Origin of the sequence: Paenibacillus sp. MDMC362 (assembly GCF_003269305.1) — a bacterium.
GTDB lineage: Bacteria > Bacillota > Bacilli > Paenibacillales > Paenibacillaceae > Paenibacillus_AQ.
Map to the genome: position 1 here is coordinate 115,344 of NZ_QLYT01000030.1, position 57,671 is coordinate 173,014.

At 50.6% G+C, this 57,671-nt stretch carries 51 protein-coding genes and 1 riboswitch (2 of these 52 cut by a window edge); of the genes, 24 read left to right on the top strand and 27 right to left on the bottom strand.

Annotated elements, in window-relative coordinates; translation table 11 throughout:
• Together DP091_RS16235 and DP091_RS16240 are read left to right on the top strand one after the other, a co-directional pair.
• Positions 1-516, top strand: partial view of a cache domain-containing sensor histidine kinase gene (locus DP091_RS16235; RefSeq protein ID WP_113059270.1) — the end only. It extends 1,410 nt beyond the left edge of the window; only the last 516 of its 1,926 coding nucleotides appear in the window; its start codon lies off the left edge, out of view; it ends in the stop codon at positions 514-516.
• Entirely contained in the window at positions 491-2,074 is a 1,584-nt protein-coding gene (locus DP091_RS16240; protein ID WP_113059271.1) for a response regulator, read from the top strand. Before DP091_RS16235 ends, DP091_RS16240 begins: the two co-directional genes overlap by 26 nt.
• Positions 2,075-2,220: 146 nt before the next feature.
• Here DP091_RS16240 and DP091_RS16245 read toward each other — a convergent pair whose 3' ends face one another.
• The 3 genes from DP091_RS16245 to DP091_RS16250 all read right to left on the bottom strand — a co-directional run bounded on the left by DP091_RS16245 (position 2,221) and on the right by DP091_RS16250 (position 4,572).
• Positions 2,221-2,985 (bottom strand): ArsR/SmtB family transcription factor, encoded by a 765-nt coding sequence (locus tag DP091_RS16245; protein ID WP_113059272.1) that lies wholly within the window; start codon positions 2,983-2,985, stop codon positions 2,221-2,223.
• 377 nt (positions 2,986-3,362) lie between these two features.
• Positions 3,363-3,515 carry a hypothetical protein gene (locus tag DP091_RS31375; protein ID WP_009591875.1) on the bottom strand — a complete coding sequence of 51 codons (153 nt, stop codon included), beginning with the start codon at positions 3,513-3,515 and terminating at the stop codon, positions 3,363-3,365.
• A gap of 187 nt (positions 3,516-3,702) precedes the next feature.
• Positions 3,703-4,572, bottom strand: coding sequence for an AraC family transcriptional regulator (locus tag DP091_RS16250; protein WP_113059273.1), 870 nt, complete (start codon positions 4,570-4,572; stop codon positions 3,703-3,705).
• A 156-nt stretch (positions 4,573-4,728) separates the two neighbouring features.
• Between DP091_RS16250 and DP091_RS16255 the strand changes: the two genes are divergently transcribed.
• From DP091_RS16255 to DP091_RS16270, 4 genes are all read left to right on the top strand, one after another.
• Positions 4,729-6,120, top strand: coding sequence for an MATE family efflux transporter (locus DP091_RS16255; RefSeq protein ID WP_113059274.1), 1,392 nt, complete (start codon positions 4,729-4,731; stop codon positions 6,118-6,120).
• Between the two features lie 152 nt (positions 6,121-6,272).
• Positions 6,273-6,815, top strand: a complete 543-nt coding sequence (locus DP091_RS16260) for an RNA polymerase sigma factor (RefSeq protein WP_113059275.1) — start codon at positions 6,273-6,275, stop codon at positions 6,813-6,815.
• The gene (locus tag DP091_RS16265) at positions 6,805-7,620 is read left to right on the top strand and encodes a hypothetical protein (RefSeq protein ID WP_113059276.1); all 816 of its coding nucleotides are present in this window, start codon (positions 6,805-6,807) and stop codon (positions 7,618-7,620) included. The genes DP091_RS16260 and DP091_RS16265 overlap by 11 nt, the downstream gene beginning before the upstream one ends.
• A gap of 475 nt (positions 7,621-8,095) precedes the next feature.
• Positions 8,096-9,316 (top strand): asparaginase, encoded by a 1,221-nt coding sequence (locus DP091_RS16270; RefSeq protein WP_113059277.1) that lies wholly within the window; start codon positions 8,096-8,098, stop codon positions 9,314-9,316.
• A gap of 189 nt (positions 9,317-9,505) precedes the next feature.
• Here the strand turns inward: DP091_RS16270 and DP091_RS16275 are convergent, their stop codons facing one another.
• Positions 9,506-11,506, bottom strand: coding sequence for an alpha/beta hydrolase family protein (locus DP091_RS16275; protein WP_113059278.1), 2,001 nt, complete (start codon positions 11,504-11,506; stop codon positions 9,506-9,508).
• 304 nt (positions 11,507-11,810) lie between these two features.
• Here DP091_RS16275 and DP091_RS16280 point away from each other — a divergent pair, with 304 nt between their 5' ends.
• Positions 11,811-12,395, top strand: a complete 585-nt coding sequence (locus DP091_RS16280; protein WP_113059279.1) for a nitroreductase family protein — start codon at positions 11,811-11,813, stop codon at positions 12,393-12,395.
• A gap of 101 nt (positions 12,396-12,496) precedes the next feature.
• Complete coding sequence (locus DP091_RS16285) at positions 12,497-12,868, top strand: hypothetical protein (RefSeq protein ID WP_071222218.1); 372 nt, start codon at positions 12,497-12,499, stop codon at positions 12,866-12,868.
• 102 nt (positions 12,869-12,970) lie between these two features.
• Here the strand turns inward: DP091_RS16285 and DP091_RS16290 are convergent, their stop codons facing one another.
• Entirely contained in the window at positions 12,971-13,162 is a 192-nt protein-coding gene (locus DP091_RS16290; RefSeq protein ID WP_113059280.1) for a hypothetical protein, read from the bottom strand.
• A gap of 207 nt (positions 13,163-13,369) precedes the next feature.
• Here DP091_RS16290 and DP091_RS16295 point away from each other — a divergent pair, with 207 nt between their 5' ends.
• On the top strand, positions 13,370-14,200 hold the full coding sequence (locus DP091_RS16295) for an aldo/keto reductase (protein ID WP_113059281.1): 831 nt from the start codon (positions 13,370-13,372) through the stop codon (positions 14,198-14,200).
• A gap of 97 nt (positions 14,201-14,297) precedes the next feature.
• Here DP091_RS16295 and DP091_RS16300 read toward each other — a convergent pair whose 3' ends face one another.
• From DP091_RS16300 to DP091_RS16315, 4 genes are all read right to left on the bottom strand, one after another.
• Positions 14,298-14,882: a PadR family transcriptional regulator gene (locus DP091_RS16300; RefSeq protein ID WP_113059282.1), complete on the bottom strand. Its 585-nt coding sequence runs from the start codon at positions 14,880-14,882 to the stop codon at positions 14,298-14,300.
• 4 nt (positions 14,883-14,886) lie between these two features.
• Positions 14,887-16,389 carry an MDR family MFS transporter gene (locus tag DP091_RS16305; protein ID WP_113059283.1) on the bottom strand — a complete coding sequence of 501 codons (1,503 nt, stop codon included), beginning with the start codon at positions 16,387-16,389 and terminating at the stop codon, positions 14,887-14,889.
• A gap of 246 nt (positions 16,390-16,635) precedes the next feature.
• Positions 16,636-17,043: a VOC family protein gene (locus tag DP091_RS16310; protein WP_113059284.1), complete on the bottom strand. Its 408-nt coding sequence runs from the start codon at positions 17,041-17,043 to the stop codon at positions 16,636-16,638.
• A 267-nt stretch (positions 17,044-17,310) separates the two neighbouring features.
• Entirely contained in the window at positions 17,311-19,773 is a 2,463-nt protein-coding gene (locus tag DP091_RS16315) for a UvrD-helicase domain-containing protein (protein ID WP_113059285.1), read from the bottom strand.
• A gap of 433 nt (positions 19,774-20,206) precedes the next feature.
• On the opposite strand from DP091_RS16315, the gene DP091_RS31915 reads away from it, so the two are divergent.
• Positions 20,207-20,335, top strand: coding sequence for a hypothetical protein (locus tag DP091_RS31915; RefSeq protein ID WP_258394583.1), 129 nt, complete (start codon positions 20,207-20,209; stop codon positions 20,333-20,335).
• A 402-nt stretch (positions 20,336-20,737) separates the two neighbouring features.
• On the opposite strand, the gene DP091_RS31920 is transcribed toward DP091_RS31915, so the two are convergent.
• The 5 genes from DP091_RS31920 to DP091_RS16340 form a co-directional block, all read right to left on the bottom strand.
• A complete protein-coding gene (locus DP091_RS31920) occupies positions 20,738-21,010 on the bottom strand; it encodes a hypothetical protein (protein WP_258394584.1) in 273 nt (90 codons plus the stop codon).
• Positions 21,011-21,178: 168 nt separating this feature from the next.
• Entirely contained in the window at positions 21,179-22,306 is a 1,128-nt protein-coding gene (locus DP091_RS16325) for an ArnT family glycosyltransferase (protein ID WP_113059286.1), read from the bottom strand.
• Between the two features lie 150 nt (positions 22,307-22,456).
• Entirely contained in the window at positions 22,457-22,687 is a 231-nt protein-coding gene (locus tag DP091_RS16330) for a hypothetical protein (RefSeq protein WP_113059287.1), read from the bottom strand.
• Between the two features lie 97 nt (positions 22,688-22,784).
• Positions 22,785-24,641, bottom strand: a complete 1,857-nt coding sequence (locus tag DP091_RS16335; RefSeq protein ID WP_113059288.1) for a bifunctional diguanylate cyclase/phosphohydrolase — start codon at positions 24,639-24,641, stop codon at positions 22,785-22,787.
• Positions 24,642-24,907: 266 nt separating this feature from the next.
• Positions 24,908-25,525 carry a DUF5317 domain-containing protein gene (locus tag DP091_RS16340; protein WP_113059289.1) on the bottom strand — a complete coding sequence of 206 codons (618 nt, stop codon included), beginning with the start codon at positions 25,523-25,525 and terminating at the stop codon, positions 24,908-24,910.
• A 298-nt stretch (positions 25,526-25,823) separates the two neighbouring features.
• Here DP091_RS16340 and DP091_RS16345 point away from each other — a divergent pair, with 298 nt between their 5' ends.
• Together DP091_RS16345 and nfsA are read left to right on the top strand one after the other, a co-directional pair.
• A complete protein-coding gene (locus DP091_RS16345) occupies positions 25,824-26,027 on the top strand; it encodes a cation transporter (protein ID WP_113059290.1) in 204 nt (67 codons plus the stop codon).
• Between the two features lie 185 nt (positions 26,028-26,212).
• A complete protein-coding gene (gene nfsA, locus DP091_RS16350; protein WP_113059291.1) occupies positions 26,213-26,953 on the top strand; it encodes an oxygen-insensitive NADPH nitroreductase in 741 nt (246 codons plus the stop codon).
• 604 nt (positions 26,954-27,557) lie between these two features.
• Here nfsA and DP091_RS16355 read toward each other — a convergent pair.
• Complete coding sequence (locus tag DP091_RS16355) at positions 27,558-29,876, bottom strand: helix-turn-helix domain-containing protein (RefSeq protein ID WP_113059292.1); 2,319 nt, start codon at positions 29,874-29,876, stop codon at positions 27,558-27,560.
• A gap of 378 nt (positions 29,877-30,254) precedes the next feature.
• Between DP091_RS16355 and DP091_RS16360 the strand changes: the two genes are divergently transcribed.
• From DP091_RS16360 to DP091_RS16375, 4 genes are all read left to right on the top strand, one after another.
• Positions 30,255-31,235 (top strand): ABC transporter permease, encoded by a 981-nt coding sequence (locus tag DP091_RS16360; protein ID WP_113059293.1) that lies wholly within the window; start codon positions 30,255-30,257, stop codon positions 31,233-31,235.
• A gap of 31 nt (positions 31,236-31,266) precedes the next feature.
• Positions 31,267-32,151, top strand: coding sequence for a carbohydrate ABC transporter permease (locus tag DP091_RS16365; RefSeq protein WP_113059294.1), 885 nt, complete (start codon positions 31,267-31,269; stop codon positions 32,149-32,151).
• 65 nt (positions 32,152-32,216) lie between these two features.
• Entirely contained in the window at positions 32,217-33,770 is a 1,554-nt protein-coding gene (locus tag DP091_RS16370) for an extracellular solute-binding protein (protein WP_113059295.1), read from the top strand.
• A 158-nt stretch (positions 33,771-33,928) separates the two neighbouring features.
• Positions 33,929-34,108 carry an aspartyl-phosphate phosphatase Spo0E family protein gene (locus tag DP091_RS16375; RefSeq protein ID WP_113059296.1) on the top strand — a complete coding sequence of 60 codons (180 nt, stop codon included), beginning with the start codon at positions 33,929-33,931 and terminating at the stop codon, positions 34,106-34,108.
• Positions 34,109-34,140: 32 nt separating this feature from the next.
• Here DP091_RS16375 and DP091_RS16380 read toward each other — a convergent pair whose 3' ends face one another.
• From DP091_RS16380 to DP091_RS16405, 6 genes are all read right to left on the bottom strand, one after another.
• Positions 34,141-34,956, bottom strand: a complete 816-nt coding sequence (locus DP091_RS16380) for a TatD family hydrolase (protein ID WP_113059297.1) — start codon at positions 34,954-34,956, stop codon at positions 34,141-34,143.
• 79 nt (positions 34,957-35,035) lie between these two features.
• A complete protein-coding gene (locus tag DP091_RS16385; RefSeq protein WP_113059298.1) occupies positions 35,036-35,869 on the bottom strand; it encodes an ABC transporter ATP-binding protein in 834 nt (277 codons plus the stop codon).
• Between the two features lie 52 nt (positions 35,870-35,921).
• Positions 35,922-36,677, bottom strand: a complete 756-nt coding sequence (locus DP091_RS16390; RefSeq protein WP_113059299.1) for an ABC transporter permease — start codon at positions 36,675-36,677, stop codon at positions 35,922-35,924.
• On the bottom strand, positions 36,674-36,967 hold the full coding sequence (locus DP091_RS16395) for an MTH1187 family thiamine-binding protein (protein WP_113059300.1): 294 nt from the start codon (positions 36,965-36,967) through the stop codon (positions 36,674-36,676). Before DP091_RS16395 ends, DP091_RS16390 begins: the two co-directional genes overlap by 4 nt.
• A gap of 92 nt (positions 36,968-37,059) precedes the next feature.
• Positions 37,060-38,091 carry an ABC transporter substrate-binding protein gene (locus DP091_RS16400; protein ID WP_113059301.1) on the bottom strand — a complete coding sequence of 344 codons (1,032 nt, stop codon included), beginning with the start codon at positions 38,089-38,091 and terminating at the stop codon, positions 37,060-37,062.
• 113 nt (positions 38,092-38,204) lie between these two features.
• A riboswitch (TPP riboswitch) is annotated at positions 38,205-38,315 on the bottom strand.
• Between the two features lie 171 nt (positions 38,316-38,486).
• Positions 38,487-38,870, bottom strand: coding sequence for a VOC family protein (locus DP091_RS16405; protein WP_113059302.1), 384 nt, complete (start codon positions 38,868-38,870; stop codon positions 38,487-38,489).
• Between the two features lie 237 nt (positions 38,871-39,107).
• Between DP091_RS16405 and DP091_RS16410 the strand changes: the two genes are divergently transcribed.
• Both DP091_RS16410 and DP091_RS16415 read left to right on the top strand, forming a co-directional pair.
• Positions 39,108-40,643: a GGDEF domain-containing protein gene (locus DP091_RS16410; RefSeq protein WP_113059303.1), complete on the top strand. Its 1,536-nt coding sequence runs from the start codon at positions 39,108-39,110 to the stop codon at positions 40,641-40,643.
• Positions 40,644-40,851: 208 nt separating this feature from the next.
• Positions 40,852-41,898 carry an EAL domain-containing protein gene (locus tag DP091_RS16415; protein ID WP_113059304.1) on the top strand — a complete coding sequence of 349 codons (1,047 nt, stop codon included), beginning with the start codon at positions 40,852-40,854 and terminating at the stop codon, positions 41,896-41,898.
• A gap of 230 nt (positions 41,899-42,128) precedes the next feature.
• Here the strand turns inward: DP091_RS16415 and DP091_RS16420 are convergent, their stop codons facing one another.
• From DP091_RS16420 to DP091_RS16430, 3 genes are all read right to left on the bottom strand, one after another.
• A complete protein-coding gene (locus DP091_RS16420) occupies positions 42,129-44,432 on the bottom strand; it encodes a glycoside hydrolase family 65 protein (protein ID WP_113059305.1) in 2,304 nt (767 codons plus the stop codon).
• Positions 44,433-44,516: 84 nt separating this feature from the next.
• A complete protein-coding gene (gene pgmB, locus DP091_RS16425) occupies positions 44,517-45,167 on the bottom strand; it encodes a beta-phosphoglucomutase (protein WP_113059306.1) in 651 nt (216 codons plus the stop codon).
• A 120-nt stretch (positions 45,168-45,287) separates the two neighbouring features.
• On the bottom strand, positions 45,288-46,322 hold the full coding sequence (locus tag DP091_RS16430; protein ID WP_113059307.1) for a LacI family DNA-binding transcriptional regulator: 1,035 nt from the start codon (positions 46,320-46,322) through the stop codon (positions 45,288-45,290).
• Between the two features lie 803 nt (positions 46,323-47,125).
• Here DP091_RS16430 and DP091_RS16435 point away from each other — a divergent pair.
• A complete protein-coding gene (locus DP091_RS16435) occupies positions 47,126-48,331 on the top strand; it encodes an MFS transporter (protein ID WP_113059308.1) in 1,206 nt (401 codons plus the stop codon).
• A gap of 84 nt (positions 48,332-48,415) precedes the next feature.
• On the opposite strand, the gene DP091_RS16440 is transcribed toward DP091_RS16435, so the two are convergent.
• Positions 48,416-48,868, bottom strand: a complete 453-nt coding sequence (locus tag DP091_RS16440; protein ID WP_113059309.1) for an Lrp/AsnC family transcriptional regulator — start codon at positions 48,866-48,868, stop codon at positions 48,416-48,418.
• Positions 48,869-49,049: 181 nt separating this feature from the next.
• Here DP091_RS16440 and DP091_RS16445 point away from each other — a divergent pair, with 181 nt between their 5' ends.
• A complete protein-coding gene (locus tag DP091_RS16445) occupies positions 49,050-50,234 on the top strand; it encodes a serine hydrolase domain-containing protein (RefSeq protein WP_113059310.1) in 1,185 nt (394 codons plus the stop codon).
• 55 nt (positions 50,235-50,289) lie between these two features.
• Here DP091_RS16445 and DP091_RS16450 read toward each other — a convergent pair whose 3' ends face one another.
• The gene (locus DP091_RS16450; RefSeq protein WP_113059311.1) at positions 50,290-51,651 is read right to left on the bottom strand and encodes an amino acid permease; all 1,362 of its coding nucleotides are present in this window, start codon (positions 51,649-51,651) and stop codon (positions 50,290-50,292) included.
• 199 nt (positions 51,652-51,850) lie between these two features.
• Between DP091_RS16450 and DP091_RS16455 the strand changes: the two genes are divergently transcribed.
• A complete protein-coding gene (locus DP091_RS16455) occupies positions 51,851-53,548 on the top strand; it encodes an alpha-amylase family glycosyl hydrolase (RefSeq protein ID WP_113059312.1) in 1,698 nt (565 codons plus the stop codon).
• A 119-nt stretch (positions 53,549-53,667) separates the two neighbouring features.
• On the opposite strand, the gene DP091_RS16460 is transcribed toward DP091_RS16455, so the two are convergent.
• A complete protein-coding gene (locus DP091_RS16460) occupies positions 53,668-54,687 on the bottom strand; it encodes an ATP-binding cassette domain-containing protein (RefSeq protein ID WP_258394585.1) in 1,020 nt (339 codons plus the stop codon).
• A 99-nt stretch (positions 54,688-54,786) separates the two neighbouring features.
• On the opposite strand from DP091_RS16460, the gene DP091_RS16465 reads away from it, so the two are divergent.
• The 3 genes from DP091_RS16465 to DP091_RS16475 form a co-directional block, all read left to right on the top strand.
• Positions 54,787-55,728, top strand: coding sequence for a helix-turn-helix transcriptional regulator (locus DP091_RS16465; RefSeq protein ID WP_113059314.1), 942 nt, complete (start codon positions 54,787-54,789; stop codon positions 55,726-55,728).
• 80 nt (positions 55,729-55,808) lie between these two features.
• Positions 55,809-56,483, top strand: coding sequence for a response regulator transcription factor (locus DP091_RS16470; RefSeq protein WP_113059315.1), 675 nt, complete (start codon positions 55,809-55,811; stop codon positions 56,481-56,483).
• Positions 56,480-57,671: the 5' portion of a sensor histidine kinase gene (locus tag DP091_RS16475; RefSeq protein WP_113059316.1), read on the top strand. It continues 197 nt past the right edge of the window; 1,192 of the gene's 1,389 nt are visible here — the first part of the coding sequence; it begins with the start codon at positions 56,480-56,482; the stop codon falls past the right edge of the window. The genes DP091_RS16470 and DP091_RS16475 overlap by 4 nt, the downstream gene beginning before the upstream one ends.

A 57,671-nucleotide genomic window follows, 5' to 3' on the forward strand; every position in this document is an offset into this window, starting at 1 on the left:
CATATCCGCAATTACATTGATGTCATGAATATCCGGTTTGACGAGCCGATCCGGCTTGAACTCAATATTCCGTCCGAATTCATGGAGCTCGAGGTATTAAAAATGTCGCTGCAGCCCATCGTGGAGAACGCCGTTAAGCATGCCTGGCCCGAGTTCCCGGATCAGGAAAAGCGAATCAAGATCGATGCCATTGCATGGGAAGAGGACCGGATCACGATTAACGTTACGGATAACGGCATCGGGATGGAGCCTTACCGACTAGGCAGGCTGGGCGAGACTCTTCGAACGGCGGACAACGAGGGACTCCCTTCCGCAGGTTACGGGCACGGTGGAGTGCAGGCTGGAGGAATCGGACTTCGGAATGTGCACCAGCGAATCCGGTTGTTCTACGGGAATGAATATGGAATCGAAGTGAAGAGCGAAGAGGGGAAGTTCACGCAGGTGACCATGACATTCCCTAAGGTTCTGTTAACAGGAGGAGGCAGTGGACATGAGAAGTCTGATGATCGTGGATGATGAGAAGAATATCCGGTATGGACTGAAAACGATGATTGAACGGGAGTTCCCGGATCAGTACGAGGTTCGCCTGGCTGCCCAGGGGCAGCAAGCGCTGGATTCTTTTCGCGAAGAGCCGGCCGATATCGTCATTACAGACATCCGGATGCCGGTCATGGACGGGATACGCCTGATTGAGGCACTTGCTGAACTGGAAGGAACATTGGGGGTTAAACCCGTCGTTCTGATCCTGAGCGGATATGACGATTTTGAATATGCAAAGGCGGCGATCCGCTATCAGGTAAAGGAGTATCTGCTTAAGCCGATTCGACGGGATGAACTGTTCGCTGCCCTCCGAAAGACAGAAGAAGTTTTGATCCGGCAAGCGGAAGTGCACAACCGGGTGGCCGCCAGCGAGGTATATCTTCAGCAGCTGCAGACCCATCGGCTGAAGGAGCTGCTGGAGCTGCCGCAAGGTCTGGGGATGGATATGGGAGCTGCCGCGGACGAAATCGGATTTGATTCCTTTGTGAAGCCATTCCGGGTAGCGGTGATGAAATACAAGTATGAAGACGGCAATGCCATGAACAAGGATGAACTGAAGCAATTGATTGATAACATGAGGGCTTCAGTGGAAGGGCGGATCAACGCTTGTTTTCTGGACAGCAGGGGGAGAGTCGTGCTCATTGGCAGTCCGGACGGACAATTCGAAGAGCTCGCACGGCAGTTTGCCGAGCGGGAGATGGACGGGCTCTTCGTGGGCATCAGCCGGGAAGGTTCCCGGATCGAAGACATAAGGCTAGGTTACAATCAGGCGCTGACCGCCCTGAGTTATACGTTCATCCATCCCAACGTCAAGCTGATGAGCCATGATGATATTCAGGGGGATCTGCGCACGTATCCGGTGCCGGAAGAGAGTATCCGGAAGCTGGGCAACATGCTCGGCACGGAGCGGGAGCGGGAGATCAAGGCGCTGCTGCTGGATATTTTTCATATCGAGGATATGCCGCATGTGGCCATCGATTATTTGGAACATGTCAGCAAGCGGATCAATGAGCAGGTGCTGGATGAGGTGTTCCGCGTGTACGGGGAATCCATGGTGGAAGTGTTGAAGTTATACCGAAAGGTGGGGACAATGGACAATTACCGTCATTTTCACACCTATTTCAGAAATTTGGAGCATCTGCTGCTGCACGTGAATGAATATGTTAAAGGGATTCGTTCCGCCCACAGCGAGCATTCCGAGATCAAGGCAGCGGTAAGTTACATGGAGGAGAATTATCACAGGCCGCTGAACATGGCGATGGTCAGCAATTATGTGTCTTTGAATTATTCATATTTCAGTGAAGCGTTTAAGGCCCATACAGGGGAGAACTTTGTGGTATATCTTAAGAAGCTGCGGATTACGAAGGCCAAAGACCTGCTTCAAGACGGCACCATGAAGCTTGCGGACATTGGCAAAGCGGTCGGCTTTGAGAACACCAAGCAATTCTCGCGCGTCTTTAAGGAGCTGGAAGGGATCTCGCCGCATGAATACCGGATCAAGGTACAAACGGGTGCGGGATTGCAGCAGGAGTAGATAATGCAAACGCGGTGAGGACGAGACAACTGAATCCTATTGTCATATAAGAGGGGAGAACCTTGGCCGTCAAGCAGCAGGGTACTCCCCTCTTATATAAACGGGGGATTTTACATCCGATCCCGTTTTACCGGTTTACGCTGTTATTAACTAGTGAGCGTTGAACCCGTTTCTAGTAAGGTTTTCAATCCCGACAGTACGATCGGCAAGCCTAACTTGAGCGTATTCGCCGTATGTTTGGCCTGATCAAACTCATCATGGATAACCGTTACAAGGGTCACACCGTTAAGTTCCGCATGGGGATCAATTTCCCACGTAATGCGTGAGGGTTTCTCGCTGGCAGTATCATCGTTTATTAACATCCTCCAACTCAGGACCAGCTTGTGCGGAGGATCTATGCTTATAATGCTCCCTTCTGCTTGAACCTTGCCTTGCGAGTTCTTAAGTTCGAAAGGAGAGTCGATTTCCCAGTTGGATTGGATAGAGCAGTTGTACCAGAATTTTGATGTCTTGGCCGGATCGGTAATGGCGCGCCATACTTGCTCGGGTGCTGCTTTAATAGCAATTTGGTTTACATGCCGAGGTTTTTGTTCCATATTCGGTTCACGCTCCAATTCATTTTTAAGGGATGACAATTCCATGGCCCAAGGCTCAGCGTATTTGCTGACCCACCGGTCGTATATTTGTCGGATCGGTACGGAGTTCAGATAATGCAGCTTCTCCCTGCCGACCTTTCTCGTTGTGATAAGGCCGGCTTCCTCCAGTATATGAAGATGTTTCATGACACCGAATCGGGTCATCTCCAGGGGAACACAAAGTTCGCTTAAACTTTGCCCATCTGTTTTATACAGCAGATCCAAGAGTGTGCGTCGGCTGGGATCCGCCAGTGCTTTAAAAATTTCATTTTCCAATCGTTGCATCTCCTTCTTAACAACATGCTAAGAAAATCCAAATGGCTATTTACATGTGACTAAATGGTAATGTGTTATAAACGTGACAGTATAGTCACATATTATCATACAACGAATCGTTTGTCAGCTTACGGCATTTGAATGGACGAATGGGGAGGTATATCGAGAATTTCTGGAATCGGAGTGATATGGATAGCACCGATATGTGGCGCCGAATTCGAGGCAGCTAAAGATTCGGCACGATCTAGTCCTATTGACTGGGTCGTTTATTTTGCTCACCGAAAAAAAGACACCGGGTCGGCTTTCCAGGGACATGCCTGGAATTCGCGATCGGGTGTCTTCTTATATGCAGGATTATGTAATCCCTATAATATTATTTATTGAGCTGCGGTCTCTAATGTGGACAGCGTCATTTCCATTTTGCGGGTGATTTCTTTCTGCCATTTCACGTCTCCAAGCTGGATCGCGAGGTTCAACAGGTCCAGATAATCATCCATTTGCAGAGAACAGCGGCGGGAAGTCGTTTTCATAAGTCAATCGGCTCTCCTTTATATATAAACTCTTCAAGCGAAAAGCGTGTAAACCTGAGTATAAATACATTCTCAACACATTCTCACTTGTCCGGTAATGATAATCATTATCATGTGGTTATTTCTCATTATAAAGGCTTCCCGCCCAGGTTGCAAGCGACTTTCTTGGATTTTGCGTAAAAAAGAATTAATTCATGAAGAACCGCTGCCTATATTTGCGCGGCGAGATCCCTTCCTGCTTCGTAAAGCAGGAGGTGAAGTAGGCCGCATGATTGAAACCGACCTCCTCCGCAACCCGGCTGATGCTGAAGTCCGTCTGCATCAGGAGCATCTTGGCTTGTTCGATCCGATAGCGCTGCAAATATTCAACGGGTGAACAGCCGAATTCCTTCTGCATGCAGCGTGCAATATAAACGGGGTGGAAGTTGATGCGGTCTCCCAGCTCCTGCACCTTGAACTCTTCGCGATAATGCTTTCGCAAATAGGCCGCGGCCCGCTCGGCGCAAGCGGAGGAAGGAGAGGACACCGGTGTATCCAATGCGGCGGCCAACTGCTCGATGAGCTCTTGGAACACCACCTGCTGCCGCCACAGAAATTTAGCCTGGTGACCGTACTGAACCAGCGAAGACATGGTAGCCAGAAATTCCAGGGCCTTTTCCGGTTGAGGCAGGGTGCCGAATTGGGGGATGTTGACGGAAAAATAGTTCGGCGTCATCGCCTTTAACTCCGGAGCCTCTTCTCTTCCAGGCGCTTGGCAGGCCTCGTCAGCATGCCAATTCCCGGAGGTTTGAAAATGAAGCCAGTAATAATCGGTCTCCTCCGTGCATCCCTTCGTGCCGAAATGATGCGTATCGGGACGCAGGATGAGGAACATGCCGGGTTTGATTTCATAAGGTGTTCCATTCTCCGTGACATGGAGCTGCCCCTTCATGACCACGAGCAGATCAAAGATGCCGATGTTTTTGCGGTTGGGATGTCCGCTGTGAACAGGAGCGCGGGTAAGCCCGCTATTGATGTATTCCGGCAGCGGCGGAACGGTAAAATTCAGGATCGTCATAAGAAAGCCCTTTCGTGATTCGCGAGGTTTGAATTTTGATAGTTTCCGTTCGGAAAGTGATATTATAACTCCAGTATACCATCTATAATTTGAGAAGGTTAAAGACCGTTTCATCATGAATTGTGTTTAACCCTTACATCATGGGTGGAGGTTGGAATGTTGGATAAAAACACAAGCAAATTTACATTATGGGTTCTCGCTTGGCCCATATTCATCGAGCTGTTCCTGCAGTTTTTGCTGGGAGCGGTGGATACATTGATGGTCAGCCGGATTTCCGATGATGCGGTGGCTGTGGTTGGCTTCTCCAATCAGCTGTTTCAGGCAATGACGACCCTGTTCATGACGGTTGCCAGCGGTGCCGGCATTCTCATTGCCCAGAAGATCGGTTCGCATCGAACGGGAGACGCTCGAACGATCGGCATCATGGCGGTGAGTGCCACCACACTCATCGGATTGGTGTGCAGTGTGATATTGTTTGCGATGCCGGAGGCTATCGCTTCGATCCTCCAGCTGCCGGAGCATCTGCTTCCGCTAGCCGGAACGTATATCTCCATCGTCGGCGGCGGGATGGTGCTGATTGCCATGATGGCTACGATGAGCACCGTCATCCGGAATACCGGCAACACGCGTGCGCCGATGTATGTAGCGATCGGAATGAATATCATTCACGTTATTATGAACTATGGGTTTATTTTCGGCGCTCTCGGATTCCCCCAGTGGGGGCTTACCGGCGTCGCGATCTCGACGGTGGTCAGCCGGCTGCTCGCTGTGCTCTTACTGCTGTATATATTCCTTCGTTCATTTGAATACCGGATCAAGTGGAAGGAATTCCGCGTGTTCAACCGTCCGCTGTTCGGTGAAATTCTGAAGATCGGATGGCCGCTCGGCATCAATATGTCCTGCTGGGTGTTCACGCAGCTGATCATTTATTCCTTCATTGCAACGCTGGGCGCTGCCGAGCTGGCTGCGCGTACGTATATGAATACACTGGAATCCTTCTGCTTCCTGCTGGGCTCATCGATCGCGATGGCGGCCCAGATTCAGATCGCGCATCTGTACGGCGCGGGCCGGATCAAGGAGGCTTATCGGAGCGCGTACCGCGCGCTGGGCATCGGGTCTGTTTACGTTGTCGTCAATGCCTTCCTTCTGTATGTGTTTGGGAAGCAGCTGCTGGGGCTGTTTACGGACGATAAGACAATCATTGCGATCGGGGCATCGCTCCTGGGCATGAACCTGATTCTCCAGCCTGGCAAGATGCTCAACATGGCGCTCGGCAACTCGCTTAATGCCGTCGGAGACACGAGGTTTACGATGTACATTTCCCTGGGCTCGATGTGGCTGGTCGCCACCGTGCTCTCTTACGTACTCGGCATTCACATGGGGTGGGGGCTTATCGGCATATACTCCTGCATGATTGCCGACGAGTATTTGCGGGGTGTGCTGTCCTTCTTCCGCTGGCGCGGGCAAAAACACTTGCGGAAGGCAGAGCCAGTCGAGCCGGGGAATCATCAGGGGACGTCAATGGAGCCGATGCCGGCGCAAGCGTAATGTTGGGTTATGATATGAAAAAGGATACTTCGGCCGTGCGGCATCGGGGTATCCTTTTTTTGCCATACTAAAAAATAATGCATTCGAAAACTTTTTAACCGCATGACGGGGTATTGTAAGTGATTGGCCAAGTGAAAGGAGGAAAGTGCAGTTTGGTACACGACCTTATACAACGACTAAAGACGGAATATAATGACGAATTGTTCGAAGAACTTTACCGTTTATACGCGGATCGGGCGATTCGAACGGCTACCGCAGTAACCGGGAGTCCAGCAAGCGCTGCCGACGTGGTCCAGGAAACGTTCATCCGGGTATACCGAAACCTCGGTGCCTATGATGGAAGCAAACCCTTTGACCCGTGGTTCAACCGGATTCTCTATAACGAATGCAATCGGTATTTGAAGAAACATGCGAGAGTGGTGCCTTCCGAGATATCGGAGGAGAGGGATCTTCCCTCGGAAACCGACACCTACGATTTTGACCGCCATGGCGAGGTATATGAGATGGTACAGCGGCTGGATGACCAGCACCGGATTCCCGTTATCTTGAAATATTTGAATGATTTTGCCGAGAAGGATATCGCGGACATGATGGAGCTGAACGTCAACACGGTGAAGTCCAGATTGTTCAAAGCTCGAAAGAAGTTGAAGGAATGGATGCTGCAGAACAGGGGAGGGAATCAGCATGGGACGTGATCCATGGGATCAAGAGATTACAGACGGCCTGAAAAAGGGTACGGATGACGCGATGCGACATAAAGAAGAGATTTGGCTGGCGATTAAGGAGCGGATTCATAGCGAGCAAGACCGGCGGCCTGCGGAATCGGAGACTTCCTTCGCGCCGCGGGAATCGAAAGGGCGCCGCCGTTCGGGACGAAGAACTGCCGGATGGATTGCGGGAACCGCCGCTGCGGCAGCCATCGTGCTGACCGTCAGCTTTCAGACGGCGCCGGTTCAGGCGTTCCTTGATCAGGTGAAGGAATGGTTTGCTCCCCAGAAAACGGTCGAGCAGGAGCTTGAAGGAACGCCGGAAACCAGTGTGGATCAGCTGCATGAGGGTGCCGATTACGTGATATATATTGATGAGAGCAGGTTTAAAATGATTCATGAATCGGGCGTGGACCGCATTGAATTGAAGGAGAAGCCGACGGATGACCGCTATCCGGAAGTGTTCATGGAAATTTCGCAGGAGGGCGTCGATCCCAAGACGGCAGCGGAGCGGATCCAAACGGAGCTGCAAGAATATCCGAAGGTCGAATCGAAGCCCGTGGATGAACCGATTCAAGGCTGGGAAGTGCGTGCCGTTGGTGGAACCGGCGGCAAAGAGTGGGATGACCCGGTAATACGATATTATGTGTTCGATAACGGGCAGGGCGGCAGCTTTGTTGTGAAGCAGCAGTATTTCCTAGAGGCTTCCGAAGGCTTCGGCGCACGTTTCCATAACATGATGAAGGAATTCCATATCACGACGAATACCCATGCTGAGTCTGACATCGAATAGGATTTTCAGTTTATGGATTGCTGTTAACGAGAACGCTCGGTAGCGGTCTCCTACTCGAATGATCCATGTGGCGGTAAACACTTTGGCATATCGCGCATGATGATATCGTCATGAGCCTATATCGATAAACAATAGCCATATCCAGGGATAGCCCAATCGCATGATGGGGGCTATCCCTTTTTTTATGTTCAAAGATGTAAAGATTGGGTTAGAAACGCTAAGTATAATAGTTTAATGTAATGTTATATAACGTATTCGAAGTCTATTATATATAATAATACTTCCCTATTACTGGATTATATTATTCTAAATTCATTAAAACAAGCTGATAATACAGCGATATTTCCGTATTCCTTCAATTGTAAACGCTTTTCCTATAATATGTCCGACTTGTTATATTAAATAACATTAAATAGAATAACTCTAACGAATACATATTTATATGTTATGTTATATAACATAAAGGGAGAGTGCCATGATGAAACCAAAGTCAAAACGTCCTTTAGCGGTCTGGAGTACCGCTGCATTCACCGCTTTTGTTATTTCTTTATCACCTGTTGGAACCTATGCGGCACATGCTGCAACGGTGACGGAAGTGAAAGGAACGGTTATTACGGCTGCGCCTGTACAGGCTCCTGCAACGCCGGGAAGGAATACGACGGTACCTCCGCTATCGGAAGCTTCCAAACAATCGACAAGGCCGAACGTGCTGGTCATTGCTACCGGCGGCACTTTGGCAGGGCAATCGACGGATGCCACCAGCTTTCAATCCTACCGGGCGGGTACGTTGAAGATTGAGGACATGGTCGGTGAGCTTCCCAATACGGACAAGATTGCGGATATCAGCACGCTCCAGTTCGGCAATTCGGGATCAAGCGCGTATACCATGGCGGATCTGTATGATTTGTCCCGGACGGTGGACCATGCGCTTAAGGTCTATGACAGTGTCGTTGTAACGACGGGGACGGATACGATGGAAGAGATTGCGTACTTCCTTGATCTGACGGTACAAAGCGACAAGCCTGTAGTCATTACCGGCTCCATGCGGCCTTGGACGGTGATCGGTTCCGATGCGCAGGCGAATCTGTACAATGCCATCAAACTGGCTGGAAGCGGCCGCACGGAATCCTTCGGCACGGTGCTAATGCTGAATGATACGATTCATCTGGCGCGCGGCGTAACCAAGACGAATGACTACCGTACCGACACGTTTGAGACGCCTATGCTGGGAGCGGTCGGATATATCGATGATGAGAATATTCGGATATACCGTGCCCCCCTCCGTGCGATGAAGGCGGAAGGTGAAGGCAAACCGGTATTTGATCTGAGCAAAATCGCGAAAGAGGACCTGGCGAAGGTTGAAATTGCAATCTCTTATCAGGAAGCCGGCGGTGGTGCCATTAAAGGCTTTGTGGCAGACGGAGCTAAAGGCATCGTCACTTCCGGCACCGGTGCAGGCGGCATCTCGAGAGAGATGAGCGCGGCCCGCAAGGAAGCCATCGAGAAGGGGGTGGTTTTCGTAACAACGACCCGTACAGGCTCCGGCAGCGTATACGGCGGAGGTGAAGGCATCATTTCAGGCGACAATCTGAGTCCTCAACAAGCCCGCGTACTGCTGCTGCTCTCCCTGTCCTTTACGGATGATTTCAATACCATTAAGGGTTGGTTCGCAACCTACGGAACACCTGAAGTGTAATCTCAGACTCAGTCATTTTTTTAGCTGCTCATTATTCCTACTGAACCATGTAATTCCTTCCACCAATTATATTGCCGCCAGGGTTGCCTGGCGGTCTTTTTTTGACGGTGTATATTTCGTCTAATCCAAAACCATCCCCATATAAGCTGCTCATAGAGCAAGTTCACACGGGGATGGTTTTTTAATTGTTTATTTTTCGATATGCTCCACAAACCAGCGGATAATATGACTTAAGCGTTTCACCCGCAGATGCGGGTGGCCGCTTCGGGACAAGTTGTGATCGGCACCAGGGAAACGGATGAACTGAGCTTCCCGGCCAAGTCGCTTCAAGGCAATAAATAGCTGTTCTCCCTGTTCGATCGGGCAGCGGAGATCCTGTTCTCCGTGAAGGATGAGAAGCGGCGTATGGATGTCCTTCACGTAAGCGAGCGGGGAATGCTTCCACAGCTTCTCCAGATCGTCCCATGGATTGCCCCAGATCTGATCCTGCGTAAAGGTGTAGCCGATATCGCTGACGCCGTAGAAGGAGATCCAGTTCGATATCGAGCGCTGGGTTACCGCTGCCTGGAACCGGTCGGTATGACCGACGATCCAGTTGGTCATGAAGCCGCCGTAGCTGCCGCCGGTTACGCCAAGTCGGGAGGCATCGACATAGGTATAGGTATCCAGAACATAATCGACAGCTTCCATCAGATCCTGGTAATCCCGTCCGCCGTAATCTCCCCTAACGGTATTAACGTGTACTTGACCGTATCCGTGGCCACCCCGAGGGTTGGTGTAGAATACCGCATAACCGGCTGCAGCCAGCAGCTGGAACTCATGCATGAACGTATGCCCGTACATGGCTTGCGGACCGCCGTGAATTTCAAGCACGGCCGGAACTTTGGCGCCTTCCGTGAAGCCGGCAGGCTTCATGATCCACCCTTGAATCGGCCAGCCGTCCGACGTCCGAAACGTAAAGGACTCCGGCGTGCTTAACGTAAGCTCGCTCCACAGCTCCTCGTTGCAGTTCGTCAGACGTTTCTCCTCGTTCTTAGCGATAGAGAAGCTGAACAGATCACCGGGCTGCAGCGGGTCAGCCGCAGCAAACACTACGTTCTCCTCCGGTGTCAGAGCGAATTGGTACACTTCGCGTTCACCCGATACCACCAGCTCATAGGATGAACCGTCCAGGGCAAATCGTCCAATATGTACGCCGCCATCCTGGCTGAGCTGGATGTACACGGATTGGCCGTCCCTACTGAACAGCGGAGGCGTTCCGGCTCCGGCCCTCATGTCGCTGACCGCGGCGTGCCCCAGCTGAATATCCATGTCCGTGAAGAGCACGCGGGATTCTCCGCCGGAGAGCGGGATTAAGTGGATTTTGGTCAGCGTGGCAAAACCGCAGCTAAGATCGCTGGCAAGCACGAGCATATACTGCCCGTCCGGGGTGAACGCAATGGAGCCGATCGAGAGAGTTCCATCCGTCAATTCGGTTACGGAACCGCTGGCAAGGTCCATGACAAACACATCGTCCGTCAAACGAAGATCCGGATCCGGGAATTGCTCCGTGGCAAGGCTGCTGCTGTATGCGATGCGGGTGCCGTCCGGTGACCAGGCGAAGGCATGTATATCAAAATCTCCTTCTGTGATTTGCGTGCATTCTTCCGTTGCCGGATTCACGAGGTATAGATGATGTCGACGTTGATTCCACAATCCGGGCCCATCGGCTTTATATTTAATGCGATTAATGATTTTTTCCTCAGGCAGCTTGTTTTTTCCGTCTTTGTCTAGCTCCTCGCCTTCAGTAGTCTCCCCCGCGTCCGCCTCGCCTTTAACAAGCAGGCGTGTGCAGTCCGGTGACCATTTAAAGGCGCTGACTCCGTGCTTCAAGTCGGTAACCGGTCTTGCTTCCCCTCCGTTGGCGGGCATGATCCATACCTGTGGCTTATCGCCCCTTTTGCGCAAGAAAGCAAGCTCCGACCCGTCAGGGGACCAAGCAGGTGCGGCATCTGCTTCTCCGGACGTGAAGGGAACATCCTGGTCTCCTTCTGCAGGAAGCAACCGGATATGGGAGCGGTAACCATCGAACTTTTCGCTGACGGATTTATGTACATAAGCTATGGCTCCGCTAGCTGGAGATACGACAGGGTCATTCACCCAGTGCATCCGGTACAAATCCTCTGGCGTTATGAGTCGCTTATCAGTCATGAATCGTCCTCCTAATCTTCTTGTATGAGTTACACAACATTATCCCAGATAATGGCATGGAAATCTAGAAGAAAAATGAGAGGGGAGATGCGGACGTTTCGTACCCAATGCTAGTAAAATAGAGGGGGAATTACAATAATTATAGGTTGTAATATGGAGGTTGTTGAACTGAAAACAGCGAATTAATTTTCAACTGGTCAATTTAGGAGCGATACGGTGCGCTTTTTGTTATAATTGAGATAGACTCTCAATTAGGAGTATGTAAAATAAAACCAACTATATATAGCTCAGGAGGAAATCAGATATGAACGTAAGTGAAGCGATCCGAACGCGCCGCAGCCTTGGCAAGGTCAAGCCTGATGCCGTACCGCAGGAATGGATTGAACAAATCGTAGAAGCAGGTACCTGGGCGCCGAATCACAAGCTCACGGAGCCGTGGAAATTTTTTGTTATGCAAGGTGAGGGCCGTGACGTGCTCGGCAACGCGCTTGGTGACATTCAGGCGGCAGGCGGCGATGATACGAGTGAAGAGGCTGTAAATGCAGCACGCGAGTCTGGACGTACGAAGGCATACCGGGCTCCGGTTGTCATCGGTGTGGCGGTTGAACCGTCCACGGACCCCAAGGTGATTGAGCTTGAAGAGTACGGAGCGGTATTTGCCGCCATCCAAAATATGCTTCTGCAAATTCATGAGCTTGGTCTGGGTGCCGTGTGGAGAACAGGCGAGCCGTGTTTCCATACGCTGATGAATCAAGCGTTCGGATTGAAGCCTGAAGATAAAATGCTGGGTTTCCTGTATATCGGGTATCCGGATATGGAACCTAAGCAGGGGAAACGTCAACCGGCAGCGAACAAAACGGTATGGCTGAATAGTCCCGCAGACCTGTAGTTGATCTACCCTCCGCCGCAAAAATCCGGTATAATGAACCCTAAGTTTGTCTAAAGGGTGTTACGGCATCCGGGCGATTGACACTAGGGGAGTGTACGTGGATGAAATTTCGATTCAAGCAGTGGGATCTGGGGAGCAAGTTGATTTTTATAGCCACCTGTTTAGCGATAGCTTCTTTCTTTTTTAAATGGCTGGATATCGGCGTGGCTGCAGAGAATGGTTTTTTGCAGGGCGGCGTGTTTTTCATCGTATGTTTCATCTATCCATTTTTGAAAGTGGTTCGCGAGAAGAAGATGAACAAGATCATAGCATACGCCTTTGCGCTGGTCGCTATTTTTTTGACAATGATGTACGTGTCATCCAAGACCGTAGATTTTTTTGGAGAGACGATAAGAGGGGCGGCGGCGGGGCCATATCTGTTCTTGGCGTCATGCGGACTGCTGAGCTTCGGTATTTTTAGTCGCAAGTACTAGTCTCGCTGCGCAGTCTTTTGCATATGAGTGATAGGAATGAAGGGCTGAACCCGGAGGTGACATACCTCCGAGAGGGACGGCCCTTTTTCTATATGAGACGGATCACCACTGGGTGAGAAGGACAAAGCCGCTGATGGACATCGCGTAAATGATTACCAGCACCACGGCATACTTTTTGGCGCGGATGTTCAGGTTGAAGACGGCGGTGAGTCCGTTATTGATTAAATTACCGACGTATAGAATGAGTATGAGCGCAAGTGCGGTGATCGCAACGATGAGCGTAACGGTTTCCATAGGTTTGTGAATCCTCCTGTTTAAGCTGCTGATGTTGTATCGGATATAACCATTGTAACGGACGAAGTTTAAACCCCGGTTAAATGTAGTTAAAAAATGAAGGCAGTTCTGGCAAGTGATGTAACGTTGAGCGGGATACTGGGGTTTTGATATACTGGAGAAAGCGGCTTTACAACCGCTGCATTACATAATAGGAGGGATTTCAGAATGGCCAATCAAACTTTTACCGATGGACCTACTTTGAATGATGGCGTGAAAATGCCGTGGCTGGGCCTTGGCGTATGGAAGACCAAAGAAGGCGAAGAGGTTATTCAGTCCGTAAAATCAGCAATCGCTGCAGGGTACCGCAGCATTGATACTGCTGCCATCTACGGCAATGAAGAGGGCGTAGGGCAAGCCATTCGCGAATCCGGAGTTTCGCGGGACGAGCTGTTCATCACCACCAAAGTGTGGAACGATGACCAGGGGTATGAGAAGACGCTGCAAGCTTTTGAGACGAGCCGCAAGAAGCTCGGGCTGGATATCGTTGATTTGTATCTCGTGCACTGGCCGGGAAAAGATAAATATCTCGACACGTGGAAGGCATTGATTCACTTGCAAAAAGAAGGACTTGTTCGTTCCATCGGCGTCAGCAACTTCCAGATCCGTCACTTGCAGCATATCATCGAGGACACGGGCGTTGTACCGGTTGTGAACCAAGTCGAATTGCATCCGCTGCTCTCCCAGAAGGAGCTGCTGGGGTTTGCACGCGAGAACCAGATCGTTCTGGAGGCGTGGAGTCCGTTGATGCAGGGCAATCTCGATCAACCGATCCTCGCGCAGATTGCGGAGAAATACGGAAAAACCACGGCGCAAGTCATTCTGCGCTGGGATATTCAGAACGGCGTCATCGTCATTCCGAAATCGGTGAAGGAGCATCGCATCCGCGAAAATGCCGGCATCTTCGATTTCGAGCTTTCGGCGGAGGATATGGCGGCCATTGACGGATTGAACCACAACAAACGGTTTGGCTCCAATCCGGATGAATTCCTGTTCTAAATTTTGGCGTTTATATAAAAAGAGCGAGCCCAACCCGGAATGAGGGAAGTGCTCGCTCTTTTTGCGTCAATTATTAGAATGGAGAGGCCTCTTACAGTTACTGTTCTTCTTCGGGTCCATCCTCTGGAAACAATGGTTCGCCGATCGTACCGAGGTTTCCCTGCACTAGGTCTTCGTTTAATCTTTTTAACCAGTTCAGGTCGGTCTTGGCATGTTCATACATCCCGATCATCAGGTGCTGGGTGCTGCGGGGTACGATATGCTGGTGTTCCACGTATAATTGATATGCCTGGTTCACCCGATGCTCTGCCTCCCGGATACGGGACTCCAAGATTGGGGCCAGAACGGCCGGGTCCGCGTGTCGCGAGAAAGGCAGCGCAATATAGAGCGGATGGTGTACGGGCTCGATGTCCCTGAATTTCTTGAGCAGCAGCTGCTCAAAAAGCTTGCGTCCGGCATCCGTGATCCGGTAGATGGTTTTGTCCGGGCGGCTATCGCTCTGTATGGTTTCCACTGCCTCGATATATCCGTCCTCGGCGAGCCGGTCTACCGCGTAATAAAGAGAGCCCATCTGCAGCTTCGTATACTGATCCATGCCGCGATCCTTCATTTTGATCCGGATCTCGTACGGATGATGGTCTCCTTCCAGCAGCAAGCCCAGGATGGCCAGCTTCATCGACATGCCATTAGGCTCCCTTGGCCTTGGCAGGTACGGACACTCGTTCGTTGCCCATCATCAGCACGAACACGAGAGCCAGCACCGCTGGCACTAGCGCCCACAAGAACGTATTCGAAATGGAATCCGCCAAGGAGGCCGTGATCTGTTCACGTACGTTCGGCGGAAGCTGGCCCATCACTTCAGGTGAAAGCGCAGCATCTGCATTTAACTCGGCACCGGCTGGCGCGTTTCCTCCGGCATCCGCGAGTCGGCTGTTGAGGCCGTTGCGCTGGATAATCCCGAAGATCGTAATCCCCACCGTCATGCCGAAGGAGCGAAGGAAGGAGTTCGTTGATGTGGCCGCGCCGCGCTGTCTGGCATCAAAGTTATGGATGGAGGCCATGCTGAGCGTGGAGAACGAGAACCCGACGCCAAAGCCGGTCAGGATCATGAAGACCGTCAACAGGTAGCGCGGCGTATCCGGGCTTATCGTGCTCAGGCAGAAAATACCTGCAATAAAGCACAAGACGGACAGAATCATGATGTTTCTAAACGAAGTCCGGGTCGTCAGCATACCGCCGCCTTGGCTGCCGACTACGCTGCCGAGCATCATCGGCATCAGAATGAGGCCCGAATTGGTTGCTGACCCACCGTACACTCCGCTAACAAAGATCGGGATGTAGATCGTTGCCACGATAAAGGTTGCTCCATAGAACAAGGCCACGATATTGCTGGAAGCAAACAGGCGTTTACGGAACATTTGAAACGAAATAATGGGTTCAGCCGCTCGGGTCTCTGCCAATAGAAACACAATAAACAGAGCAATGAATCCCCCGAACAAGCCCAGAATTTGCGGTGAATCCCATGCATAGGTTTGCCCGCCCAGTTCCAGACCGAACATCAGGCAGATGATCGCGCCTACAAGCGTTGCAGCCCCCGTCCAGTCAATCTTTTGTTTGGCATGAGAACGGGACTCCTTGTAGGAGGTCATGATGAAGATAAAGGATACGATTCCGATTGGAACGTTGACATAGAATATCCATTCCCAGCCGATGCTGTCGGTAATAAAAGCGCCCAGCAGCGGTCCCATAATGCTGGAGGTGCCGAACACGGCACCGAGCAAACCCGTCATTTTACCGCGCTTCTCCGGCGGGAACAGGTCAAACACGATGGTAAAGGCAATCGGCATAAGTGCACCGCCGCCGATTCCTTGAATCGCCCGGTAAATAATAAGCTCTGTCATGTTGTTCGCCATCCCGCAAAGGGCCGAACCGATCAGAAAGACAACCAACCCGAATATAAAGAACCGTTTCCGTCCATACATATCGGATAACTTACCGAAGATCGGCGTACCGGCCATAACGGCAACCATGTAGATCGAGGTTACCCAGACGACTTGGTCGAAGCCCTGGAGATCGCGAATAATCGTCGATAAAGCAGTGGCTACAATCGTGTTATCGATGGCGGCCATGAAGATGCCGAGCAGCAGACCGGCCACGACCAATTTAATGTTGCTTTGTTGTGCATTCATGTTAAGGATACTCCTTTTCCATATTCAACTATGTACATATTATTCAAATTTGAATAATTCGGTGGTTATATTGTAGCCGGATTAACAGATGTTGGCAAGATGTTTAATGGCACGGTCTTTCTCTACATTCTGCACAAGAAAAAACAAGGCCAACCCTGATTTACGGGATGACCTTGCGATAATAAGGAGTTAGCTGCCGGAATACCTTCGCGTTAAGTCGCGCTGCCAGCTGTGCCTGTTTAAGACCTAACAGTTCATCTGTGGCGATTTGGGATCCAGCTGCATGAATTCGATCCGGTTGCCGTCCGGGTCCCTGGCCCAGCACTGCCAGTTGAAGTCTTTTCCTTGAACCGGCTCGGCGTCCAGCTTCACGCCCTGATTGCGGAGATGCTCCGCGATGCGCTCGATGTCTTCCACCTCAAGGCAGAGATGGGAGAATCCGACGGGCCGATTTACATGCCCCGGTTTATTTTGCCCGCCGTAAAACAACTCGATAAATTGTCCCTCGCATACCTTAATGTACTCGATCCACGGCTCGCCCTGGTCGTTCGGGATATCAAAAGCACGGGTGAAACCAAGAATATCGCAGTAAAAATGCAGGGACTTCTCCATATCGGCTACGTCAAACGCCAGATGGGCTATTCCTTTAATCATGACGGCATTCCTCCTCGGTATGTATCGAAGCATGAGATAGGATGATTTCTTAAGTCCATTGTAACGCATTCTGTATGCGCTTCCATATAAATTTCCAAATCGGGAAATTAAAACAAAGGAGAGAAAAGGACCGACCTGATACGTTCGCTGAAGAACGGTAAGGGTCAGTCCTTTTGCATATTAGATAGCGGTTTACAAGCATATGGATGAAAGATTGCAGCAAAATGATCGATGTCATGGTTTGCGGTATTTCAAGTAACTAGCTCCCTAACGCCTAATGTGCATCGGAACCTCTTTGCGCCCCTGCTTCATCGGCGAGTGGCATAGAGGACAGGCCTTGCTCTCCCGATTTCGTGTGCCTGCCGGGATACTTGCGTTGACCCGCTGCCAGCCTTTGCAATTGGCGCTGGTGCACAACCACACGTCGACGATCTCTGTCGCGGTGGATGCAGTCTGATGCTGCGAGCTCGGAGCGGAGCCTGAATCTGATCCGATTCGTTGGCTCCTCTGACTGGTTGTGCTCACCGTTGCCCGCCCAGCAGAAGAGGGCAGGGAAGAGCGCTTGGTTGAGGTTGAGGTCTCTATGCGGATCGTGCGTTTAGCCGTAAAGGATGTACGGGTCTTTGACCCGACGACCTTGTTTGGTATACGGTTGCCTTGTTTGCTCTTCTCGTCCGTGACGAATACATCGCGAAAGAAGCGGGAAACCTCCGCTTTTCGTCCCCGGTAAAAGCCCGGCGAACTGACAATCAATTCATCCCGTGCCCTGGTGATAGCGACATAAGCTAATCTGCGCTCCTCTTCCAGTGCATCCAGCGCCTTATCCTCCTTGTCCGACAGCGGACGCTGATCGTCCCTGCGCTCGGCGTCTAAAGCGGACGTATGCGGCAGAATGCCCTCGCTCGCCCCGATCAGGCATACCGAGGGAAACTCCAGCCCTTTGGATTTATGGATCGTCATTAAGCGGACGGCATCGGCCTGCTCGTCCCGTTTCATGGCCGCCATTTCCTTATGAATGACGATCAGCCGATCGACAAATTCAACGAACTCAGCGATATCGCCAAAACGCTTCGCCGAGGCCTCCAATTCATCCAGTCCTTCCTGTATGAATTCCTTATGGAGGGTGATCTCCTGACGTTCGTCTGCTTCCAGAAACTTATCGTAGAATTGCCGCCTCATTTCCTGTACGGCTTGAAGGGGCTCCATCGCCTTTAGACCCTTTATGAGCTTAGTGCGATCTCTAATATTCGCGATCTGGAAGTCCTTCAGGCCGGGAAAGGATAGAAGATGCGATAGAGGCCCCTTCTTGGGGCGCGGAGCATCCTGCTGCCGGATGAACGCCATCCCTTTGTCGCGGTTGATGTACAGCGTATGAAGCATGCCCTCCATCGCCGTGAAATTGCGCCGGTCCAGCGACAGCCGCAGATGATCCATGAGCGGTTTAACGATCCACTGCTCGTAGAACAGTTCTCCGTTCTCGTAATGTATGAACGGAATTTCCCGCATTACGAGCTGCTCGAAGATCGCCCGGCTGTTGTTCGCGGTTCGGTACAGAATCGCATGATCGCGGTACTGTTTTCCGTGCTCCCGGACCTGTTCGGTAATATGGGTCAGCAGCAGCTCCGCTTCTTGGTCGGGATCGCCTGGACGAAGATACAGCGGTACGCTGCTGCTCTTGCGGGTAGAGCGCAGCTGCTTGGGACGGCGGCGTTCATTGACACGGATAATTTCATTCCCCAGCCCGACGATCGACGAGAGGGATCGATAGTTGATATCCAGCGTCACCACCTTGGCCCCGGGAAACGTCTGGTCGAATTCCAGAATGAATTCGTTACGCGCGCCATTGAAGCCATATATCGTCTGGTCATCGTCACCGACAACCATCAGGTTGCGATGCGGGGCGACCATCTTCTTCAGCAGCTCATAGGGCAGCAGCCCGGTATCTTGAAACTCGTCGACCATCACATAATGGTACCGCCTTTGAAGGGAAGCCAGCAATCCGGGATCCTGCGACAGCAGACGGTAGGACAAAACCAGAATATCATCGAAATCCATCTGGCCGTGGTCTTCCTTCCACGCTTCATAGCGGGCGAAAATTTGCCGTTGCTCGACTTCCGCAGGTGTTTTGACAGGCAGCTCGTCAAGTCCGGTCATACTCATCCGATGGGCAGACCAGAGGGATAGCAGTGTCTCGGCTTCGTAGCTGTCCTGCAAGCCCATTTCTCGAAGGATGCGCTTCATAATAAATTGCTGATGCCTAGAGTTACTCAGGATTTCCTGCCTGTAGCCGCGGGTTCGCAGCAAGTATAAGAAGAAGGAATGGAAGGTTCTTGCCGTTACCTTGGCGGTTTCGCTAGCCCGTAACCCGGGAAGCGCCATGATGCGTTCCTTCATCTCGGCTGCCGCTTTGGATGAGAAGGTGACAAGCAGGATGGAAGACGGATCGATCTTCTTGGCCGCAATGAGGTAGCCTGTCCGGCTGACCAACACGGAGGTCTTTCCGGAGCCGGCGCCTGCAAGCGTAAGCAGCGGTCCTTGCGTATGTCGTACAGCTTGGATTTGGGCGCGGTTCAGCAGCAGCCCTTGTGATTCCAAGCCGCGAAAAAAAGCCGCATCCGGGGCGTCATCGCGGATCAGGTCCTGGCTGTTCTCGAAGGAAGCCAGCTTGGCAAACGGAATATCCTGACGCTCGCCGCCGTACGGGCGTTTATAGAAAGGTATGGATGTCATGAATTTCACCAATCATTTCGTATTTCGATTATCGTCCTACCAGTTTACCGGATTCTCGGAAGTCTGGCAAAGCGCAGGATATGGATGAGAGACGTGAGGCGGGTACTTGATAGACTGATCACGTTGACCCATTTCATTTATGGATTGCCCATATATAGTTACACTAGGTTACTTGCGGAATGCAGTAACCTATACTCTATTCCATCGATTTCATAAGTCAGTTCCGGAAGAAACTCCTTGGTAGTTATATTTAGCGTGTTCTGGTCTATCTCGTTGTATCTAACATCTGGAATAAAAATAATAAGCACAAGAATAGAATCCATAAAATCTAATGGCAGCACAACCGCTGATATGAACCAACTTCACATCCGGGGGAGCGTTATATTATTTAAGGAATGTTCTAAGGAAGAGACCATGTTCAAGGAGGAATCTCATGCTGGTTGTTATTGCTATTCTGCAGCTCATCATGATTGGCATTTTGCTGAACATCAACGGCAAGCTGAAGCCGCGGCAGGCGCTAGCAGCGCGGATCATTCATGACCTGAATCATTTACATGAATAATAAAATCCCGGACCCGAATGTAGGAAGTCCGGGAGAGCTGTTCCCCCTATGTGATATTGTACATCGTGCGTAATGCTCCATGTAGCACGGTGTGTAATCCGGGGGAGGCTTGGATGGCTGGGCACCCTTTTTCAATGTCAGCACGCATGTAGAAGCAAACGAATTTCGCTAAAAGATCATCACTCGGTCCAGTTCCACAACCGCACTTCCCCGACCCGCAGTTCCGGCGAGGAGTAGCCTTCCCAGTATTGATCTTCGCTGATGCCATCGTATCCAGTATGCGCAAGTGCTGTTCTTGAACCTGCCGCGGCTGGGTTTCGAGCGTCTTCCGAAGCTCCTTGGCCCTTTGAATACCATCCTCCAGACTCGCCGCAACGCCTTGTTCGTTGGCCAATTGAAGCATCAATTCCTTTGTTGCCAGTTCTCTAAGGAACGCAGCGTCATCAGGGAGGGGCTCGGTGCTATGGCGAGGTTATTCTTATAGGCAGTTAAATGGGTATGCGTGATGGAAGTGGGGCCGACTTGAACCAGCGCCTGTCCGTTCATGTTGTCGTTCATGCGATGATGCTGGCCCGAGCGATTCGAAGCATCCGTGAAGAAGAGTATGATGCTTACCGTCAGAACGCTGGCCACAGCGATACTGAGAATGGCGATAAATTTAAGGTTTATTTTCATACCTGACACCTCTCTTGACAGGGATATACGAACACGAAGTTATAATATAGACGTTTCATCAGCATGAAAGGTTCTAGAACAACGCGAAAAAAACGCCTGAAGGCACAAGATATAAGTGCTTACAGACGCAAAAGTTACATGATGTTGGAATGACAGGCTTCGCGTTACTTACTTACGAAGCAGGCGGGTCTTATGGGCATAGACAATCGCTTTGTCCACGAGAAAAGCAGCGTAGAGGAGCAGGAAGACCGCATAGGGAAATCCGGTGCCGTCCAGGCTGGGAACCAACCATTCAGCGGCTATAAAATACAGCAGCGTCAGCAGCACCGGGAGCTGCCGTTTCAGGTAGTATTTCCAAACCGACCAGATGACGCCGGCTGTCCCGGCAAACAGCATGAGGAGACGGACGGCGTCCAATGCGGATTGCACGACCTTTCTGGCCTCCTCGTTTCCGATCGCAGCCGCATATTTGGAGGTGCGGCCGGCATATATGCTCCGGAAGAGATGAACCAAAGGGTTGCCTTCGATGTATCTCGATTCCAGCCACAGCGAGGCAAGATTCCACGGACCGGACATATACATCAGACGATTGAAAAGCGGGATGTTCAGCCACCATGGAGATAAGATGAGCAAATAACCTGCGCTAATAAGAAGGAGCCCGCCGGTTACGATTTTGACCGGACTGCGGTACTTGATCCAAAAGGCAATGAACAATACAGGATACAGCAGCGCTTGAAGGTTGTAACAAGCCATAAGCGCTGTAAGCGCGCCGGCAGCTGCGTACCAGCCAGCCTGCTTCAATTCTAGCGCTCCGATGACGGCGCAGACCAGAAGAAGCATTAAGGTCTGCATGGTCGTATCCGGCAGGATCAGCCGGACCGCGCCGTAGGCCGGCCAGAACAGCGCGTAGATCAAACATGACAGAAAAGCGATTCGCGTGTTAAACATGTAGCGAGACAGCACAAAAACCAAGTATACGGAAAATGCATGGAAGACGCATTGGAGGAGCTGGTAGGCAATCAGGGCGGCATCCATGCTTCCGAATAAGGCGGTAAGTCCGGCAATCATAAGCGGCACACCGGGCATGACGCTGGAGATATGTTCTTCCTGCTCTCCACCGGGGTGGCTGATCATGGCCGCACTTTGGATATATCGTTCTTCGATCACACTGCTTATGCTCGGGGAACGTTCATGAAGACCGGTAAGAACCAGCAGACATGACATAACCAGAACCGCTGCAATCAGTACCAGCAGCATCCTTCGCTGCACACGGTTTAACGTCCATATGGAAAACAAAGGGTCCACTCCACTCTGTATATAATCTCTAAGTTTAAATCCGTATTCACACGCTTATATTTTAAAGAAAAGACGGTGAAATAAAAAGGCTCCGCCAAAACGGAGCCCATAATTTCAAGTTGCGCTGCAGTGACAAGGTCAGTCCTACTTTTAAAAGCCGCTGTGATACTTATCATTGCTGGATGAACGCTTCTTTGACGTCCCGTCCCGCTGCTTCTCTTCCTGACGCTCCAGTCTGGCGTCTTCCATCGGAATCGGGTCCACATGCTGTTCGCTTTCATGTTTATCGAACAGGCTTTCTTGTTCCGTCGGGTATTGTTCAGGGTGATCCATGTTGCCGGGACCGTTGTGAAGCGGGAGATCCTTTTTCTTGTCATTCACCGTTTCTCACCTCATTCATCGTTATGATACTACCTTTATACCTTATTTGGGGAAGTATCAAACATGAAGAGGTGATAATCGGAGGGGATCGGTCTCTTTAAGATGTCTCCGAACCCGCTGCAGGCTGCTGCTGCGCTTCTGCTTTGAGTCTTAAATAACGAATAAACAGCTCAACAAGCTCTGGATCGAATTGCGTGCCTGAGCAGCGGAGCAATTCCTCAATTCCCTCCTCGAAGGTTTTCGTTTTCTGGTAAGGTCTTTCCGTTGTCATCGCGTCAAAAGAATCGATAATGGTCAGCATCCGGCACAGTTTGGGGATTTGGCTGCCCTTGAAGCCGTGCGGATATCCCCCGCCATCGTATCTTTCATGGTGTAATTCAATGTAAGGAACCAGTTCCTTGAACTTCTCGTTCGTTTCCGCGATGCGTTTACCCCAGCTGACATGCCGTTTGACGGTTTCCCATTCACCGGCCGTGAGCTTGTCCCGTTTGTTCAAGATCCCCCAAGGAATCTCAAGCTTGCCGATATCGTGTATGAGTGCGCCGAGTACAAAAGTGCGCCGCTCCACACTATCGAGCCCGAGCACTTCGCTGATGTCCATGGCATAGCGGAATACCCGTTTGGAGTGTTTGAACGTATCCACATCTTTATACAAAAACAGCTTCAGCTGCTGCTCGATATCACGGACGTCCTCCGCGAAGTCGATCTCGGATTCTTTTTCGGCGCCGCTCCCGTATACGTGTACACTATTCTTGCCCTGCTTCTTGGCATAGTACAGCGCCTGATCGGCAAGCTCGACAAGCTGTGACTTGTCATGGATGTCAATCCGATAGGACGCAACGCCGGCAGAGAAGGAGAGACACCCGGATGGGAATATCTCAACGCCGTCAAAATAGGTATCGTTCAATTTTTTGCGGAGCCTGTTAATGAAGGAACGTGCTTTGTTGTCATCGTAGCCCGGCATGAGAATCGTGAATTCCTCACCGCCGAAACGAGAGGCCACCACTTCAGCCGTTTCGGATTCCACCTTGAGGTAATTGCCGAGAAATCCGAGCAGCATGTCCCCTTTCAGGTGACCGAATTGATCATTGTATTTCTTGAAATCATCGATATCGATCATGGCCAGCGACAATGGCGTCTCATTAGCCTTGGCTTTCTTGATCTCGTCCTCCAGTAAACTTTCGAAATAACTGTGATTATACAGGCTCGTCCGTTGATCCTTGATTGCTTTTTCCTGTACCTCGTTATACATCGTGAACAGCTGTTTAAAGGAATAAGAGAGCATCACACTCAGGCCGATGAATAAGGTGAGGCCGAATACGCCGTTATGTACGATAAGAACGGAGAGGACCAGTGACAGTATGAGTGTGCTCAAATAAACGAGCAGGGTGTCCTTAATGAAGGACTTCAGAATGTCGTATAAAGATCCCCGGTATAACAAGTAATAATAAAATCCAAGCAGAAAAACGTTAATAATGAAATAGACGAGCAGGGCGCCAAGGTAAGCCCCAAAATGATCATTGATGATAGGACCCGATTGCCCTCCTGCTGCCTTGAAAACAAATGAGGAACCAACAATCATGAGTGTGTATATGGAGAAATTGACAAAATGCTTCCAAAAAGGGATCTTTCTGTCATACAGTGCTGTTGCAAGAGTATTAAATAGGATTACCGATAGAGCAAAAGGGGCGCCATATATAAATATGCAAGCTAAATAAACGGAAGAATCCATAGATTGCAAATTACCCTCAGGCGGCAGCTGGAAGGTGAAGTAATTTAATATTAGGGCAGCGCCTAACATTGCGTAAACCCATACCCACTGTGAAGGAGAGTAGTATATGAATTCTCCTTGATGTACTAGTAGAAAGGTTATACAGCCCATAAGTGAAATGAACACAAAGTACAGCTGTCCCGGAAGTTCCCTGGATATCTTAGGACGCTTGAATATGGACATAACGGTTTCTCCTCAATTAAAAAGCATGGTGTATTCTCCACATTTTAAGATAAATTCCGTCGCAAAACAACGAAAAAGATGTAAAAAAACAGGCTGAGCATTCCAGCCTGTTTTTTTTAAGTGTTTATGTTATCCCAATCTGTATCCGGAAGTCAGAGCGACAACAACGGAAGCAACGATGATCGCATTCAATACGATACGGGAATACTTAATTTTATCAGTTTTCTTCATAGTTCTCCCTCCTTTCCAGGTGGTATGATGTATGATTAATTCTGCGGTTCAGCATGTTCAGTCGTATCGGATTTGCGTATTAAGGTTTGAACATTGGCATTCTTCCCGGAAGTCATAAGATGGACAATGTAGAAGAATATCCCGATATTCATGATAATATCTCCGATACTGATTACCTGCGTTCTTGGATAGGGTGGAGATAACGGAATGATGTCACCAAGAAGAGACAGGCGGGTAGAGGCGTCCATTAGATAGTGCTTGGTAGTAGCTGTGGCATCCATTAGCATGTCCACATAAACGGGATCCAGCACGGAGGCTGCGCTCATGGAAACGGGCATTCTGCCACCGTTCACTGCCATGACAAGGAAATTCAGAAAGACACCTGCCAAGATGCTGCCAAAACCTTTCTGATCCCGGTTCATCCAGAGAAAGATCATGCCGGCAACGTAGATGAACATAAAGACGTAGCCGCTTGCGGCTGCCAACCAATCAGAGTTCACTTGAAAGCGGAATATGAGCAGCTGCACAATCAGGAGTATGGGAAAGATTAAGCCGCCCTTCAGACGAATCTTACTGAATTGCTGCAGTCCATGACGGAGTCCGCCACGGAACAGCCCGACAATTAAGCCGAGTATGATGCCGTCAAATACCATGATAGAATTCCTACTTTCATAGTTCATTATCTCTGTAATAAGATAGTTCGACAGCGAATTGGTAATTCCTTCAACAAAAATCAAATTTTATGAAGAAAATTGGAAGGTCCGATAAAAAGCTTGTCCCTTCCTGTATGAAACTAATGAATTATGTACATTATAACAGATTGAGAGGATAAATCTTCCTACTTTTTTCGTGTTTCTGTTGCAGAAAGAAGCAAATTCTTGAGCTTTACATACTTATGAGGGGTATAGTAAGGTTGAATGGTACGACATTATATGATAGGAGGACGACGGCATGAAACAAGTGACGTTGACAGTGGTAGGCATGTCCTGCAACCATTGCGTGAACTCGGTGGAAGGCGCACTGAAGAATGCGGGAGCTTCTGGTAGAGTCGATCTTGCATCCAATACAGTGTCTATCGAATACGACGAAAACAAGGTCAGCCTTGAAGCATTAAAAGAAGCGATTGAAGAGCAAGGCTACGATATCGTGTCCTAACCAGACATTCCCTGGAATAATCCGAAGCCGTGAGCTTTGGCTAAAAATAGAGCCGGCTGCTGAAGGCGAACGACAGCAAGCCGGCTTTTTTGCGCGGTGTCACCTATCGCGTGAACTTGCACTGCTCAAACCGAAGTTTCATAATAGATGGAACAATGCTTTCAGCCTAAGGAGTGGATACCCCGATGAATGATACCATATCGCTTCTGATGAACCATCGATCGATTCGTAAATATTCGGATCAGCCCGTGTCAGAGGAGCAGCTTAGGGCCGTTGTGGCAGCAGGCCAGATGGCATCAACCTCAAGCAACGTCCAGGCATACAGCGTGATTGCCGTTACCTCTCGAGAGAAGAAGCAGCGGTTGGCCGCTTTAGCGGGAAATCAGGCGTATATTGTGGAATGCCCGGTATTTCTGGTGTGGTGCGCGGAGCTGTATCGTTTGAAAAAAAGCGCAGAGGCGCACGCGGTTGATCAAGAGACGTATGAAGATTCGACCGAGAATTTCATCGTGGCCACGGTGGATGCCGCTTTGGCTGCGCAGAATGCCGCGATCGCCGCGGAATCGCTTGGTCTTGGCATCGTGTATATAGGCGGGGTCCGCAACTCCATTGCTGAGTTCTCCGAGGCTTTGGAACTGCCGGAGCTGGTCTATCCGGTATTTGGCATGTGCCTGGGCTACCCGGACCAGGAGCCGGGGCTTCGTCCTCGGCTTCCGGTGGAGGCTGTCCTGCACCGCGACAGCTACAATCGTGCGGCTATAGAAGAAGTGAAGAACTACGATCGTACCTCTTCCGAATACTTGTCCCTGCGTACCCATGGCAAAAACAACACGCCGTGGTCGGCGCTTATGGCTAAACGCCTGGCAGAGCCGGTGAGGCTGCACATGAAGGACTTCCTGAAGGGGAAAGGGTTTATGGGGCGTTAGACATCGACAGAGAGAACGGGTACGGCGCTCTCGTAAATCAAGGACTGGTACGGATGTTCTTATGGGGAAAACTCCGAAGGGGAGCGGCTCTAGGAACTAAGCCCGGCCTCGAAACCAAGCGTAGCCACGGAACCAAGCCCGACCTCGGACCATCCCACATCAGCCGGCCACGGAACCAAGCTCCGCCATGGACCCAACCCCACATCAGCCAGCCTCGGACCATGCCTGGCTGATGTGGGATTGGTGGCGTAGAAGGCGAGGCGTGCACTGTAAGTCTAACCATAGCTTCCAAGCCGCAGGCCGGAACTAGTTGCAGCCACGGCAGTAACAGTATCGGACCTCAGATCCGTTATTTGCGCCATGGCTCATGTTTGCAGGATCTATCGGACACGCGTTCCGTTAAGTAGCTTATAATCCGAAAATGAGAGCCTTATTCTGTGAATAACGGACCTCATGTCCGCCGCCATGTACGACGCTTGAACGCAAGTCATAACACATAAAAAAGGGCTGTCCCAAAAGGTCATGAAATACGGACCAAGGGACAGCCCTTTTTTTCAGCGGTCTCTTTTTATATGGAGATTGCTGACCGGGATGATATGCCGATTTATTTGCCGATGCCCTGCTGACGGTATTGTCCGGGCGTGATCCCTTCAAGCTTCTTGAACATACGATTGAAGTAGGGAGGCTGATATCCGGCGGCCTCCGCAATCTCGTGAATGCGAAGATCGGTGGTCAGCAGCAATTCTTTGCAGCGGTTCATGCGTACGGTTGTCAGATAGTCTATATAATTCGTGCCCGTCATCTGTTTAAACGCTTTGCTCAGCTGGGATACACTGACGCCGGCTTCCATGGCCATGGCATCCAGGGACAAATCCTGCATCCCGTTTTGCTCGATTTGCTCCAGCACGGTTTCGACCAGCGATTTCATGGAGCTGTTGAAGTTCTTTGTTAACTGATCGAGGTAGGGTTCGATAATTTCTTTCTGGAACCAGGTCACGCAGGCCTTCGGATCCCGGAGCAGGGACAGCTCTTCCTGCAGATTGGAGAAATTGTACACCTGATATGGATTTAAGCCAGCCTGCAGCATAGACCGGTGAACGCTCGTGATTAACCGCATGAGGCCATGGTGGACATGCCACTCCGAGCCTCCCCCGGCCTGAAGCGCCGTTACGAAGCGGCTTAGGGAACGCAGCGCATCCCCCTGAAGCCCAAGATTCAAGGTATGAATGAAATCCTGCTCCAATTCCAGCGGGAAGTCGATCCAGTCGGTTTTCTGGGAAAGCACGGTTTCCGCTTCCAGCAGCTGACTGCCTGCATCGAAGGACCGGTAATGCAGCGCCCGCTTGGCCTGTTCGAGAATATGGGGAACATCGGTCCAGGTTGAGCTTGGTCCGCCCAATACGATGGTTGCCGACATGCGGAGCGTATCGCGCAACGCCCGCATGATCTGATCGCACAGCTCCTTCATCAAACGCGATTGTTCATCGGCTTGATGGGAGGCCGGAGCGATCAAGATGACGCCGAAGGAGCCGTCGAAGAAATTGATGGGATGCATATATGCGCTTATGTCCTCTGCCAGCTCCTGGATCACGTTCAGAGCGGCATACGTGAGAAGATGCTGATCGTTTTCTGTCAGAGGTGTCCGATCCTCCCCGTGGGTATGCTGCTGAAGCACGATGGCCGAGAACTGTTTATGGGTAATGTCAAGATCCATCTCTTGCAGCTTGAGCACATATTCGGACTCCGTCAGGTGGGCGGCTTGTCCGCTCAAAAATTGATTGATATAAGCCTCCCTGATCGCGGGCAGGGACCGCTTCCATTGGCTCTGAAGCGTATCATGCGAGAACCGGTACTGCTTCCACTCGTGTTCAATGTAATCAAGCTCATTGTATCGCGCGCTCGGTTTGGCCTGATCGCCGCCAATCATATTCAGCATCTTGCTGATAGGACGATACATGCTCTTAGAGGCAAACCAGCTTACAGCCAGTGATGCCGCAAGCGCAAAAGCAAAGCAAATCAGGATGATATGAGTATACGGCTTCGTTGGAGCAATGATTTTCGATTGCGGCGTGCCGGAAACATAGGTCCAACTTTGCTGCATTTTTTCGAATTGAACGGTATTCACCAGTAATACATCCTGGTCGACCGGAACCTTCAATCGCAGATGATTCGCACTCCGGGCATTCTCCGGTAGCTTCAGCTGTTCCTGAATCGCGCTCATCGCCTTCGGCATGCTGCGGCTCATCCCCGACTCTCCGATGACGTGACCATGGTCGTCCAGCAGGAACGAGAGATTCTCGCTATTGCGAATGACGTGCAGCTTCGACGGATCAATATAGATGACGATCGCGCCGTAGGGCGTATGACCGTTGAAGGGAAGTCGCATGACAAGCGCGTGAGAGGATTTATCCTTGTTAAAAGGCCGCTCCAGGTCGTGGACCCAGAACATGTCCGTATCTCCTTCCATAAGCCTGTTGAAGTTTAACGCATCCTGTTCCTGATCCAGCGTCCGCAGGCCGAGATCAGGCTCCATGATTTTATTTTGCTTTTTGATATAGAGATAGACCTGATCCACCAGCGGATCGGCATTCTCCACCAGGTTCAGAGTATTGAACAGCTCGTTCGTCTCCTCGATATCCGATACAAAGTCCATATCAGACAACGAAGGCTTGAAATGGGGCTTCACCACCATATTGAGGGCGTAGTGGACTAACTGGGTGAATTGCTCGTCTACTTGTCGCGCAGCGTCAACCAGGGCTTCTTCGTTCCGCTGCTGATATTGGTTAATCATATGCTGGTTGCCCACATAAAGGTAAACGGCCGTTATGGCCGAGATGGGGAGGCATGTTAACAAAACGGCAAGCGCGATGCTTCTCCAATACATAATACCTTTGAAAACGGATTCAGGATTCTGTTGCCTCATTACTTTAACCCCCTGTTGGCATAGACAAATCAAAGGCTTGATCGAAGCGAGCCGGTAAAATGATTACATACTATCATAGCGAATGAGTGGATGAGTTGAAAAGATCATATCTTCCTAATCGAGTTCGAGTCAACGTGACCGATTAACCGAATCGGACGTTCGTTTGCCGTGGAAAAAAAGTGCAATACAAGGAAACGAAAGGTTCCACAATGCCGTAGAGACCGAGCTTTCCCTGTGCCGTGCATCGAATGGGAGGGGGATTGGAGCCGACGGAAAAAAAGTGGAATTGCAGGGAATACTGCAACCGTTTACATTAGGACTACATTCCGTGAACGGTATGTTGAACGAGATGACAAGGCTGAAAGTGAGGGAGTATCGATGAAAGCACAAGAAACCGTTCAGTCGGCAAAAGGAAGCGGGAGCCCCCCCATTCCCGTGAAATCCAAAACGAAGTGGGGGAGGATATGGTCGGATGTTGTGCGCGACAAGTATTTGTACGTGCTGGCCTTGCCGGGTCTGATCTTTTTTATCATTTTCAAATATATTCCGATTACGAATCTCGTGATTGCCTTCCAGGAGTATTCTCCGTACTTTGGAGTGCTCGGAAGCCCCTGGGTAGGATTCGAGCATTTCACCCGGTTCTTCTCCAACGATGATTTCTGGATGCTGCTGCGCAATACGCTGGCGATCAGCTTTCTGAGCTTGATTTTCTTTTTCCCGGCACCGATCATTTTAGCTTTGATGCTGAATGAAGTGCGAAATTCCTTCTATAAGCGGACCATTCAGTCTCTGGTGTATATCCCCCATTTTTTATCCTGGGTATTGATCTATGGCCTTACGTACCTTATGTTCTCGCAATCGGAGGGCTTGTTTAATAAGTGGCTCATCTCGATGGATTGGGAGACGATCGATATTCTCTCCAACCCCAACTACTTCTGGGGGATGCTGACGGGACAATCCATTTGGAAGGAAGTCGGGTGGGGGACCATCATCTTTCTCGCGGCCATCGCCGGAGTGGACCCGCAGTTATATGAAGCAGCCGTAATGGACGGCGCGGGTCGGATGAGACGGATGTGGCATATTACCCTGCCCGCGATGCGCAACGTGATTCTGATACTGCTGATCCTCCGTCTGGGAACGATTCTGGATACGGGATTCGAACAGATATATCTGATGATGAATGCACCTGTTACCAATGTAGCTGAAGTGTTCGATACCTATGTATACCGGGTGGGGATTCGTCAGGGAGAGTTCAGCTACAGTACGGCTATCGGATTGTTCAAATCGATTGTCGGCGTCATTTTGGTGGTTACGGCCAACCGGCTGGCGAGGCGTTACGGTCAAGAAAGCTTGTACTAAAGGATGGGTGAAGACAAGGAGGAATAAAAGCATGCATGAGAAAGGATGGAAAACCAGGCTGTTCGGTCTTGTAAATAACGGACTGCTGCTGATCATCGGTTTGGCCACGATATTTCCGATTTATTATACCGTTATTTTATCGTTTACCGATCCGGTGGAGTATTATCAACGAAGCCTGATATTATGGCCGCGGGTATGGACGCTGGATGCTTATAAGCATTTACTCTCCAACGGATTGTTTGTCACCTCGATTTCCGTGAGCGTGTTCCTGGCTACAATCGGCACGCTGCTCAGCCTGCTTGTTACCGGGGGCTTGGCTTATGCGGTGTCCCGCAAACGCCTGCGGTTTCGCAAGGCAATCATGATTATGATCCTAATCACCTTCCTCTTCACGCCGGGATTGGTGCCGCTGTATTTGGTGGTTCGTAATGTGGGTCTCATTGACAGCATCTGGTCGCTTATCCTGCCCAGCTTGACCAGCGCATGGTATGTGCTGCTCATGAAGGGGTTCTTCGACAGCATTCCGGAAAGTCTGGAGGAAGCCGCGATGATTGACGGTTCGAATGATATCGGCGTATTCTGGAGAATTATTTTGCCTCTGTCGCTGCCGGCGCTGGTCGCTTTCGGATTGTTCTTTGCGGTCGGTTATTGGAATACGTATTTCAACGCACTGATGTTTATTAACGACCAGAAGATGTGGCCGCTGCAAGTATTGCTGCAAAATATGCTTGTGGACCCAACGACGATGGGGTCCGGGAGCGGCGGAGGATTCGCCTTCCAAGTGAACCGTCCCGTTCCAACGGAAACGTTGAAGATGGCGGCGGTCGTCATTGCAACCGTGCCGATCATGTTAGTGTATCCATTCCTGCAGAAACACTTCGCCAAAGGAGCGATGGTAGGCTCTGTCAAGGAATGAATCGATATACGTTTATCTGTCATCATGATCAGTCAGGAGAGAGGTATCATTATAAGGGAGGTCTAATGATGAAAAGAATGGAAACCAAGCCGGGGAAGTCGTTTTTAAAAATGTCGGGGGTGCTGCTCTTGGCAAGCTCGCTCTTGCTTAGCGCATGCGGCAGCCGTGACGGAAGTGCACCGAGCGACAACGAAGGCGGAACAGACAGCAGTGAACCTACAAGCATTACGATACAGACCCTGAATTATGCCACCGAATTCATAGACAACACCAATGCACTTTGGAAAGAGCTCGAGAAACGCACCAATACCAAGCTGAATATTACGTGGCTGTCGCCGTCCACGGCCGAAGAGAAGATCAATGTCATGCTTGCATCCGGCGATCTTCCAGAGGTTACTTTCGTGGAGACGTTGCAGAACCCGCAGCTGCAGAAAATGCTGAAGCAGGGGGGTTTCTGGGATCTGACACCGTTTCTTAAAGACTATCCTAATTTAAACCGCGAAGAATTGAAGGAAATGTGGGAAGTCACCAAGGTGGATGGCAAGAACATCGTCATTCCTCGTTATTATCCTAGCTATGGCGGCGGAGTGTTCCCGATGATCCGCAAGGACTGGCTGGATGCCCTTCAGCTGGAAACACCCAAAACGCTGGATGAGTTCCATAACGTATTAAAGGCGTTTAAGGAACAGGATCCGAATGGTAATGGACAGGCTGATGAGATTCCATATGCCGCAAATCCGGGGGCTCTCGCCTATATTTATAATATATTTAATGAGACGCAAGGGGCCTGGAAGCTTCAACCCGATAATACCCTGACTCCGATTATGACGTCGGACGAGTCTAGGGAGGCCATGTTGTGGATCAAACAGGCATACGATGAGGGATTGTTCCCTAAAGACTTCGCTATCATGAAGTTCTCGCAGGTAATGGATACGATGCGAAGCGCCAAGGCAGGGGTAGGGGGCATGTCCATGAACCATGCCTGGGTGACCGGCGAAGCTGTTAAAGGCGTTGATCCCAAGGCCGATCTGATGCCGCTTGCTTACTTGGAGAATACAAACGGGGTGAAGTATACGCCTTCAGGATCGCCGTATTATGGAGTATACCTGATCCCGAAGAAAGTGCCGGAGGCAAAAGTGAAGAAGATCCTCGAGTTTTTCGACTATGGTTATAGTCAGGAAGGCAATGAAATGTTGACTTACGGAATCGAAGGGGTCCATTACAACGTGGAGAACGGGAAGAAGGTTGCAACGCCGCAGGCCGCCGTGGATAAGACGGGTGACGGCAACTTGAACAATATGATTCACCTCGTCAGCGATGATATGGCTATCAGCGCGGTAGGGATGCCGGATGAAGTATATGAGCGGAACGTAGAGATCGTCACAGAGCGCAAGACGGTCAAGGTTCCGAACCCCTCGGGAGAGCTGTATTCGGAAGCCTACAACAAATACTATCCCGAGCTTTCCAAGAAAGTGGAGGATATGCGGGTCATGGTCATCACGGGCAAAGAACCGGTTGAATCATACGATAAACTGATCGAAACGATCAAGAGTGATCCGAAGATGAAGGAAATTACAGACGAGATGTCAAAGGCATATCAGGAGAAGTACGTTAAATAATGGAACCCAAAACCACAATGCTGCGGTTGGCATTGTGGTTTTTTTGGCGTGAATAACAGGAATAAGCCCTCCATGTCATATTTCTGATGTCTAACATTAAACATCCTATAATTTTACATTAAAGCATAAAATATTACATGAGGGGAGGATATAAAGTCATGGAAACGAAGGAAGGCATAAAGTTTAATATCGAGCAAGAACGGCATAAGCTTCATAAGATGAAGCAGCGGTATCGTGACTTTAATCATCCCAAAGTCCTCAGACAATCGATCGTGCTTGATGAGTTGATTAATCAATATAACCGATTTCTTCTTAAAGAGAACAAGCCGATTGCCTAAGCAACCGACTTGACCTGCATGAAGATTCTTTTTTATAGACCGTATAGTCTCGCGGCGTTCTCATATAAAATCCGGCGGGCCTCAAGTATGGACAGCCCCTTAAGCTCAGCCCATGCCGAAGCTACAGAAGCTGTCAACCGAGGATGGGTCATCTGTCCGGTGAACGGACCTTCGAAGGGCCAAGGCCCATCGGTTTCGGTCATGACGAGATGAGCCGGATACCTGCGTGCCATAGCGCGAATTTCTTCCTCATAGAGGATGTCGGGCGTAAAGGAAATATAGTATCCGTTATCCGCCATCCGCTGCAAGGTGTCACCGGAGCCCTTAAACCAATGAAAATGGGCACGAGTGACGCCGTATTTTTCGAGCAAATCACATGCGATATCCGCATCTTCATATACAGCGTGCAGAATCACCGGTTTATGATGTTTCTTAGCAAAAGCTATAAATTGCTCCAACAGATAGGCGTAAGGGCGGTTATCCCAAGGTCGGCCTTCCGATTCAGCCTCCAGCCTGGCGTAATAGGGGAGACCCACCTCTCCTACGGCAATCATCTCATTAGCATGCTCTGCCATCCAATCCAGCAGCTCTTCGGTTTCGTCAGAGGAGGGGAGGGGCTGCTCCGGATGATAACCGAAAGCCGGCCGCACCATCGGTTCGTACTGCCTGGCCAGCTCCAGATTTCGCTTGCAGGAAGCCAGATGCATGGAGACAGAGATGACGGATTGAACCTCATGATGGCGGATATCCGCGAGAATCGCTTGTTGATCGGATAACGAATAACTGTCCAGATGAATATGAGTGTCGATCAGGGGGAAATTCGCTTTACTCGGCATGAATGATTTCATCGTGACATCACCTCGCTTGCAAGCTTCCACGAAGCGCTTTGCCCCTCATGGATGTATGTATTACGCTGGCCTTCATCGGTCAGCGCTTGTGCTGTTCTTCCCGCATGATGGCGGAAATATCGGTTTTTAATGCGATAAAGGACGGATCCATCAGGATGTTTTCCCGGCGCGGACGGGAGAAAGGGACTTCTACCCGTTTCAGGATGGTTCCGGGCCGTGCTGACAAGATATAGATGCTGTCCGAGAGGAGCAGCGCCTCCTCGATATGGTGGGTAATCATCAGCACCGAACGGCGCGTATCCTCCCAGATATCGAGCAGCCAGCGCTGCATATCGCTGCGCGTTAACGCATCCAATGCACTGAACGGTTCGTCCAGGCACATAACTTCCTGCGGACTCATCAGTGCGCGCAGAAAAGCTGCTCGCTGCTGCATTCCGCCAGAGAGGGTGTGCGGATATGCTTTTTCGAAGCCGCTGAGTCCGGCACGTTCCATCCAGCTGCGGGCATGTTCCCTGGCAGCGGCTTTCGAGGTGCCTCTCAGCTCCTCGGGAAGGAGCACATTGTCCTCCACCGTACGCCAAGGGAACAGGGCCGGCTGTTGAGGCATGTAGGCGATGCGGCCTTTTTCCCCGGTCACGTCCTGATCGTCCATGAGGACAGTGCCCGCATCCGGAGCTGTTAACCCCCCAATGATATGGAAGAGCGTGCTCTTTCCGCTGCCTGAAGGACCGATTAAGGAGACGAATTCCCCGGGCTGTACTTGAAGCGAAAGGCCATCCAGAACATGCACTTCGCTGCGCCGGTCACGGAAGGTTTTTCGAAGGCTGCGAACCTCGAGGGCAGGTGCGGTTGAGACCGAAGCAGCCGACGGGTCAGCTCCGTCCTGGACCGTCAGGGGTACTTGATGTGTCATATCGACAAATGGCCTCCTATCATATAAGATTCGAAACGTCTATTCATGGGATTTAACCTTTTCGATTCCAGCGGATGAGCCGCTTCTCCAGCAGGGTGATCAGCAGCACCATCAGCAGGCTGAGCAGGACGATGACCAGGATGGCAACAAATACCCGATCCGTGCGGTAGCCGGATTTTTGCAGCATCATGTAGTGGCCGATTCCCCGGTCCGATCCGATCCATTCCCCGATAACCGCACCCATGACCGAATAGGTGGCCGCAATTCGAATCCCGGAGAAGATGGAAGGAAGCGCATGCGGCAGCTCCAGCTTGCTGAAAATTTGCCACGAGGAAGCCCCCGCCATCTGCATGTAATTCATCATGGTTCGGTCAGTACGGGCCAGTCCGTCCAGGGCCGCAACAGCGACGGGGAAGAAGCAGACCAGCGTAATCACGATAACCTTGGGCAGCATGCCGAAGCCGAACCATATCATGAGAAGCGGGGCAAGGGCGATTGTCGGCACATTCTGGCTAAGAATAAGAAGCGGATAAAGAGCGGTTTTGAGAAAAGGCACCATGTGCAGTGCCAGCGAGATGACTAGTCCGATCGCCGTACCGATCATAAATCCGATCAGGGTTAATTGCAGGGTGGCCGCTGTATGCTGGAAGAGACCGGAAGCTCCGGTAACGGCCTCATGCCCGATGGCCGTCGGCGCAGGCAGAATAAAAGGTTCAATGTCGAATATGGATACTGCGGCCTGCCATACCGCCAAAAAGAAGAGGACCGCCACAACGGGCGGCCAAACCGAACTCCACCAGCTTCTCATGGACGGTATTTCTCAGTCAGCTTATCCATGCTGATGCCGCTGGGATGATGGGCGATTCTGACTTGGGATATGATGCTGGGACTTCCCGCATTCACCAGCGCTTCATGCATGCGCTCAACGATCTTGAGCAGCTCGGCGAGCTCTCCTTCCATGGTCGTTTCGAGTGCATGAACCTCGTATTTCACGCCTGATTCCTGAATGACCTTAATCGCTTCATCTACATAAGGGATGCTGTCGGCCCCGTTTGGCGTTCTCGGTATCACTTGAATGCTCAAGAGCGTATTCGCCATGTAAACTCATCCTTTCGTGCAAGCTATATTGTAATGGAAGAGAGACAGCCTTCCGCAAACGTCGTCTCTCTTCTTTTTAAATAGAAATAACCTTATGGCTGCTCCGGTAAAAAATCATTGGTGAATGCGCGGTCAGCGTCAAGCTCTTTCTCCAGCAGCTTACGCTCAAACATCCAGTCTGCATATCCCGACCATACTTCGGCTTTTTGTTCACCCCAGCGGGATGCATCATCCTGATAACGGGGGCTCAGCCATTTTTGGCTGGCGAGAACCAGTTCGGCATCCAGGTCAGGAACCGCCTTCGACAGCAGGGCTGCCGCATCTTCTGGATGTTGAATCGCATAGTCGTATCCTTTTGAAGTCGCCCGCATGAACGCTTTGATAAGCTCGGGGTCCTCCTGAATCAGCTTCTCGTTCGTCACGATAACCGGCGTGTAATAATCAAGCTGCTCGGAGTAGTCCTTCACATAAATCATGTCAAGCGGTTCATTGCGAAGCTCGGCTTCAATACCTGTCCAAGCATAGAAGATCCAGGCAAAATCAATGTCGCGTTTGACGGCCGTAAAATAATCGGCATCGCCCATATTGACCATTTTCACCTTGCTGACATCGGCGCCATCGATCTCCATGATGGATTTCATGACGGCTTCCTCCACAGGCGAGCCCCAGCCGCCATAGGATTTTCCTTCAAAATCGCCTGCTTTCGCGATGCCTTTGTCCTTAGGGGCGGCAAAGCCGGACGTATTATGCTGAATGATCGCTGCAATGGAAACGAGCGGCAATCCTTGGGTTCTGGCCAGCGTTACGCCCTCCTGATAGCTGATGCCAAACGGCACGTTACCGGATGCGACCAGCGTATCCGTTCCGCCTGCTCCCGGCTGGACGATCTGGACATTAAGCCCTTCTTCCTCATAATACCCAAGCTCCTTCGCTGCATACAGGCCGGTGTGATTCGTATTGGCGGACCAATCGAGCATCAGCTGAACGTCACGGAGTTTTCCGGGGGTCTGACTGCCTTCGCCTTCGGCACCTGTCTTCTTGTTCTGTCCGCTTGTACCGCATCCGGACGCGACCATAAGCAGGACGCAAGCGAGAAGCAGCGGAATCCATCTTCCCTTCTTCATCGTTTCTTCTCTCCTTTGAGTTCTCTTTCTATTACCTCGCAACTCCACAAAAAAACGCCCTGATGATATCAGGACGCATGACGGCGTAAGTGTATACCACGGCAAATAAAAAGCTGCCGCAAACATGGGCTTCCTACGCTGGCATTACCCAGATCAGGTGTAAGGGTCAGTATCATATCGGATACACTCTCAGCCGGCCAAATCCAGCTCCCCCGGTATTTATGAAGTTTTGATCATTACATCCGCTATTATAGTCCTAACACACCAGACCTGTCTAGTTCGAAGGAGCGCGAGCGAGGCAGGTCTTTGCTCAGAACACTTGCCATGGGAAGGATTAATTAATCCTATGAACCTTTCACGGAATAAAGGATTTGAATAAGGCTTCTATATTGAGGTTATCGCTGGAAGAACTCAATCCATTCCCCTTCGGGACCATGCACGAAGAAATAACGGAAACCATTCGGGAGCGTCACGATTTCCTCGTCCAAGTGAGGAACGTCAAGTCCTTGAACCCGGGCATATTCCTCTTCAATGTTATCCGTGCTGACTGCAAAATGATGAACGGTGCCCTCCGCAGGCAGCGAGTTGCTGTATCCCTGAATAAGCTCGACTTCCGTCTCGTTGCTGCCGTTAAAACCGAGGAATGCCAGCTGGATGACGCCATTCGTATGGGTTAGGCGATCCTTTAGTTCTAGTCCGACTACGGATGTATAGAAGGCGATTGTAGCTTCTATGTCCCGGACAACAATACCAACATGATCCAATCGTTTCTGTGACATGGTTCAACTCCCTTTCCGATCTATCTATATGAGATATGACTGAAATATTATCACATAATCCCTATACGTCAAGTGGGAGTTGTGTTTAGGGTGGGGCTGATAAAGATGATTTTTCTTTCATTTCCTCATCTTTACTTTTGGGTGGGTAAAAAGTATCATGAGAAATAGAGAGATTAATTCAAAAGACCTAACATACGAAAGCGATCCAGCTTACCTTTTGGCCGAGGAGGAATGCTTATGAGTCCAACTCCAGCAGATCATCTGTGGATTCGACTCGCCATGATATATGCATTCATTCAAATCATGATTGCTCTGTGGATGCCTGAGGCTTTATCGCTTCAGCGTGTTCTAGTCATAATTCCTCCTGTAGCCGCCTCCGTTTATTTAATGCGGATTAGTCGGCGTTATGAGGTTCATCTTCGCAGGTTTTGGCTTATTGTTAGTCTCGGATTGATGGGGGATGCAGCGGCACGAATCATTCATGCTTGTTATGTTTGGTTTGGAAAAGAGAGCGCTTTCTCATCGATCCTAACCCATTTGTTCTGGGGACTTGAACTCATTCTGTTCGCAAGCTCTCTCATTTATTTATTCCGGCATGTTCAAGGTTCGCTTCGGGGACTCCGGTTTATGCTGGATATCGTGATTGTTGGCATTGCCGTCATGACGGTAGGGTGGGAATATTTCATCAAGCCTGAGCTTCAGGGTCTGGCCCATGAGGCAATATGGGGAAACCTTTGGGTGGACATGCTGTATCCCCTGTGTGCAATGGTACTTATCTTTTTTACGCTGGTGTTATATTTTAATACCGGACTGTTAGGGAAATGGGCGGCCATTCTGTTATGTCTCGGCGGAAGCACTTATATTGCCGGGGATGTTCTGTACATCTATCTCGTTGATCTTTTGGATATCGAGCTTCGCTCCTACCTGCATCCACTCTATACGATATCGGTATTATTCATTAGTTTCGCAGGTGGGCAGTCCGCTCCTGATTCCCGTAAACCGTCCGTTGGCGAGCGGGAGCCGCGCTCAGTCGGAAACCTGGTCGTAAGGTATCTGCTTCCCTACAGCGTGCTTGGCGGGATGGTTGCCCTTATGGCGCTGCGGTTTGGAGGATGGACTGGACTGTTTACCGGTCTATCCCTGTGCGTGATCCTGATTCTATTCAGGCAGATTTTAATCCAGTTCGAGAACGACCGTTTGTTTGACCGACTGCATGAAAGTCTGATGCAGAGTGAAGCCCTGGCACATCGTGATGATCTCACGGGGCTGTATAATCGCCGTTATTTTAATGCAAGGCTGGCGAGCTCGCTGAAGGAGGCGGACCGCGCAGGTTCCCGCGTAGGCTTGCTGTATATGGATATGAACCGTTTCAAACGAGTCAATGACCGATACGGCCACCGTGCCGGCGATCTGTTGATTCGAAAGGTTGCAGACCGGCTTCAATCCCTTGAATCTAAGGGAGTTTTGGTTTCCCGTTTAGGAGGAGACGAATTCACCGTTATGATCCATCCGGCTGGTGAGGATCAGGAGCTGATCTGGATGGCGGAGGAGATCTGGACGATGCTTAGCGAGCCATACGAATTGGAAGGGCATGAAGTCCGAACCACGCCGAGTATCGGCATTGCGGTTTATCCGGATCATGCCAGAAATGACCAGGAGCTGATTGGTCGCGCCGATGCCGCGATGTATGCGGCGAAGGAACGGAACGCCCCTTGGCATTTTGATGTGGAGCGGACGATGCTGCTGCAGCTTTTGGATCAAAAGCTTGAGTAGATCAAGCATGACCATCGTATTGATAGTGCGTTGTTACAAGCAATAAAAGTCGATTTTTGTAGAATTTAGCGTAATCATTGCACGAATCTTGCGCATTTCTCTTAAAATAGGTCATAACTTCGATATAAAATCCATAAAATGCAAAGAAATCATATTCAAAATGCCGATAAGAAGCATAGTGAGAGCTAGCTTGCCAAGGAGGACGAACATGATTTGCGACAATTGCAGCACCTTTGAACCGATTGAGGACCAGGGGACCATTCATATAAAGCCTGCAAGTGGTGAGCTTATTCAGTTGCTGGCAGTGAACGGCTACGCGGTACAAGAGAACAATGAGGGTTGTGCTGTAAACTACAAGGTACGTGCGGACCTGATCTCCATGATAAAGTGTCTGCAGCCCCTTCCGCTGAAGATTCGTCAAGAGCTGTCCTTCTGTGTTACCGGTGGAGAAGCTCCGCAAATCCGGCATTCTTGGACCCCTATGCAGAAGTTCGAACTGCAGATGGAGCATTACGATATGGTAAGTATCATTTTACATAAGCAGTTCACGAGCTATATGCAGCCCATCGTGGATTCATCTGAGCAGATCTTTGCCTACGAGTTTCTCCTTCGTCCGGTAGAGTGGGGAGCCAGGTTCCAGCCGTATGAGCTGTTTGAGACAGCCCGTAAAACCGGATTGCATGCATTCCTGGACCGGGCGGCACGAACCAGTGCCATCGAGACCAGTGCCGAGTGGCTTCCCATCGGCGTTAAGCGATTCGTGAACTTCCTGCCATCCTCCATATATGATGCGCAGATGTGTCTAAGCCACACCTTTCATACCATAGACAGGCTCCACCTGGATCCGAGGGATTTCGTATTTGAGGTCGTGGAAACCGAGAAGATTGATGATGTTGAGCATTTGCAATCGATTTTCGAGGTGTATCGCAGTCATGGAATCTCGGTAGCCATGGATGACGTTGGTGCAGGTTATTCCACATTGGAGCAGATGATTAAGCTTAAGCCGGATTATGTCAAGATCGACCGGAGTCTGATCGATCATTGCGATCGCAATCCCGCACAGCAGGAGCAGCTCAAAGTGATCACGAACAAGGCTCATGATTTTGGGGCCATGGTGCTGGCAGAAGGCATTGAAAGAAGGGAGGAGTTTCATTTTTGCCGAGAAATCGGGATCGAGCTCTCGCAGGGGTATCTGTTTGGGAAGCCATCTGAACGGCCTCCGCGTGATCCTCATTCTCAACTCATCTATTCATAGCATACATAATCGGTATTTCCCCCGCTATCGGGATGCGGAGCTTTGCAGTTTGTCACAGCCTTTGGCTGAGTTCAGACATTCTAGAGGCTTGGCGTGGTTGAAAACGGGTCTTTTAAGAAGGAGTGATGATGCCCTGAAGGAGCCCGTACTCTGTAAAAACAAGAGCCCTGGAACGTTCTCCAGGGCTCTTGTTTTTATATAACTCGGTTGTTTTTGTAGACGTATGCCTGTTATCTTGCGGCTTTGACCTCTCCAAATCCGTCGATGCTGTACTCCTTGCCATTCACGTTCAGGACAGCCGGCGTATCTGTTTCGTTGACAATGATGGTTTCCTTGCCTTTGACGTTGACCTTCAAGCGGGAACCGCGGAACATCACCTTGAAGGAGAAGGAAGACCAGTGACCAGGAATGAATGGATTCAAATGCAATACGCCGTCCTTCACGCGCAAGCCGCCGAAGCCATGCACAACGGACATCCAGGTTCCTGCCATACTGGTTGTATGACAGCCGTCCTCGGTATCGTTGTTATAGTTGTCCAAATCCAGTCGAGCTGTACGGAGGTACATCTCGTACGCCTTCTCCTGGTACCCAAGCTCGCACGCGAGAATGGAGTGTACGCAAGGCGAGAGGGAGGACTCATGCACCGTGAACGGTTCATAGAAGTCGAAGTTGCGTTTTTTCGTAGCCAAGTCGTACTGGTCGCCAAGGAAGAACAATCCTTGCAGCACGTCAGCCTGCTTAATGTATACCGAGCGCAGAATGCGGTCCCAGGACCAGTTCTGGTTCAGGGGCAGGTGGGCTGGATCCAATTCCTTCACCGGGACCAGCTCCTTGTTGAGGAAACCGTCCTGCTGCAGGAAGACGCCGAGCTCCTCGTCTACCGGGTAGTACATTTTGCTGATGATATCCTGCCATTTGGCCGTTTCGACATCCTGCAGCCCCAGCTTCGCCGTAAGCTCGGCATAGCGGGAATTCTCGTTCTCTTTCAAATATTCGAGCACGTCAAGCGTGTATTCCATCGTCCAGCTGGCGATGCGGTTAGTATACCAGTTGTTGTTCACGTTGTTCTCGTACTCGTTCGGACCGGTGACCCCGAGCATCATGTACTGATCCTTCGCCGGCACGTAATTCACGCGCTCTTCCCAGAAGCGGGAAATTTCGACGAGCACTTCCAGGCCGTATTGGCCGAGGTAAGAGAAGTCGCCCGTATAATTGACATAGTTATAGATGGCATAGGCAATCGCGCCGTTACGGTGGATTTCTTCAAACGTAATTTCCCACTCGTTATGGCATTCCTCGCCGTTCATCGTCACCATTGGATAGAGGGCGCCTTTGGTAAAGCCGAGCTTCTTGGCGTTTTCCTTCGCTTTTTCCAGGTGTTTATAACGATAGATCAGCAGGTTGCGCGAAATGCTGGCGTCCGCGGTGCTCAGGTAGAACGGCAGGCAATAAGCCTCGGTATCCCAGTAGGTGCTGCCGCCGTATTTTTCCCCGGTAAAGCCCTTCGGCCCGATGTTCAGACGGTCGTCTTCGCCGCTGTAGGTTTGGTTCAGCTGGAAGATGTTGAAGCGGATCGCTTGCTGGGCCGCCACATCGCCTTCAATGACAATATCGCTTTCCTTCCATTTGTCGCCCCACGCATCCGCCTGCTCCTTCAGCAGCAGCTCAAATCCGGTTTCGACCGCCGGCTCCAGCACAGCACGAGCGGCATCCACCAATTCGCCGAATCCATGATTGCGGGATGTGACGTTGGCTACATATTTATAGATGGTGATGGCTTCGCCTTCGGACACGGATACGTTTACGCGGTTCGCCGCATACTTCTCTTTTTCCACCAGTTCGGCCTGAAGATCCAGCTTCGCGCCGTTCTTAAGGATGCTGTATGACATGACGGAGGTCACATGGAAATCGAGTTTCTTGGTCTTTACGGTTAATGCGGCCGAGCCTTGAGCGGCTTCCTTAAATACCTCCAGCCAGAATTTCTCGTCATAGTTGGAATCTTTGTTCTTCACATCGCCATCGAGATAAGGCGTAACCGTAAGCTCTCCAGCAAAATTAAGCGGGGTTACGGCATATCGGATGGCACCGATCTCGTGGCGTACAATGCTGACAAAACGGACAGCTTCAACCTTGAGCTCCTTGCCGTTTTCCATGACGGCGGTAAAGCTGCGGGAGAGGAAGCCTTCCTTCATATTCAGCTCGCGCACAAAATCCTTCACCGTGCATTTGGCCAGATCCAGCGGCGTACCGTCGATTTCAATGCCGATGCCAATCCAGTTGGTACTGTTCAGCACTTTGGCAAAATATTCGGGATAACCGTTCTTCCACCAGCCTACACGGGTTTTATCCGGATAATACACGCCGGCCATATAACTGCCTTGCAGGGAGGAACCGCTGTAGGATTCCTCGAAGTTGGCGCGCTGGCCCATAAATCCGTTACCGATACTGAAGATACTCTCCGAGATCTCATGCGTGCGAGGATCAAAGCCCTCCTCAATAATTGACCATTCATCAAGCTTTAAATATTGTTTCACAATCATCGGCTCCTTTGTTTTTAGGAAAAATGGTTGCAGTTCTATATGGGATTTAAACTACCTGATGCCGTAAGTCTCATTCGCTTACAACTCCAGCAGACGATCCACCGTGAATCCTTCCAGGGAGGGAAGAACGATGTTGGCGCGCCCCAAGGTTTCAGGCGATCCGATGCCGACGCTCCGCATTCCCGCGCGGATGGCGGCTTCGATTCCAGCCTCGGCATCCTCGAATACAACGCAGGCGTCAGGCCGGGCGCCAAGCTCGCGGGCTCCCAGCGTAAAAACCTCGGGATCCGGTTTCGCTTGGGCAGTCTTCGTTCCATCGATGATAGCGTCGAAGTAAGGAGTCAGGCCGGTATTGTTCAGGATCAGCATCGCGTTCTTGCTGGCGGAGCCCAGCGCAACCTTGATGCCGCGGTCCTTCAGCGCTTGGATAAATTCGAGGGCTCCAGGCAAAATCTCGGATTTGTCCATGTTGGAAATATACTCGACATACCAAGCATTCTTCTTCTCGGCTAGTGCCAGCTTCGCGTCTTCATCGAGCGTGATTCCGCCAACCTCAAGCAGAATATCGAGGGAAGCCATGCGGCTTACACCCTTCAGGCGTTCATTGTCCTGCTCCGTAAATTCAAAGCCAAGCTCTCCGGCAAGACGCTTCCAGGCAATGTAGTGATACTTGGCGGTGTCCACCAGCACGCCGTCAAGATCAAATAAACAAGCGGATAGGGTTGACATGATCATCCTCCTTAATGAATTAGTGCAAACGTTTGAACCAAGCTGCAAAAATAAAGGAAGCACCACGATGCTTCTTTATTTTGATAATACTTCGTGTATTCCGCCATGGTTATCCAAACCTTAAGATTTCGGCGGCGAAAACATCGAGGATTCGCGGATCATCAACCGGTGCGGAATGATATAGCGGTGCGGCAGTATCGTGTTGTCATTGTTACGAATGGTCTGGATCAGCGCTTGGGAAGCGGTATAACCCAGGTTGTAAATACCGATATCCACGCTGCTCAGCGGCGGGGTCGATAGTTCGGTCAATGAAATATTGTTGAAACTGATAATGGATACATCTTCGGGAACCTTATACCCCAGTTCGTGCAGCCCCCGCAGCACGCCGAAGGATACAATATCGTCAACAATGACAAGCGCCGTCGGACGTTCAGGCAGGTTCATGAAAAAGGACATGGCGCGATAGCCGCTCTCCTGAAGGAACTCGCCTTCGACAATCCATTCCTTTCTCATCTCCAGACCGGCATCGGCAAGCGCTTTGCCATAGCCTTTCATCCGGTCCTGAGAGACGATCAGGTTAGGCGGGCCGCTGACAAAGCCGATCCGTTGATGTCCAAGGGAGATCAGATGCTTGGTTGCATCATAGGCCGCCTGCACATTATCGGTATCGACCGATAACAGGTCCGGGTACTTCTCGCTCCGGCCGACAAGCACGAACGGATAGTTGTTGGACTTGAGAAAATCGACCACCTGATCGTCCTGCCTGGAGTAAAGCAAAATGGCGCCGTCGACGCGGCGACCGTTAAGCAGCCGGGATACGGCTTCGACTTCTTCCTTCTCGTTGCCGCCCGAACTGAGAACGACGTCGTATCCGGAGCGGTTCGCTTGGGTGACGATCCCGCGGATCAGTTCCATGAAGAATAAGTTGAGGAACAATTCTTCCGCTGGTTTCGGCAGAATCACGCATATGCTTTCCGTCGTCTTGGAAACCAGGCTCTTGGCCATAATATTGGGATGGTAGCCCATTTCCTCCATGATCTCTTTCACCTTCCGCGAGGTTTCGCGGCTGATCCTAGGATGATTGGAAAGCACCCGTGAGACGGTGGAGGGGGATACGCCCGCTCGTTTTGCGACATCTTTAATCGTTACAGACATAATAGGACCTCCAGTGGAACCGTTTGCGTTTTTTTGAAAATAAGAAAGCGACTACTGGAGTTCTCTCTAATATCCAGAAGAGTAACTTCCGCTAATCGCGGACCGTTCTTCTTTATTTAATTGTGGGTCCGTCAGGCCCTGAGTATACATGATACCTATTGATTTAAAGCCATATTGATCCTGTTTGTTAAACGGTTTCACACTGCTATATTAACGTTAATCGATAGGCTTGTAAATACGTATCCAAGTCAGTCCAGCGCAAATATTTCACAAATACATCAAAAATGAAGCAAGAATTAGAAAACGGGAGAAAGTGCGGTATTATAGTCAGAAAAGCCCGGAAAACAACTTAAAACGGCATTGTGCAAACGATTTAACAAAACGGAGGAGCTGGTTATGATATCGTTGGGTGAAAAAGTGGCCGCACTGACAATATTAAGATGGAACTAATGTTAAACTCTATTATGTAACCGTTTTACTGGAAAAACTAGGCAGTTTAGGATTCAAACGTTTGCGCTGTCGCTGTTGAGATTCTTCCAAAAAAATGTTCAAAGTTTTTTGGTTAGATAGTTTGATATCAAATCACTGGCAGCTATACATGGAAGCCGTCCTTAGAATCATGGAGTGGTTACAAAGACGATAATGCTTTTGAACTAACGGAAAAACTAACAAAATAAAAGGAATATCATGATAAAACCCCTTTATTACCTTTAATCCGGTATGCAAAAGAATGCTTTTTTTATATAAGCTTATATGCATAGTTCTGGATAGGATTATAAATATATGAAAAGGGGTTTTTATGCATGGACGCTAACACATCCCTCCCAATCAAAAGGGAGTTACATTCCATCTCTTCCGAACGCCTTCCGTGGGCCGGGCTGCTTGCATTAGCCATGGCTGGATTTATTTGCATCCTCACGGAGAGCCTGCCTGCGGGTCTGCTGCCCCAAATTGCAAAAGACCTTGGGATCACAGAGGCCTTAACCGGACAGTTGGTCACTCTTTATGCCATTGGGTCACTTGTTGCTGCCATTCCCTTAACTTCGGCTACACGTGGATGGAGGCGCCGACCTCTTCTGCTGGTATGCATCAGCGGTTTTCTTGTCTTTAACAGCGTTACCGCCTTATCCTCGGATTATATACTGACGCTTGCTGCCCGTTTCCTGGCCGGGGTATCTGCAGGTGTGTTATGGGGAATGACAGCAGGTTATGCACGTCGGATGGTCCCGAATTCATTAAAAGGCAAAGCAATGGCCGTGGCTATGGTTGGGACACCGCTGGCATTAGCCCTCGGTGTCCCAATCGGCAGTTTTCTCAGTTCTTATGTCGGCTGGCGCCTCATCTTCGGTACTGTATCTCTTCTGACCGTTGCTTTAATCGTATGGGTACTCTGGAAAGTGCCGGATTTTGCCGGAGAGCCGGCCGGTGAACGTCTTCCGCTGCATAAGGTGTTTTTGATCCCGGGGGTTAGGCCTATCCTGTTTGTTGTTCTGGCCTGGATCCTGGCTCATAATATCCTGTACACCTATATTTCCCCCTACCTAACCCAGACCGCCTTTGCTAACAGAGTAGATTTGATTTTGCTCATTTTCGGCATCACTTCCATTGTGGGGATTTGGGTGACCGGAATGCTCGTCGACCGGTTGTTGAGGGGATTGGTTCTCATCAGCATGGCGGCATTCGCCCTGGCGTCTGTAGTGATGGGAATAGGTATTCATCAACCTGCGATTATTATCCTTGGAATTATGATCTGGGGACTTACGTTTGGCGGGGCTGCCACACTGCTGCAAACTGCCATTGCTCAAGCCGGGGGCAAGAGCGCTGACGTAGCCCAATCGATGCTGGTTACAGCATGGAATCTGGCGATTGGCGGAGGGGGCATCGTCGGCGGCATCCTTCTTGAGCTGTTTGGGGCTGGATCCCTTCCCGGCTCGCTGTTTATCCTGCTGATTCCCGCTTTGCTCGTAGCCATACGTGCTCATAAATATGGATTTCCCAGAGGAAATTAACAGGAAGGCCGTTATGGATATAAGAAAAGAGGAGTTCACATGATGTGGACTCCTCTTCTGCTTTTCATTTTGAAGAGAGCAATCTTATTCTGCATGTACCAGCAAATTCGGTCCTTCCATGAGATTCTTATGTGCAATAGGAGAAGACATGGTAATTAAGGTCATATAGGTGCCGTACGGATCGCACTTGTTCTCAAACTCTTCCAGTCCCTGGATGGAGTCGGTCAGGATTTTCAGCAAATAATTGTACTCCCCACTGATCCGATAACATTCCACGACTTCAGGTGACAAACGGCAGAAATCCAGGAAGGGATAACAATCCCGTGTCCGAAAAAGAACATATGCCGTGCTCTGCTTACCCACTTTGGATGGGGAGATCACGGTACGATATTCCTCGATAACCCCTTTTTCCTCCATTCGCTTGACTCGTTCAGTAACAGCGGGCTGAGATAATCCAACCAGCTTGCCTAATTCGGTCATGGATAATCTCGCCTGGTTCTCCAAGTGAAACAGAATATGCTGATCAATTTCGTCCATAGAACCCACTCCTTTAATCTATAAGGTATGATCATGAATTACCTTAGCTATATTCGCTAATTGATTATAATACCTTTAATGTCTTATGTGATACAAGATAAATCATTTATATAATAAACACAGTCACAATAATTAATCAAGCACATCATCTAGCACATCATCTTAAGAGAGGAAGATAGGAATGGAAAGAGAAAATATGACGACATTGCATAGTTATGTGGATGAAGCAATCGACCGCGCTCTAAGCGAAAAAAGAATTGTGGGAACGGTTGTACAGGTTGCAGTGGGAGGGCAGCTGATATACAACCGAGCTGCTGGTTTCGCGGACAGGGAACATAAACGCACCATGTCGGAAAACGCTCTGTTTCGGCTTGCTTCCGTCACCAAACCCATTGTATCGACAGCAGCTCTGGCATTGATCTCACAAGGAAAGCTGAGTCTGAATGATTCGGTGACCCGCTGGTTACCTGCATTCCGGCCCAAGCTTCCCAATGGTGAGTACGCTTCAATAACGGTTCATCAGTTGATGACACACACCGCTGGATTGACTTACCGTTTCTTCCAGGAAGACCAAGGAACCTATGAACTTGCAGGCATATCGGACGGGATGGATTTGGCTGGAATCAGTTTGGAAGAGAATCTCCAAAGGCTAGCTTCTGCTCCTCTTCTGTATGAGCCAGGAAACATGTGGAGGTATTCCATTGCAACGGATGTACTCGGAGCCGTTATCGAAAAGGTCACTGGAATGTCATTAAAAGAGGCTGTTCAAATGCTCGTTACTCATCCACTTCACATGACGGACACTGATTTTGTTGCCGTGGATCCGGATCGGTTGACCGCCGCATACGCGGATGGGCCTGAAGAACCGCGCCTTCTCCATGATGAGTTGGAGCAGGTTCCTTTTATTGAAGGTACAGCCGGTTTCCGGCTTGCACCCAACCGCGCGAATGATACTTCTGCTTATTCATCGGGTGGAGCGGGTATGGTTGGAAGTACTGGAGATTTTCTGACTTTACTTGAGACACTGCGGCAAGGAGGAAAGCCTATCCTTACGGAAGCCGTTGCCGCTGAGATGTCCACCAATCAAATCGGTGAGCTCGTGATGCCGTATTGGCCGGGAAGAGGGTTTGGCCTTGGTTTTACGGTACTTAAAGACGCTATTGCAGCTGCTACACCGGAATCACCAGGTACGTGGCGAATGGGTGGAACCTACGGCCATTCCTGGTTTGTTGATCCAAGGGAAGAACTTAGTGTTGCAGCATTCACTAATACGGCACTTGAAGGGATGTCAGGCCAATATACTACCGATATCTGTGATGCCATCTACGCAGGCATTCGTGAAAGCAAAGAGGCTGCAAGAACCTAAATACGAAAACCGCCCAATAAATCATTGGGCGGTTTTATGTTGTACGAAGCAACTCCTACTGTCTGTTCCCGCTTAAGCTTCTCTTTTGGAGAAGGTAGATCCCGGCAACCAGGATAAACCACACCGGAGTGACAAACAGCGCCACACGTGTATCTTCTGCCAATGCCAGAACAACCAGCACAAACGCCAGGAAAGCCAAAATCAAATAGTTCGAAAATGGATAGAGCGGTAGCCTGAAACGACTCCGACTAGCCAGTTCCGGCTGGGTACGGCGGTATTTCAGGTGACAGATCACCATGATCCCCCAGACGAAGATAAAGCAAACGGTCGAAACACTTGTAATTAGTGTAAACACGCCCTCGGGCATCACATAATTCAAAATAATCGCAACCAGGATGACCAGCGAGGAGAAAAATAGTGCATTGGAAGGTACCTTTCTGCCATTCAGACGCCCCAACGACTCGGGTGCATTACGATCCTTGGCCATCGAGAACACCATACGGCTTGTACTAAAAATGGCACTGTTGCACGCCGAAGCTGCGGATGTCAGCACCACGAAATTCACAATGCCGGCGGCAGTCGCAATACCTACGGCTGCAAACACCTGCACAAAGGGACTTTCGCTCGGCACTATCGCTTTCCACGGGTAGATGCTCATAATTATCAGCAGTGCTCCAACATAGAAGAGCAGCACACGGATGGGGATCTGGTTAATGGCTTTGGGAATAACCTTCTCCGGATTCTCCGTTTCCCCCGCTGTCAGTCCCACCAGTTCCATGCCGACAAAGGCGAACACGACCATCTGAAACGAAATGATGAAACCATGCATTCCATTCGGAAACCATCCCCCATGACTCCACAGATTGGAGAAGCTTGCTGTCCCCTGATCCGTAGTAAAGCCTTTAAATATCATATATAAACCGACAACAATGAGCGCCAGAATGGCAATGACTTTAATTAAAGCAAACCAAAATTCCATTTCACCAAACAGCTTGACCGTTGCCAGATTCATGACCAGTAAAATGATAAGTGCAATTAAACCGGGCATCCATTGCGGTACATTGGGAAACCAGAACTGCATATACATGCCGACCGCGGTAATGTCCGCCATAGCGATGGAGATCCAGCAAAACCAATAGGTCCAGCCGGTCATGAACGCTGCCATATTTCCCAAGTAATCACGGACAAAATCCACAAAGGAATGATACTGCAGGTTGCTTAATAACAGCTCCCCCAATGCACGCATGATCAAAAACAAAACAATACCTGTAATGATATAGGCCAGCAGTATGGACGGTCCGGTCAGTTGAATCGTCTTCCCCGCTCCCAGAAAGAGGCCTGTCCCAATCGCACCCCCAATTGCCATGAGCTGGACATGCCTGTTTTTTAACCCCCGTGTTAATGTTTCTTCTTGCATGGTAAACCACCACTCTCTTTCTGCAATTGCTCTCTAAGTTGCTGACACTTGTACACAACCCATAATATAATAGTCTGACCAGAATACCTATCCTTCATTTCATTTTAGTCAGCATGTCGTGGTGGACTGTAGATATAATGTAGTGCATGGAAGGGGTGGCTCGGTGAAGATAAGCTGCGAGCAAATAGGGGGTAACAACGTGATACGTTCTACATGGGGAAAACGAAGGGGGCTGCCTCTTTGGCTTGCCGCCATTGCGCTTACGGGAAGTCTGCTGGCAGGCTGCAGCGGCACAGCGGCTCCATCGCAAGAGGAGGTTAAGCCGCCGGCAGCCCCGGAAACGAAACAGCCGGATTCGAAAGCGCCCGCAACAATGGAGACAGCGGAGGTGGATGAGCAGTCCTCCGACGTCTATTATGAGATTTTTGTACGCTCATTCTATGATTCCGATGGGGATGGGATCGGTGACTTACAAGGCGTCATTGAGAAGCTGGATTATCTGAATGACGGAAATCCGGAAACTTCAGAGGATCTTGGCGTGACGGGGATTTGGCTGATGCCGATTAATCCTTCGCCGAGCTATCACGGCTATGATGTGACTGACTATCGTTCCATCCACCCGGACTACGGAACCCTTAATGACTTTAAGACGCTGCTTGCCGAAGCGGATAAGCGCGGAATCAAGATTATTATGGATTTGGTAGTCAATCACACAAGCACGGAGCATGCCTGGTTTCAGCAGGCTGCGAAAGACAAAGCTTCGGCAACCCGCGATTGGTACATATGGGCCGAGGATCAAGGGAGGACTCCTTCAGGAGCCAGCGCCGCAGGCAGCGACTCGCCATGGCATGAGATCAACGGGGCCCATTATATGGGCACGTTCTGGGGCGGGATGCCGGACCTGAACTTCGATCATCCCAAGGTTCGCGAAGAGATGAAGGATATCGGGAAGTTCTGGCTGGAGCTCGGTGTCGATGGATTCCGAATTGATGCAGCCAAACATATTTATGAAGATCTGATGACCGATAAAGGCGAAGCGACAACGGCTAAGAATACAGCATGGTGGCAGGAATTCCGGGCGAGTATGAATGAAGTGAATCCGGACGCTTATATTGTCGGGGAGATTTGGGATAACTCCGCTGCGGTCATTGCACCGTATCTGGATAACGCGTTTGATTCCGGGTTTAACTTTAGCTTAGGCGAGAGCATCATCGGGGCCGCGATGAATGAAAAGGATAACAATCTGGCCTTCACCCTGGAGCGGATTTATGGCTTGTTCAGCCAAGTATCGGGCGGCAAGTTTACGGATGCCGCGTTCTTGACGAATCATGACATGAACCGTGTCATGTCGCAGTTGAAGGACGATGAGAACCACGCCAAGATGGCCGCCGGCATTCTGCTGACCATGCCGGGCAATCCGTTTATGTATTACGGAGAAGAGATCGGGATGAAGGGAGCGAAGCCGGACGAACAAATCCGAGAGCCGATGATCTGGTCCAATACGGGCAGCGATAAGGGGCAGACGACCTGGGAGCCGCTTAAGCATAACCGCGGCGATCAGGTGCAGGGCGTGGAACAGCAGACGGGAGACCCGGATTCTCTGCTGTCCCGTTACCGCACGCTGATCCGCTGGCGGAATGATATGCCTGCGCTGAACAGCGGAACGATTGAATCCTTTGCTTCCGGCAATGGGCAGGTGATGGCTTATATCCGCCGTTCCCAAGACAACAAAGCCCTTGTTGTCCATAACCTGTCAAGCGAAGAGCAGACGGTCGATTTGGCAGCAAAGAGCGGGGAATCGCCGTTCCCATCCTTGTCGAAAACAACGGATGATAGAGCGGCATTAGACGGCAATGGTTTAACACTGCCGCCTTATACAACCGTCATATTGGAGTAGGCAGCTGTTTCTCTATTGAGTGGAACACAAAAAGACCGCGAGCCCCCTTGGAAGGAGGGGGGCTCGCGGTCTTTTTGCCGTTAGGATGCCTTCGCATGAGTCAAAAAAGGCCTGGATGTCTAGCCTTGAAACTGCCGTAAATATCTGGCCGTTAGGGAGTGCGGGCTCTTCAGCAGATCGGCCGGTTTGCCGGAGAACAGAACATTCCCGCCGTCATGTCCCGCGCCGGGCCCCATGTCGATGATCCAATCCGCTTGGCTGATGATGTCCAGGTTATGCTCAATCACAATGACCGTGCTGTTCTGAGCGACAAGTCGGTTGATGATGGACATCAGCCGCTCACAGTCGGACAGGTGAAGGCCAGTCGAAGGTTCATCGAGCACATAAATTTCACCTTGCTTATCGAGCTCTGCCGCCAGCTTCACCCGCTGCCGTTCCCCACCCGACAGCGTGCTTAAGGGCTGGCCGAGCGTCAAGTAACCCAGTCCAACATGCTGAATGCGCCGAAGCGCGGCCGCGATACCTTGCTCCTTGAAATAATCCAGCGCTTCGTCGGTGGTCATGGCGAGCACATCACTGATGTTTTTACCGCGAAGTTGATAGCCCAGAACGTCATCATGAAAGCGGCGGCCCCGGCAGGCTTCGCAAACCGTAACCAGACTGTCCATAAAAGCCAGATCCATCGTAATCGTGCCGGAGCCGTTACACACCGGACAAGCCCCCTTGGCATTAAAGCTGAACAGGGATGGACTTACCCGATTCTCGTCGGCGAACAGCTTGCGGATGGCATCAAAAATGCCGGTAAACGTCGCGATATTGGAGCGGTTGGATGCCTGGATCATGTCCTGATTGATAATGATGGCCTCCGGATAAACGTTCGGCAGCACCTGGTTAATGAGCGTGCTTTTGCCTGACCCGGCAACGCCTGTAACCACTGTCAACACCCCGGCCGGAATGTTCACGGATACCTGCTTCAGATTGTGAAGGGAGGCGTCTATGATGCGCAGCCATCCGGCCGACTCCCGGACCGCGGACTTTAAGCGTGCGCGTTGAGAGAGATATTTACCTGTCAGGGTGTTGGCGTGCCGCAACCCTTCCGGGTCCCCCTCATACACGTGTTCCATAGGGTTGCACATCATGAGGGCTCCTTTCTTGTATCGCTTTGACCTTGACACGGCAATAGCATATCTTATAAACATGACAATTATTGTCTAGTTATAACGTGTGAGGAGGGTATTATGTCAAAAGCGAAACAGCTTATGGATGTCATCATGTATGTCAATGCCAAAAGGAGCTTTACCGCTCAGGAAGTGGCCGATGAATTCGGCGTTTCCGTTCGCACGGCGCACCGGTATCTAACCGAGATCAGCGACATGGGCGTTCCCTTATATACGGAGCAAGGGCGGCACGGGGGATACCGTACATTGAAGAGCCGCGTTCTTCCGCCGATCCTGTTCGATGAAGATGAAGTGTTTGCTATATTTTTTGCTGTTCAAGCCTTGAAGCGTTATACCTCGTTGCCGTTTGAGCTGAATATCGGCTCTGCCTCCCGCAAGCTGCTGGCCGGATTTCCGGAGGATACCAAAATGATGATCAGCCGCCTGGAATCGGTGCTGACATTCTGGAGTCCAAGCAGAACCGCAGGGTTCCCTTATCTAAAAGACGTCATTGAAGCCGCTCTTCATCAGCGGGCTATACGGATCAGCTATCGTTCCAAATCGGGTACGAGCGACCGGGAAGTGATGCCAATCGGCGTTTATGCCCAGGATGGTTTATGGTATATGCCCGCGGTTGAGCATGGGAAGGAAGGGGTGCGCCTGTTCCGCATGGACCGAATGGAATCTTTAGCTATGACCGATACCACCTATAAGGCGGACATTAGCATGCAAGAATGGCTCGAGGACTACCCCATTCGGGAGCCGGTTCGGTTGTATGCAGAGCTGACTAGGGAAGGGGCGAGACAGTGCGAGAGCATTCCGTGGCTGGAGAACGAGGTAGCCATGCAAGATGAGCACCGGGGCATTGTGGATACAACCATCGATGGCAATGATCTTGAATATGTCGCTCAAATCTTCCTGCGTCTGGGTATGGAAGCGAAAGTCATTGAACCTCCGGAGATCGTCGATATGCTGAGGGAGAAGGCAAGGCAGCTGAGCCTGCATTACGGATTGCCGGGTTAGCGAATCTGATGCCTGCACGCCGGGTATCCCATGATACAATGACAAATGATGGATCAATGCACGAGAAAGGAAGATGGATCATGAGCGCATGCATTCTATATATCGAGGATGACCGGGAGATTGGCGGGTGGGTCAGTGAGTTTCTCAAGGACAAGGGGTATGAGGTGCGATGGCTGCTCAGCGGAGAGAAGGCCGTAGGGGAAGCAGCTTCGTGTGCGGTCGTTGTTCTGGATGTTATGCTTCCGGGACTTGACGGCTTTACAGTTGGGCAGCGTCTCAAAAAGGCTTATCCCGGTCTGCCCATCCTGATGCTGTCGGCTCGAACCTCCATTGACGATAAGCTGCAGGGGCTTGAGTTCGCCGATGATTACTTGACGAAGCCCTTCCACCCGGACGAGCTGGCCGCCCGTCTCGAGGTGCTTCTGCGTCGATCCGTCGTTAAATCCGCGGAGCCCGTAAGAGTGAAACACTTATCGGTATACGAAGCCGAGAATCGGATCGTGAACGAGGATACCGGCGAGGAGACGCTGTTGACCGGTAAACAGCATCAAATCTTTATGTACCTGCTCCAGCACCAGGGACGTGTCATGACCAAGGAGCAAATATATGAGTCGGTCTGGGGAGAGTCATATATCGAAGGGGACAAGACGCTGATGGTCCACATCCGGTATCTGCGCGAGAAGCTGGAGCGGGATCCCGCCAACCCGGAGATTATTGAGACGGTCCGCGGGCTTGGTTATCGGGTGAGAGCATGAGATGGAGAAAGAAGCAGGGAAGGTTCCGCAATTCGCTGACCAACCGGTATTTGCTATTGATTCTGATGGCCATGATCTTCATGCCGATCATGTTTCCATTAGCGTCGATTTTTTACTGGTTCGTGAACGATACCTTCTCGGACCGTCCGCCGACCCCTGCAGGGAAATATACCAGCGGTGCCGCGTTAGAGAGATTGTGGCACGAGGAAGCAGCCGGATTAAGCGAAACTTCGCCGGAGGCCATTGAGCAGAAGCTGATTTCGATACGACAGGAGTATCCGGAGATCTCCATGTTCTGGGTGGATGGCGACAATGAGACCAGGCTGCAGCTGCCGGTGCAGCCTGACCTGCCAGAGGTATGGAGCGCGCTCTATACCGTGCAATTTATGAAAAACTCTCTGGATAGCGACCCTTTCACCTCCGTGGCTTTTATTGGGGGAGAGGGATCGGGAGAAGGATTCATGGTCATGCAGCTCCCGAGAAAATACCTGAATGTCCAGCAGCCCATTGCGAGCGAAACGGCGCTGTACGGGGTGTTCACAGCTTCGATGTCCGGCCTGTTCATTCTGGTCTCCTGGCTGTTCTTCGTGCGCATTCGCAAGCGGCTGCTGCGGCTTCGTACGGCTATGAAGTCGTCCCATACGGTGACGGGCATACCGCAGCCGGTTGCGTTAACCAAGTATGACGAGATTGGACAGCTGGAAGAGGGCTATAACGATATGGTCATCCAGTTGGAAGAGGGGCAGCGCCGCCAGCGCGAGGAAGAAGAGCTGCGCAAATCCCTGATCGCCAATCTGTCTCATGATCTGAGAACCCCCTTGACGGTGATTCGAAGCCATATTTTCTCCATGGAACGGGAGCCGCTGAGCCCGAAGGGGAAAGAATCGCTGTCACTCATTGAATCGAAAATCGCGGATTTAGGCGGCCTGATCGACAACCTGTTGTCCTACAACCTGCTAACCAGCGGCAGAGTGCAGCTGAACATGGAGCCAACCGACGTTCTGCGAATCGTCAAGGAAAGCGCAGCGGCCTGGTACCCCGTGTGGGAGAAGGCGGGAATCGAACCCGATATCCAGGTGCGCGACGAGCCGCTGAGCTGGAACGTGGACGTGCTGTGGTTCCGGCGACTTCTTGATAATCTGTTTCAAAATGTCGTCCGCCACGCCTATTCCGGGCAGTACATCGGAA

Bases quoted from the DNA above. Each gene is read 5' to 3' on its own strand.
- DP091_RS16240 (WP_113059271.1), top strand. From the start codon at position 491: ATGAGAAGTCTGATGATCGTGGATGATGAGAAGAATATCCGGTATGGA.
- DP091_RS31375 (WP_009591875.1), bottom strand. From the start codon at position 3,515: ATGAAAACGACTTCCCGCCGCTGTTCTCTGCAAATGGATGATTATCTG.
- DP091_RS16250 (WP_113059273.1), bottom strand. From the start codon at position 4,572: ATGACGATCCTGAATTTTACCGTTCCGCCGCTGCCGGAATACATCAAT.
- DP091_RS16255 (WP_113059274.1), top strand. From the start codon at position 4,729: ATGTTGGATAAAAACACAAGCAAATTTACATTATGGGTTCTCGCTTGG.
- DP091_RS16265 (WP_113059276.1), top strand. From the start codon at position 6,805: ATGGGACGTGATCCATGGGATCAAGAGATTACAGACGGCCTGAAAAAG.
- DP091_RS16270 (WP_113059277.1), top strand. From the start codon at position 8,096: ATGATGAAACCAAAGTCAAAACGTCCTTTAGCGGTCTGGAGTACCGCT.
- DP091_RS16275 (WP_113059278.1), bottom strand. From the start codon at position 11,506: ATGACTGATAAGCGACTCATAACGCCAGAGGATTTGTACCGGATGCAC.
- DP091_RS16280 (WP_113059279.1), top strand. From the start codon at position 11,811: ATGAACGTAAGTGAAGCGATCCGAACGCGCCGCAGCCTTGGCAAGGTC.
- DP091_RS16285 (WP_071222218.1), top strand. From the start codon at position 12,497: ATGAAATTTCGATTCAAGCAGTGGGATCTGGGGAGCAAGTTGATTTTT.
- DP091_RS16290 (WP_113059280.1), bottom strand. From the start codon at position 13,162: ATGGAAACCGTTACGCTCATCGTTGCGATCACCGCACTTGCGCTCATA.
- DP091_RS16295 (WP_113059281.1), top strand. From the start codon at position 13,370: ATGGCCAATCAAACTTTTACCGATGGACCTACTTTGAATGATGGCGTG.
- DP091_RS16300 (WP_113059282.1), bottom strand. From the start codon at position 14,882: ATGTCGATGAAGCTGGCCATCCTGGGCTTGCTGCTGGAAGGAGACCAT.
- DP091_RS16305 (WP_113059283.1), bottom strand. From the start codon at position 16,389: ATGAATGCACAACAAAGCAACATTAAATTGGTCGTGGCCGGTCTGCTG.
- DP091_RS16310 (WP_113059284.1), bottom strand. From the start codon at position 17,043: ATGATTAAAGGAATAGCCCATCTGGCGTTTGACGTAGCCGATATGGAG.
- DP091_RS16315 (WP_113059285.1), bottom strand. From the start codon at position 19,773: ATGACATCCATACCTTTCTATAAACGCCCGTACGGCGGCGAGCGTCAG.
- DP091_RS31915 (WP_258394583.1), top strand. From the start codon at position 20,207: ATGCTGGTTGTTATTGCTATTCTGCAGCTCATCATGATTGGCATTTTG.
- DP091_RS31920 (WP_258394584.1), bottom strand. From the start codon at position 21,010: ATGAAAATAAACCTTAAATTTATCGCCATTCTCAGTATCGCTGTGGCC.
- DP091_RS16335 (WP_113059288.1), bottom strand. From the start codon at position 24,641: ATGTCCATATTCAAGCGTCCTAAGATATCCAGGGAACTTCCGGGACAG.
- DP091_RS16340 (WP_113059289.1), bottom strand. From the start codon at position 25,525: ATGGTATTTGACGGCATCATACTCGGCTTAATTGTCGGGCTGTTCCGT.
- DP091_RS16345 (WP_113059290.1), top strand. From the start codon at position 25,824: ATGAAACAAGTGACGTTGACAGTGGTAGGCATGTCCTGCAACCATTGC.
- nfsA (WP_113059291.1), top strand. From the start codon at position 26,213: ATGAATGATACCATATCGCTTCTGATGAACCATCGATCGATTCGTAAA.
- DP091_RS16355 (WP_113059292.1), bottom strand. From the start codon at position 29,876: ATGAGGCAACAGAATCCTGAATCCGTTTTCAAAGGTATTATGTATTGG.
- DP091_RS16360 (WP_113059293.1), top strand. From the start codon at position 30,255: ATGAAAGCACAAGAAACCGTTCAGTCGGCAAAAGGAAGCGGGAGCCCC.
- DP091_RS16365 (WP_113059294.1), top strand. From the start codon at position 31,267: ATGCATGAGAAAGGATGGAAAACCAGGCTGTTCGGTCTTGTAAATAAC.
- DP091_RS16370 (WP_113059295.1), top strand. From the start codon at position 32,217: ATGATGAAAAGAATGGAAACCAAGCCGGGGAAGTCGTTTTTAAAAATG.
- DP091_RS16375 (WP_113059296.1), top strand. From the start codon at position 33,929: ATGGAAACGAAGGAAGGCATAAAGTTTAATATCGAGCAAGAACGGCAT.
- DP091_RS16380 (WP_113059297.1), bottom strand. From the start codon at position 34,956: ATGAAATCATTCATGCCGAGTAAAGCGAATTTCCCCCTGATCGACACT.
- DP091_RS16385 (WP_113059298.1), bottom strand. From the start codon at position 35,869: ATGACACATCAAGTACCCCTGACGGTCCAGGACGGAGCTGACCCGTCG.
- DP091_RS16390 (WP_113059299.1), bottom strand. From the start codon at position 36,677: ATGAGAAGCTGGTGGAGTTCGGTTTGGCCGCCCGTTGTGGCGGTCCTC.
- DP091_RS16395 (WP_113059300.1), bottom strand. From the start codon at position 36,967: ATGGCGAATACGCTCTTGAGCATTCAAGTGATACCGAGAACGCCAAAC.
- DP091_RS16400 (WP_113059301.1), bottom strand. From the start codon at position 38,091: ATGAAGAAGGGAAGATGGATTCCGCTGCTTCTCGCTTGCGTCCTGCTT.
- DP091_RS16405 (WP_113059302.1), bottom strand. From the start codon at position 38,870: ATGTCACAGAAACGATTGGATCATGTTGGTATTGTTGTCCGGGACATA.
- DP091_RS16410 (WP_113059303.1), top strand. From the start codon at position 39,108: ATGAGTCCAACTCCAGCAGATCATCTGTGGATTCGACTCGCCATGATA.
- DP091_RS16415 (WP_113059304.1), top strand. From the start codon at position 40,852: ATGATTTGCGACAATTGCAGCACCTTTGAACCGATTGAGGACCAGGGG.
- pgmB (WP_113059306.1), bottom strand. From the start codon at position 45,167: ATGTCAACCCTATCCGCTTGTTTATTTGATCTTGACGGCGTGCTGGTG.
- DP091_RS16430 (WP_113059307.1), bottom strand. From the start codon at position 46,322: ATGTCTGTAACGATTAAAGATGTCGCAAAACGAGCGGGCGTATCCCCC.
- DP091_RS16435 (WP_113059308.1), top strand. From the start codon at position 47,126: ATGGACGCTAACACATCCCTCCCAATCAAAAGGGAGTTACATTCCATC.
- DP091_RS16440 (WP_113059309.1), bottom strand. From the start codon at position 48,868: ATGGACGAAATTGATCAGCATATTCTGTTTCACTTGGAGAACCAGGCG.
- DP091_RS16445 (WP_113059310.1), top strand. From the start codon at position 49,050: ATGGAAAGAGAAAATATGACGACATTGCATAGTTATGTGGATGAAGCA.
- DP091_RS16450 (WP_113059311.1), bottom strand. From the start codon at position 51,651: ATGCAAGAAGAAACATTAACACGGGGGTTAAAAAACAGGCATGTCCAG.
- DP091_RS16460 (WP_258394585.1), bottom strand. From the start codon at position 54,687: ATGATGTGCAACCCTATGGAACACGTGTATGAGGGGGACCCGGAAGGG.
- DP091_RS16465 (WP_113059314.1), top strand. From the start codon at position 54,787: ATGTCAAAAGCGAAACAGCTTATGGATGTCATCATGTATGTCAATGCC.
- DP091_RS16470 (WP_113059315.1), top strand. From the start codon at position 55,809: ATGAGCGCATGCATTCTATATATCGAGGATGACCGGGAGATTGGCGGG.